The sequence below is a fragment of the Bacillus sp. FSL W7-1582 genome, assembly GCF_038593325.1.
GTDB lineage: Bacteria > Bacillota > Bacilli > Bacillales > Bacillaceae > Bacillus > Bacillus altitudinis.
On record NZ_CP151987.1, the window covers coordinates 1,391,592 to 1,448,592 of the forward strand.

Annotated in this window: 62 protein-coding genes (2 of these 62 only partly in view); 43 read left to right on the top strand and 19 right to left on the bottom strand. The window is 40.0% G+C overall.

The genetic code is table 11. The features are described from left to right. Positions 1 to 86, top strand: partial view of a TlpA disulfide reductase family protein gene (locus tag NSQ11_RS07130; RefSeq protein ID WP_008345174.1) — the 3' end only. Its footprint begins 373 nt before the window's first position; 86 of the gene's 459 nt are visible here — the last part of the coding sequence; its start codon lies off the left edge, out of view; its stop codon occupies positions 84 to 86. Between the two features lie 481 nt (positions 87 to 567). After that, the gene (locus NSQ11_RS07135) at positions 568 to 1,149 is read left to right on the top strand and encodes a hypothetical protein (RefSeq protein ID WP_007498648.1); all 582 of its coding nucleotides are present in this window, start codon (positions 568 to 570) and stop codon (positions 1,147 to 1,149) included. A gap of 62 nt (positions 1,150 to 1,211) precedes the next feature. Here the strand turns inward: NSQ11_RS07135 and NSQ11_RS07140 are convergent, their stop codons facing one another. Then, positions 1,212 to 2,129, bottom strand: a complete 918-nt coding sequence (locus NSQ11_RS07140) for a hypothetical protein (RefSeq protein WP_025207264.1) — start codon at positions 2,127 to 2,129, stop codon at positions 1,212 to 1,214. 83 nt (positions 2,130 to 2,212) lie between these two features. Between NSQ11_RS07140 and NSQ11_RS07145 the strand changes: the two genes are divergently transcribed. From NSQ11_RS07145 to moaD, 6 genes are read left to right on the top strand one after another with little or no spacing between them, the layout of a single operon-like run. Beyond that, entirely contained in the window at positions 2,213 to 2,794 is a 582-nt protein-coding gene (locus NSQ11_RS07145; protein WP_017359414.1) for a molybdenum cofactor guanylyltransferase, read from the top strand. A gap of 29 nt (positions 2,795 to 2,823) precedes the next feature. Then, positions 2,824 to 3,840, top strand: coding sequence for a MoeB/ThiF family adenylyltransferase (locus tag NSQ11_RS07150; RefSeq protein ID WP_050827223.1), 1,017 nt, complete (start codon positions 2,824 to 2,826; stop codon positions 3,838 to 3,840). A gap of 9 nt (positions 3,841 to 3,849) precedes the next feature. Further along, positions 3,850 to 5,124: a gephyrin-like molybdotransferase Glp gene (gene glp, locus NSQ11_RS07155; RefSeq protein WP_048001602.1), complete on the top strand. Its 1,275-nt coding sequence runs from the start codon at positions 3,850 to 3,852 to the stop codon at positions 5,122 to 5,124. After that, the gene (gene mobB / locus NSQ11_RS07160) at positions 5,106 to 5,633 is read left to right on the top strand and encodes a molybdopterin-guanine dinucleotide biosynthesis protein B (RefSeq protein WP_046527034.1); all 528 of its coding nucleotides are present in this window, start codon (positions 5,106 to 5,108) and stop codon (positions 5,631 to 5,633) included. The genes glp and mobB overlap by 19 nt, the downstream gene beginning before the upstream one ends. After that, on the top strand, positions 5,626 to 6,117 hold the full coding sequence (locus NSQ11_RS07165) for a molybdenum cofactor biosynthesis protein MoaE (RefSeq protein WP_008345161.1): 492 nt from the start codon (positions 5,626 to 5,628) through the stop codon (positions 6,115 to 6,117). The genes mobB and NSQ11_RS07165 overlap by 8 nt, the downstream gene beginning before the upstream one ends. Then, positions 6,110 to 6,343, top strand: a complete 234-nt coding sequence (gene moaD / locus NSQ11_RS07170; RefSeq protein WP_008345159.1) for a molybdopterin converting factor subunit 1 — start codon at positions 6,110 to 6,112, stop codon at positions 6,341 to 6,343. Before NSQ11_RS07165 ends, moaD begins: the two co-directional genes overlap by 8 nt. 47 nt (positions 6,344 to 6,390) lie before the next feature. Here moaD and NSQ11_RS07175 read toward each other — a convergent pair whose 3' ends face one another. Then, positions 6,391 to 6,768 (bottom strand): hypothetical protein, encoded by a 378-nt coding sequence (locus tag NSQ11_RS07175; protein ID WP_017359410.1) that lies wholly within the window; start codon positions 6,766 to 6,768, stop codon positions 6,391 to 6,393. A gap of 518 nt (positions 6,769 to 7,286) precedes the next feature. On the opposite strand from NSQ11_RS07175, the gene NSQ11_RS07180 reads away from it, so the two are divergent. From NSQ11_RS07180 to lepB, 8 genes are all read left to right on the top strand, one after another. Then, positions 7,287 to 7,907 (top strand): YIP1 family protein, encoded by a 621-nt coding sequence (locus NSQ11_RS07180; protein ID WP_008345152.1) that lies wholly within the window; start codon positions 7,287 to 7,289, stop codon positions 7,905 to 7,907. Between the two features lie 20 nt (positions 7,908 to 7,927). After that, entirely contained in the window at positions 7,928 to 9,034 is a 1,107-nt protein-coding gene (locus NSQ11_RS07185; RefSeq protein ID WP_008345150.1) for an efflux RND transporter periplasmic adaptor subunit, read from the top strand. Beyond that, complete coding sequence (locus tag NSQ11_RS07190; protein ID WP_007498627.1) at positions 9,031 to 9,732, top strand: ABC transporter ATP-binding protein; 702 nt, start codon at positions 9,031 to 9,033, stop codon at positions 9,730 to 9,732. The genes NSQ11_RS07185 and NSQ11_RS07190 overlap by 4 nt, the downstream gene beginning before the upstream one ends. After that, positions 9,719 to 10,912 carry an ABC transporter permease gene (locus tag NSQ11_RS07195; protein ID WP_008345147.1) on the top strand — a complete coding sequence of 398 codons (1,194 nt, stop codon included), beginning with the start codon at positions 9,719 to 9,721 and terminating at the stop codon, positions 10,910 to 10,912. Before NSQ11_RS07190 ends, NSQ11_RS07195 begins: the two co-directional genes overlap by 14 nt. A gap of 335 nt (positions 10,913 to 11,247) precedes the next feature. Beyond that, positions 11,248 to 12,003, top strand: coding sequence for a DeoR/GlpR family DNA-binding transcription regulator (locus tag NSQ11_RS07200; protein WP_008345143.1), 756 nt, complete (start codon positions 11,248 to 11,250; stop codon positions 12,001 to 12,003). Beyond that, positions 12,000 to 12,911 carry a 1-phosphofructokinase gene (gene pfkB / locus NSQ11_RS07205; RefSeq protein ID WP_008345141.1) on the top strand — a complete coding sequence of 304 codons (912 nt, stop codon included), beginning with the start codon at positions 12,000 to 12,002 and terminating at the stop codon, positions 12,909 to 12,911. The genes NSQ11_RS07200 and pfkB overlap by 4 nt, the downstream gene beginning before the upstream one ends. A 13-nt stretch (positions 12,912 to 12,924) precedes the next feature. Next, positions 12,925 to 14,817 (top strand): PTS fructose transporter subunit IIABC, encoded by a 1,893-nt coding sequence (locus NSQ11_RS07210; RefSeq protein WP_048001600.1) that lies wholly within the window; start codon positions 12,925 to 12,927, stop codon positions 14,815 to 14,817. 210 nt (positions 14,818 to 15,027) lie between these two features. Then, a complete protein-coding gene (gene lepB / locus NSQ11_RS07215; RefSeq protein WP_026050084.1) occupies positions 15,028 to 15,600 on the top strand; it encodes a signal peptidase I in 573 nt (190 codons plus the stop codon). Positions 15,601 to 15,663: 63 nt separating this feature from the next. On the opposite strand, the gene NSQ11_RS07220 is transcribed toward lepB, so the two are convergent. Further along, positions 15,664 to 15,939 (bottom strand): hypothetical protein, encoded by a 276-nt coding sequence (locus NSQ11_RS07220; RefSeq protein WP_008345136.1) that lies wholly within the window; start codon positions 15,937 to 15,939, stop codon positions 15,664 to 15,666. A gap of 144 nt (positions 15,940 to 16,083) precedes the next feature. On the opposite strand from NSQ11_RS07220, the gene NSQ11_RS07225 reads away from it, so the two are divergent. Continuing rightward, entirely contained in the window at positions 16,084 to 17,703 is a 1,620-nt protein-coding gene (locus NSQ11_RS07225; RefSeq protein ID WP_342501323.1) for an ATP-binding cassette domain-containing protein, read from the top strand. Between the two features lie 35 nt (positions 17,704 to 17,738). Here the strand turns inward: NSQ11_RS07225 and NSQ11_RS07230 are convergent, their stop codons facing one another. The 4 genes from NSQ11_RS07230 to mreBH form a co-directional block, all read right to left on the bottom strand. Continuing rightward, entirely contained in the window at positions 17,739 to 18,734 is a 996-nt protein-coding gene (locus NSQ11_RS07230) for a hypothetical protein (protein WP_048001599.1), read from the bottom strand. A gap of 572 nt (positions 18,735 to 19,306) precedes the next feature. Beyond that, on the bottom strand, positions 19,307 to 20,539 hold the full coding sequence (locus NSQ11_RS07235) for an aminopeptidase (protein ID WP_342501324.1): 1,233 nt from the start codon (positions 20,537 to 20,539) through the stop codon (positions 19,307 to 19,309). 107 nt (positions 20,540 to 20,646) lie between these two features. Further along, the gene (locus tag NSQ11_RS07240; protein ID WP_003210922.1) at positions 20,647 to 20,778 is read right to left on the bottom strand and encodes a protein YkpC; all 132 of its coding nucleotides are present in this window, start codon (positions 20,776 to 20,778) and stop codon (positions 20,647 to 20,649) included. A 74-nt stretch (positions 20,779 to 20,852) separates the two neighbouring features. Continuing rightward, complete coding sequence (mreBH, locus tag NSQ11_RS07245; protein ID WP_017359401.1) at positions 20,853 to 21,860, bottom strand: rod-share determining protein MreBH; 1,008 nt, start codon at positions 21,858 to 21,860, stop codon at positions 20,853 to 20,855. A 276-nt stretch (positions 21,861 to 22,136) separates the two neighbouring features. Here mreBH and NSQ11_RS07250 point away from each other — a divergent pair, with 276 nt between their 5' ends. The 5 genes from NSQ11_RS07250 (at position 22,137) to ade (ending at position 27,418) form a co-directional block, all read left to right on the top strand. Continuing rightward, positions 22,137 to 22,415 carry an AbrB/MazE/SpoVT family DNA-binding domain-containing protein gene (locus tag NSQ11_RS07250; RefSeq protein ID WP_017359400.1) on the top strand — a complete coding sequence of 93 codons (279 nt, stop codon included), beginning with the start codon at positions 22,137 to 22,139 and terminating at the stop codon, positions 22,413 to 22,415. A 144-nt stretch (positions 22,416 to 22,559) separates the two neighbouring features. Next, entirely contained in the window at positions 22,560 to 23,849 is a 1,290-nt protein-coding gene (locus NSQ11_RS07255; RefSeq protein ID WP_007498613.1) for an ATP-binding protein, read from the top strand. Between the two features lie 27 nt (positions 23,850 to 23,876). After that, a complete protein-coding gene (locus NSQ11_RS07260) occupies positions 23,877 to 24,719 on the top strand; it encodes a gamma-glutamylcyclotransferase family protein (protein ID WP_046343442.1) in 843 nt (280 codons plus the stop codon). Between the two features lie 37 nt (positions 24,720 to 24,756). After that, the gene (locus NSQ11_RS07265; RefSeq protein ID WP_008345123.1) at positions 24,757 to 25,425 is read left to right on the top strand and encodes a TrkA family potassium uptake protein; all 669 of its coding nucleotides are present in this window, start codon (positions 24,757 to 24,759) and stop codon (positions 25,423 to 25,425) included. A gap of 262 nt (positions 25,426 to 25,687) precedes the next feature. Continuing rightward, entirely contained in the window at positions 25,688 to 27,418 is a 1,731-nt protein-coding gene (gene ade, locus NSQ11_RS07270) for an adenine deaminase (protein ID WP_048001598.1), read from the top strand. A gap of 99 nt (positions 27,419 to 27,517) precedes the next feature. Here ade and rnjA read toward each other — a convergent pair whose 3' ends face one another. Together rnjA and NSQ11_RS07280 are read right to left on the bottom strand one after the other, a co-directional pair. Next, entirely contained in the window at positions 27,518 to 29,185 is a 1,668-nt protein-coding gene (gene rnjA / locus NSQ11_RS07275; protein WP_008345116.1) for a ribonuclease J1, read from the bottom strand. Between the two features lie 5 nt (positions 29,186 to 29,190). Beyond that, complete coding sequence (locus NSQ11_RS07280; protein WP_008345114.1) at positions 29,191 to 29,400, bottom strand: DNA-directed RNA polymerase subunit epsilon; 210 nt, start codon at positions 29,398 to 29,400, stop codon at positions 29,191 to 29,193. A gap of 394 nt (positions 29,401 to 29,794) precedes the next feature. Between NSQ11_RS07280 and NSQ11_RS07285 the strand changes: the two genes are divergently transcribed. After that, complete coding sequence (locus NSQ11_RS07285) at positions 29,795 to 30,574, top strand: Cof-type HAD-IIB family hydrolase (RefSeq protein ID WP_335357939.1); 780 nt, start codon at positions 29,795 to 29,797, stop codon at positions 30,572 to 30,574. Positions 30,575 to 30,612: 38 nt separating this feature from the next. On the opposite strand, the gene def is transcribed toward NSQ11_RS07285, so the two are convergent. Next, the gene (gene def, locus NSQ11_RS07290) at positions 30,613 to 31,170 is read right to left on the bottom strand and encodes a peptide deformylase (protein ID WP_008345111.1); all 558 of its coding nucleotides are present in this window, start codon (positions 31,168 to 31,170) and stop codon (positions 30,613 to 30,615) included. Positions 31,171 to 31,282: 112 nt separating this feature from the next. Beyond that, a complete protein-coding gene (locus NSQ11_RS07295) occupies positions 31,283 to 31,462 on the bottom strand; it encodes a YjcZ family sporulation protein (protein ID WP_026050085.1) in 180 nt (59 codons plus the stop codon). 235 nt (positions 31,463 to 31,697) lie between these two features. Between NSQ11_RS07295 and NSQ11_RS07300 the strand changes: the two genes are divergently transcribed. From NSQ11_RS07300 to lpdA, 5 genes are all read left to right on the top strand, one after another. Continuing rightward, positions 31,698 to 32,366 carry a YkyA family protein gene (locus NSQ11_RS07300; protein WP_008345105.1) on the top strand — a complete coding sequence of 223 codons (669 nt, stop codon included), beginning with the start codon at positions 31,698 to 31,700 and terminating at the stop codon, positions 32,364 to 32,366. 567 nt (positions 32,367 to 32,933) lie between these two features. Next, positions 32,934 to 34,049 carry a pyruvate dehydrogenase (acetyl-transferring) E1 component subunit alpha gene (pdhA, locus tag NSQ11_RS07305; protein WP_007498599.1) on the top strand — a complete coding sequence of 372 codons (1,116 nt, stop codon included), beginning with the start codon at positions 32,934 to 32,936 and terminating at the stop codon, positions 34,047 to 34,049. Between the two features lie 3 nt (positions 34,050 to 34,052). Beyond that, positions 34,053 to 35,030, top strand: a complete 978-nt coding sequence (gene pdhB / locus NSQ11_RS07310) for a pyruvate dehydrogenase complex E1 component subunit beta (RefSeq protein WP_007498597.1) — start codon at positions 34,053 to 34,055, stop codon at positions 35,028 to 35,030. Positions 35,031 to 35,138: 108 nt separating this feature from the next. Then, positions 35,139 to 36,482, top strand: a complete 1,344-nt coding sequence (locus NSQ11_RS07315) for a dihydrolipoamide acetyltransferase family protein (RefSeq protein ID WP_008345100.1) — start codon at positions 35,139 to 35,141, stop codon at positions 36,480 to 36,482. A 4-nt stretch (positions 36,483 to 36,486) separates the two neighbouring features. Beyond that, positions 36,487 to 37,899 (top strand): dihydrolipoyl dehydrogenase, encoded by a 1,413-nt coding sequence (gene lpdA / locus NSQ11_RS07320; RefSeq protein ID WP_003211097.1) that lies wholly within the window; start codon positions 36,487 to 36,489, stop codon positions 37,897 to 37,899. A gap of 125 nt (positions 37,900 to 38,024) precedes the next feature. On the opposite strand, the gene NSQ11_RS07325 is transcribed toward lpdA, so the two are convergent. Beyond that, on the bottom strand, positions 38,025 to 38,405 hold the full coding sequence (locus NSQ11_RS07325) for a hypothetical protein (RefSeq protein ID WP_223255627.1): 381 nt from the start codon (positions 38,403 to 38,405) through the stop codon (positions 38,025 to 38,027). 317 nt (positions 38,406 to 38,722) lie between these two features. On the opposite strand from NSQ11_RS07325, the gene NSQ11_RS07330 reads away from it, so the two are divergent. Further along, entirely contained in the window at positions 38,723 to 38,842 is a 120-nt protein-coding gene (locus tag NSQ11_RS07330) for a GapA-binding peptide SR1P (protein ID WP_003212464.1), read from the top strand. Positions 38,843 to 38,884: 42 nt separating this feature from the next. Here the strand turns inward: NSQ11_RS07330 and NSQ11_RS07335 are convergent, their stop codons facing one another. Next, positions 38,885 to 40,357: an aminotransferase class I/II-fold pyridoxal phosphate-dependent enzyme gene (locus NSQ11_RS07335; protein WP_017367175.1), complete on the bottom strand. Its 1,473-nt coding sequence runs from the start codon at positions 40,355 to 40,357 to the stop codon at positions 38,885 to 38,887. A gap of 190 nt (positions 40,358 to 40,547) precedes the next feature. On the opposite strand from NSQ11_RS07335, the gene NSQ11_RS07340 reads away from it, so the two are divergent. Then, the gene (locus NSQ11_RS07340; RefSeq protein ID WP_008345089.1) at positions 40,548 to 40,817 is read left to right on the top strand and encodes a UPF0223 family protein; all 270 of its coding nucleotides are present in this window, start codon (positions 40,548 to 40,550) and stop codon (positions 40,815 to 40,817) included. Positions 40,818 to 40,844: 27 nt separating this feature from the next. Here the strand turns inward: NSQ11_RS07340 and NSQ11_RS07345 are convergent, their stop codons facing one another. Continuing rightward, positions 40,845 to 41,480, bottom strand: coding sequence for a DUF1054 domain-containing protein (locus tag NSQ11_RS07345; protein ID WP_035392176.1), 636 nt, complete (start codon positions 41,478 to 41,480; stop codon positions 40,845 to 40,847). A gap of 287 nt (positions 41,481 to 41,767) precedes the next feature. Between NSQ11_RS07345 and NSQ11_RS07350 the strand changes: the two genes are divergently transcribed. From NSQ11_RS07350 to NSQ11_RS07375, 6 genes are all read left to right on the top strand, one after another. After that, entirely contained in the window at positions 41,768 to 41,956 is a 189-nt protein-coding gene (locus NSQ11_RS07350; RefSeq protein WP_008345085.1) for a hypothetical protein, read from the top strand. Positions 41,957 to 42,089: 133 nt separating this feature from the next. Further along, positions 42,090 to 42,896, top strand: a complete 807-nt coding sequence (locus NSQ11_RS07355; protein WP_046343457.1) for an inositol monophosphatase family protein — start codon at positions 42,090 to 42,092, stop codon at positions 42,894 to 42,896. Between the two features lie 111 nt (positions 42,897 to 43,007). Further along, positions 43,008 to 44,933, top strand: a complete 1,926-nt coding sequence (locus tag NSQ11_RS07360; protein ID WP_342501325.1) for a hypothetical protein — start codon at positions 43,008 to 43,010, stop codon at positions 44,931 to 44,933. Then, positions 44,923 to 45,186: a hypothetical protein gene (locus NSQ11_RS07365; protein WP_212356418.1), complete on the top strand. Its 264-nt coding sequence runs from the start codon at positions 44,923 to 44,925 to the stop codon at positions 45,184 to 45,186. Before NSQ11_RS07360 ends, NSQ11_RS07365 begins: the two co-directional genes overlap by 11 nt. Next, complete coding sequence (locus NSQ11_RS07370; protein ID WP_212356640.1) at positions 45,186 to 45,704, top strand: sigma-70 family RNA polymerase sigma factor; 519 nt, start codon at positions 45,186 to 45,188, stop codon at positions 45,702 to 45,704. The genes NSQ11_RS07365 and NSQ11_RS07370 overlap by 1 nt, the downstream gene beginning before the upstream one ends. Beyond that, positions 45,701 to 45,994 carry a zf-HC2 domain-containing protein gene (locus NSQ11_RS07375; protein ID WP_212356415.1) on the top strand — a complete coding sequence of 98 codons (294 nt, stop codon included), beginning with the start codon at positions 45,701 to 45,703 and terminating at the stop codon, positions 45,992 to 45,994. Before NSQ11_RS07370 ends, NSQ11_RS07375 begins: the two co-directional genes overlap by 4 nt. A gap of 43 nt (positions 45,995 to 46,037) precedes the next feature. Here the strand turns inward: NSQ11_RS07375 and NSQ11_RS07380 are convergent, their stop codons facing one another. Further along, entirely contained in the window at positions 46,038 to 46,673 is a 636-nt protein-coding gene (locus NSQ11_RS07380; RefSeq protein ID WP_203144304.1) for a hypothetical protein, read from the bottom strand. Between the two features lie 273 nt (positions 46,674 to 46,946). Continuing rightward, complete coding sequence (locus NSQ11_RS07385; protein WP_008345070.1) at positions 46,947 to 47,126, bottom strand: DUF5325 family protein; 180 nt, start codon at positions 47,124 to 47,126, stop codon at positions 46,947 to 46,949. Positions 47,127 to 47,240: 114 nt separating this feature from the next. On the opposite strand from NSQ11_RS07385, the gene typA reads away from it, so the two are divergent. Both typA and NSQ11_RS07395 read left to right on the top strand, forming a co-directional pair. Then, positions 47,241 to 49,079 (top strand): translational GTPase TypA, encoded by a 1,839-nt coding sequence (gene typA / locus NSQ11_RS07390; RefSeq protein ID WP_008345068.1) that lies wholly within the window; start codon positions 47,241 to 47,243, stop codon positions 49,077 to 49,079. A 54-nt stretch (positions 49,080 to 49,133) separates the two neighbouring features. Beyond that, entirely contained in the window at positions 49,134 to 49,457 is a 324-nt protein-coding gene (locus NSQ11_RS07395) for a YlaH-like family protein (RefSeq protein ID WP_007499841.1), read from the top strand. A 29-nt stretch (positions 49,458 to 49,486) separates the two neighbouring features. Here the strand turns inward: NSQ11_RS07395 and NSQ11_RS07400 are convergent, their stop codons facing one another. Both NSQ11_RS07400 and NSQ11_RS07405 read right to left on the bottom strand, forming a co-directional pair. After that, on the bottom strand, positions 49,487 to 49,717 hold the full coding sequence (locus tag NSQ11_RS07400; protein WP_008345063.1) for a YlaI family protein: 231 nt from the start codon (positions 49,715 to 49,717) through the stop codon (positions 49,487 to 49,489). A 308-nt stretch (positions 49,718 to 50,025) separates the two neighbouring features. Continuing rightward, positions 50,026 to 50,643 carry a YhcN/YlaJ family sporulation lipoprotein gene (locus NSQ11_RS07405; RefSeq protein ID WP_008345059.1) on the bottom strand — a complete coding sequence of 206 codons (618 nt, stop codon included), beginning with the start codon at positions 50,641 to 50,643 and terminating at the stop codon, positions 50,026 to 50,028. 140 nt (positions 50,644 to 50,783) lie between these two features. On the opposite strand from NSQ11_RS07405, the gene NSQ11_RS07410 reads away from it, so the two are divergent. Continuing rightward, a complete protein-coding gene (locus NSQ11_RS07410) occupies positions 50,784 to 52,106 on the top strand; it encodes a PhoH family protein (RefSeq protein ID WP_342501360.1) in 1,323 nt (440 codons plus the stop codon). Between the two features lie 15 nt (positions 52,107 to 52,121). Here the strand turns inward: NSQ11_RS07410 and NSQ11_RS07415 are convergent, their stop codons facing one another. Next, positions 52,122 to 52,604, bottom strand: coding sequence for a hypothetical protein (locus NSQ11_RS07415; RefSeq protein WP_008345056.1), 483 nt, complete (start codon positions 52,602 to 52,604; stop codon positions 52,122 to 52,124). Between the two features lie 120 nt (positions 52,605 to 52,724). Between NSQ11_RS07415 and glsA the strand changes: the two genes are divergently transcribed. The 4 genes from glsA to pyc all read left to right on the top strand — a co-directional run. Further along, positions 52,725 to 53,654 (top strand): glutaminase A, encoded by a 930-nt coding sequence (glsA, locus tag NSQ11_RS07420; protein ID WP_035392166.1) that lies wholly within the window; start codon positions 52,725 to 52,727, stop codon positions 53,652 to 53,654. A 122-nt stretch (positions 53,655 to 53,776) separates the two neighbouring features. After that, positions 53,777 to 54,058: a YlaN family protein gene (locus NSQ11_RS07425; RefSeq protein WP_003212509.1), complete on the top strand. Its 282-nt coding sequence runs from the start codon at positions 53,777 to 53,779 to the stop codon at positions 54,056 to 54,058. Positions 54,059 to 54,268: 210 nt separating this feature from the next. Next, positions 54,269 to 55,480 (top strand): putative lipid II flippase FtsW, encoded by a 1,212-nt coding sequence (gene ftsW, locus NSQ11_RS07430; RefSeq protein ID WP_008345051.1) that lies wholly within the window; start codon positions 54,269 to 54,271, stop codon positions 55,478 to 55,480. Between the two features lie 79 nt (positions 55,481 to 55,559). Then, positions 55,560 to 57,001, top strand: the 5' portion of a protein-coding gene (pyc, locus tag NSQ11_RS07435) for a pyruvate carboxylase (protein WP_048001592.1). 2,005 nt of this gene lie beyond the right edge of the window; 1,442 of the gene's 3,447 nt are visible here — the first part of the coding sequence; its start codon is at positions 55,560 to 55,562; its stop codon lies off the right edge, out of view.

Below are 57,001 nucleotides of genomic sequence, written 5' to 3' on the forward strand. Positions count from 1 at the left end.
ACTTCCAAGCTGGCGGAAGCGGTATGAAAATGCTTGAAAAACGTGTCAATCGAGTTCTTTCTGAGTCTGAAAAGGCTGCAGAATAGGCTTTCCCCCCATGAATGGGGGTTTTTTCATGGGGAAAAATAGGAGACATATTGCACTGGATGAATATGATTGTAGGTGGAATGCCTAAGAAAAGAGAAAATGAGGGATTTCATTAAAAAAATTTCCTAAAATAAAAAGGTATTATGACCTATTTACATTTTTATTTTGAAATGAAAATGTAAAGATTTTAACTTTTTACTATTCAGAACGTTTTTGCACAAAAGAAATTTCAGTTTGGTAAATAACTATATAAATCAAGTAGTATAAGCGTTTATTCAAAATTTTTACAATATTTTAAAGGTGGTCAAAAGCCTATAGTGGCAATGAAATGGGTGCCGATTTTTCTTCTTTGGCAAAATTTTAGTTGGAAATACCTATCTGATAGCAAACTGTAAAATGATAAAAAAATAGTTGATAAAATTAGTTTTCTAATCTAATATTTACTATAGAATATTTTTTATATGATGAGGGGGAAATCCATTGTTTAATGAGAGGGAAGCGTTACGTTTACGATTGGAACAATTAAATGAAGCAGAAGTAAAGGTCATCCGTGAATATCAAATTGAACGAGATGCGATTTACGCAAAACTAAGAGAATTAGACCGTCAAGGTACAGGTCTCGTCACAGATACAAAAAAAGAAGTACGTACAGAGAGAAAAACAGATTCACTGCCTGTATTAGCTGAGCTGGCTGCACAAGAAATGAGAAGCTACAATCAGCCTGCGCAAACGCAGTCAAACGTTACATCATCTTTAGGAACAGGTCAGCTAAATGGTGCACCTGTAGGTATTCCTGAAGGATCTACAAGACGCAGAAGAGGCACAGCTAGACCTGGATCAAAGGCAGCTAAGCTTCGTGAAGCTGCAATCAAAACATTAAAGCGTCATAATGCGGCGATTAAAAGCTCTGAACTTCAAAAAGAGATTGAAAAAGAGAGTGGTCTTGAAATTCCAAATATGACAACGTTTATGCAAAGCTTAATTAAAATGTACCCAGAAGTGAAGAAACCTTATCGCGGACAGTATATTTTAGAAGGCGACATTCAAACAGAAGACGAATAAATAAAAAAGAAACTGCTGGGCGTAAATGCCAGCAGTTTTTTCTTGCGTACGTGATGAATGAATCACTTTTTTTGATCAACTGTATAGACAATCTTTCGTTCTTTGGGCATGTTGTCGCGCTGTTTTTTAAATCCATCGATCTTCACTGTCATGACCTCTCCACTCCGCTGCACCGCATCAACTTTTGCCTGGAGCGTTTCTACTTGTTCGTTTAGTTTCTTCAAAATCGGTCCTATTTCTTCGGTTGTTTGTAAAATAGGGTCTTGTGAGAACGGCTCGGCATTTGTTTGGGCTGACTGGTCGATATCAGCAAAATGAGAAGCGATCCATTCCTCGCTTTCGGCCAACTGTTTTTGGTAGCTCGTGAGCGTTTCATAAAAAATGGCTTCTTTTGCTTTTTCGATTTGCAGTAATTTTTCTTGTGTTTCATAAAAACGCTCCTGTAGATGCCGGACGCCTTCTTGTAATAAATGAAGCTCTGCGTTTTTATCGCCTAGAGTTTGCTGCAGTTTTTCAATCACAGCGGATAAAGTATTTCCTTTTTTCTCCTCTTTTGCAAGCTGTTTATCTTGGTCTAGTAATCGCTCCTGTAGTTGCTGAGACATTTCCTTATATTTTACAACCTTCAAATGCAATCGGTGCTTTTCCTCTGTTTCTTTTCGTCTATGATAGGTTTCCTTTTGCAGCATTTCATGAAGAAGGACGATTTTATGTAATAATTCCGATTTGCTATAAGAGAGATCTTGTATTTTAGATGATGCTTCGTCTTGGTCAATGGTCATTTCATCCAATTGTTGTTTTAATTGAGTGAAATCCTTTTTCATCTCATGATATTCTTGAGATAGCTTCTTGTTTTTAGCATAGGTATACGTGGACTGTAAATCTGAAATTATCTGTTGATATTTGGCCGTTTCAGCTTTTAAAAATAGATTTTCTTGAGACAGATCATGGAATAGGGGAGAAGCATGGCGCCGGTTCATAGGTAGACCCTCCTTATTCATGTTATCAATAAAGTATGCGAAATGAGTGCGATTAGAACAACCATATCAAAGGGGATGAGATGATGAGAATAGTGAATGTGATACTAGCCGGAGGTGCTTCTAGGCGTTTTGGAGAGCCAAAGGCAAGTCATGTCTATCAGGGGAAACCACTATATGAACATGTGAAAGAGCAACTTTTGAAAGGGGAAACCGTCATCATCAGTCACCCGAAGCTTCTGCCTTTTTTCAAAGCAAGAGGGGAACAAGCTGTTTGGTTAGATGATGAACAGGTGCGTGGGTATGGCCCGCTTGCAGGTATATATACCGCTATGCAAAAGCAAGAAGCAGAGTGGTATTTAGTGACGGCATGTGATATGCCATTCATACGAAAAGAGACAGCCGTCGCTTTATCTTCTTATTGCCATAAGCATGTAGATGCTGTGGTTCCGATGGTGCAGGGAAGATTACAGCCGTTATTTGCGCTTTATCACCGCCGCAGTCTTCCGTTTATTTCTGCGTGTTTAAAAGAGAATCAATTAGCTATCAAAGACTTATTACAAAAACTTCACGTCCAGGTTGTTCCAGCCGACGAACTGAACGTGGCACCAAATGAATTTCATAATATCAATAAAAGAAGCGATTTACCTGAAAACGGTATGATATGATACATAAAAACGAGAAGGAGAGAACAATATTGAACGAGCGATATTCAAGGCAAATCTTGTTCCCTCCGGTAGGCGAAAAAGGGCAGTCTGCGCTTGCCGAAAGTCATGTCCTTATTGTTGGAGCTGGTGCACTTGGAACAGCATCTGCTGAAGGGCTTGTCCGATCTGGAATTGGTACTTTGACGATTGTAGATCGTGATTATGTCGAATTCTCAAATTTACAACGGCAGCAGCTGTACACTGAACACGATGCAAAGATGCATGTGCCAAAAGCGGCAGCGGCGAAAAAACGTCTCCAAGAGATCAACCATGAAGTGACCATACACGCTCTTATTGAAGATGCAGGAGTAGAGCTGTTAAGACCTTTATTCCGAAAAGCAAATATCGTCATTGATGCGACTGATAATTTTGAGACAAGAATGGTGATGAATGACTTATCTTTAGAAACAAATACGCCTTGGATTTACGGTGCCTGTGTGAGCAGTCAGGGAATGTATATGACCATTTTGCCGGGCAAAACACCTTGCTTATCATGTGTATTTACCTCAGTGCCTATTGGGGGTTTGACATGTGATACAGCTGGTATTATTTCTCCTGCTGTCCAAATGGTGTCGGCTTATCAGCAAACAGAGGCATTAAAATATTTAACAGGGCATGAAGAGCAAATGGAGCGAAAGTTTGTCACGTTTGATTTGTGGCAGTCGTCTTCGTTTAAAATGGATGTATCTCGTACGAAGCAGGAGAGCTGTCCATCTTGCGGCATAAATAGAACGTATCCATATTTACAGGAACAGCGAAAAAAAACAGCGATTCTTTGCGGGCGTGACACCATTCAGATCATATCGAAGGATTTAGAAAACCTTTCATTTCAGCATGTAAAAGAGCGTCTGTCCTCTATTTGTGAGGTGGAAGTGAACGATTTTTTAATTCATATACGCTATGAAAGACACCGTATCGTTTGTTTTAAAGGAGGACGTGTATTAATCCATGGGACAAATGATGAAAGAGTAGCCAATTCATTACTAGCAAGACTGCTAGGCATATAGGAGTGAGAAGTGATGGAAAGACGACAGCCAATTCCAGTAGAAGAGGCAGTAAAGAAAGTCCACCAATTTCAAAAACATGGACAAGTCGAATGGGTTCCTTTAAAGAACAGCCTTGGAAGATGGATTGCAGAGGATATTTTAGCAGATCACGATGTTCCTGCCTTTGATCGTTCTCCGTATGATGGTTTTGCACTTCGAGCAGAAGATACAAAGGAAGCATCGAGCGAGCATCCGATTGAATTTGAGGTCATTGATCATATAGGGGCAGGTATTGTTTCTGCAAAAACGATCGGTCCTTTTCAAGCGATTCGCATCATGACAGGAGCGAAGATTCCAAAAGGAGCAAATGTTGTGATCATGCTCGAATTGACGAAAACGTTTGAAAAAGACGGTAAATCAATGATGTCACTTAAAAGACGGCTGAAAAAGGGGGACAATATTTCTCGGCAAGGAGAAGAGACCCTCAAAGGGAACGTCATGATCAAAAAAGGCTCAAAAGTTACCCCAGGCGTGACGGCGATATTGGCAACGTTCGGGTATGCGGTTGTGCCAGTCGTCAAAAAACCGGTGATCGGTATCATCTCAACAGGTACCGAGCTCCTACAAGTAAGTGATGCCATGGTGGACGGTAAAATTAGAAATAGTAACCTAAGCATGGTATACGCTCAGGTTCTTGAAGCTGGAGGAGAACCGCTTGATTTAGGCGGTGTATCCGATGATTTTGATCAAAGCTATGAAGCCGTAAAAGCAGCCTTAAGCAAAGTTGATATGCTCATCACAACAGGTGGTGTATCGGTAGGTGATTTTGACTTTTTACCTGCTATTTATGAAAAACTAGGTGCAGAGGTGTTGTTTAATAAAGTCGCCATGAGACCTGGAAGTGTGACGACCGTTGCTGCGTTGTCAAATGGTCAATTGCTTTATGGGCTGTCAGGAAATCCGGCTGCCTGTTTTGTTGGCTTTGAACTATTTGTCAAACCGATCATTTATAAATGGTGTTTGAAAGAAAATCCATTTCCCGTTTTTGCTGAGGCGAAGCTGACACATGATTTTCCAAAAGCCAATCCATTCACACGATTTGTTAGAGCATCACTTGATTTCGCTGGCAGCCAGCTGAGTGTGACGCCAACCGGTCTTGATAAATCTAGTGCGGTGACATCTATTGCTCATGCTGATTGTTTCATTGTTTTGCCTGGAGGAACAAGAGGGTTTAGTGCAGGTGACCAGGTCAGCGTTCTGCTATTTCACCACGAAGGCGGTGCTCCATGTTGGATGACAAATTAAACATTCTACAAGTCGTGGGCTATCAAAATAGTGGTAAAACGACGCTGATCGAAAAATTATGTCAGCTGGCGGATGAAGAAGAAATGCAGCTAGGCTGCTTCAAACATCACGGACATGGCGGAAAGCCAGACCGTCTGTTCAAACAAAAAGATACGGATCGATATGTTCAAGCGGGTGCATTTGCCGCAGGTGTGGAGGGAGAAGGTGAATGTCACTTTTTCATACGGCACATGACATTCACACAACTAATCAACATGTGTCAGCATCTTCCTTTAGATGCCGTCTTGATCGAAGGATACAAACAGGCGCCTTATCGCAAAATCCTGTGTGTCAAAGACGAACAGGAACTCATTGATCTTTCAACACTTTCTCATATACAAGCAGCCATTTATTTCAATAAAGAAATACAATTCACTGAGAAATACCCGTTTCCTGTGTTTTCAGCATTTGACAAGCGCGGGATCACATTTGCTTTTAATTTATTGAAGGGGGAAGCCTCGTATGAATGAACTTTTTAAGATCACAAAAGAGCCGATTGATGTGAATGAATTGATTCAGCATGTCACAAGACGCAAAGCGGGAGCCATTACGACATTCATAGGCACGGTAAGAGAATGGACAAATGGCAAAAAAACGCTGCGTTTAACATATGAAGCATACATACCAATGGCGGAAAATATGTTGAGTCAAATTGGACAAGAAATTAAAAAACGCTGGCCCGATACAGAAGCTGCTATTGTGCATCGTATTGGCACTCTTGAGATATGTGACATTGCAGTGGCAATAGCTGTTTCATCACCTCATCGGAAAGCTGCATACGAAGCCAATGAATATGCGATTGAACGAATAAAGGAAATAGTTCCTATATGGAAAAAGGAATACTGGGAAGATGGAGAGGCTTGGATAGGTGATCAGCTTGAAACCGTTTCATACCCGGAAGGAAAACCTAGTACTCTCCAACTTAACGAGAAAGAAGGGAAGCGGCATGATTAGCGTATTATTGTTCGCCGGCCTTGCTGAGAAGGCCGGTAAACAACAAATCATCATTCAAAAAGATCAAACAACGGTTGATGAGATTAAAATAGAATTACAGGAGGTATATGGTGTTGATACTGCACAAAACGTGATGGTTGCAGTCAACGAAATATATACGAGGGGAAATGCTGAAGTGCGTAGCGGGGACACTGTTGCACTCATTCCTCCTGTAAGTGGTGGATAATAGATATTAGAGGATTTGGTTATGGCCAGCGGCTGTAACCAATTTTTTTATGTGTGAAAAGTTTGGAGAGGTACTTGGGTATGATCTTCGTAAATAAAACATCCCCGGCGTGCTTTAGAAATGTGAGGATCGAGCTGTTGAATGAGATCATACAATTCGCTGATTCGTCTCACATTGAAATCTGTTTGAGCTTGAAGCTGTTCTTTTAGTTCTTTTGTGCTCACGATGCTTCCCTTTTTTTCTTTAATAATATCTACACACCTTGCTGCGTAGTATATTTTGTCATTAGAAGGTCTGCTCTCTTTCATATCAAGTAATTTGAGCTCATGATAAATCAGTTCTCTTTCCTTTCTAAAGTATTGCCATGCTTCTTGTTCCTTTTCATAAAGTAAAATCAATTGCATTTTCAATTTTTCTCTTAACATTCACTTGACTCCATTTCCACTATCATTTAACCTACCTCTATTTTACATTATATGAAAAAATAACATTTGATCAAGTAAAATCCTTTTATTTTTATTTTTTTAATATGAAAGTATTGATACTAAAGGCTCATCTGTTCTATAAAAGGCGCTAAACATAGTCCTATAAAGCCGGGATTCATTGAAATTACTAGGAATATTTTAACAAAAAATTGTTGTGTCTAACTGAGACCATCTGAATCCAAAGGAAAAGGATATTTATTCCGAAAGACATGTTGTTTACTTCATAAACTGTTTTTCAGTCAGTAAAATCATGATTTTTTCATATGAATATGGTCGGATCAAGGTATCATTTGAAGGATGTCGTTCATGAAAATAGAATAATAGATTCAATCCTATCACTATGAAAATAAGAAAATCAAATGATCTATCACTTATTGGCAATCTTTTGATAAAATAGAAACAACAAGAGTATGAAAAAACGTTTCGATACTTACAGCACATGGAGAGGATGACATTTGATGAAAGAAACAACGCCAAAACCCACAATGATTGGAGTAAGCACAAGACCATCAGAGCATTTAAAAAGAGTGTGGGAGCAGCCATTCGTTTGGTGGCCTTTATCATGTGTGCTTGTATTAACAGTTGTTGTCACTTATTTGTCTCAGCTAGTGAATGAAGGATTGTGGGCAGATTTAATTTTACCAATCCCTTTCGTTTATGTGATCACGCTTATTGGTCTGGTCATTGGGATTGTCATTAATACTGCCGTATACAAGTTCATCGTCTTTTTAGCAAAAGGTGATGCAACATTTCATCAGCTGTTTTCAGGTGTACTGTATATCACACCTATTACGATCATTGGTACGATTATTTCTCATTTGGCGATCATTTTTTTTCATGTGCCAAAAGATATCACGGTTACCTCATTAAACGCATTCATTCGAATGTCTGGTCCATGGCATGCCGTGTTAGCCAATATCGATCTTTTTGTGATCTGGAATCTTGTTTTAACAGGCTTTTTATTGATCAAAGTCGGCCGCATTTCGCCAAGAATATCTTGGATTATTGTGAGTGTCTTTTATGTATTATCTTTAATTTTTCAATATGTAGGAACCACAATCACCATCAACATGCAGTAAGCTGGGGGTAGAATGTTTTTATGAGAAAGAAAATCATTATCGGATCCATTATCATTATTGTGATTGGTCTATTCATTGGATTTAATATTGCAAAAAACCAATCAAAGCCTGCCTCTACGGCATCATTTAAAACAGTCCAACTTGCATCAAAAGAAATAACTTCTACGGTGATGACGCCTGGAACACTTTCATTCTCGGAGGAGCAATTCATTTATACAGAAGAAGAGAAGGGAAGCCTGAATCATATCGCTGTGAAAGAAGGAGAAAAGGTGAAAGTTGGAACACCGCTCCTTACATATGAAAATAAGGAACTGGAGCTTGAAGAACAGCAGCAAGCACTTGCGGCTGAATCAAGTACACTAAAGCTTGAACAATTACAAAATAGACTCAATACATTAGATGAAAATCAGGGGAAAAAGGCGGGCTCTGATTCGAAAAACGAGCGAGATCAGCTTGAACTCGAACTCAAAGCCGCTGAATTAGAGCAAAAACAAGCGGAGCTTAACCAAGAAAAAGTAAAGGCACAAATAGAAGATTTAACGATACATAGCAAAATTGAAGGAACAGTCATCTCCATCGAGCAAGATGCTGGCGCAGGGAAGCTAGAAGAGAGGCAGCCGGTGATCCATATTGGCAATGAGAAAAAAATGATCGTACGAGGCTTAATCACTGAGTATGATGCTATGAAAGTCAAAAAGAAACAAAAAGTAAAGGTAACGTCTGATGTCATTCGCGGAAAGAGCTGGCAAGGAGTGGTGAAAAAAGTGGGCGCTGTGCCTGCCCAGTCAACAGCAGAAACAGCTGCTAGTGATCAAACCGTACAATATCCAGTCGAAATTGAAATGAAAGGGAAAAAGCCGGATGCAAAACCAGGCTTTAAAATGATCATGGAAATTGAAACGGACAAGCGTCAAGTGCTCACAATTCCTGAAACAGCCGTGAAAAAAGAGAAAGATGGTTCATACGTTTATGTTGTTGAAAAGAATGCACTGAAGAAAGTAAAAGTGACATTAGGTGAAACGTCAGGTCAAGATCTTGAAGTGACGAAAGGTTTAACAAAAGAAGATCAAATCATTGCAGAGCCATCAGATGATATGTATGACGGAATGGAAGTGAATGCTGAATGATTCAGCTTTCAAACGTGACAAAAAGCTACGAAGTCGCTGAGGAGACATTTGATGTATTAAGTGATGTGAACCTCGTCATTGGTAAAGGCGAGTATATGTCCATTATGGGCCCGTCCGGTTCTGGAAAATCAACGTTAATGAATATCATTGGCTGTTTGGACCACCCGACCTCCGGACAGTACCATTTTCAAGGTATGGAGCTGTCGGCAGCAAAGGATCAAGAACTGGCAGTAATTCGAAATCGCTCCATTGGTTTTGTTTTTCAACAATTTTATTTACTACCTAGATTAAATGCGAGGCGAAATGTTGAACTTCCGATGATTTACGCTGGTATCAGTCAAAAAGAAAGAAAAGAACGTGCGGAAATGGCACTTGAAAAGGTTGGTTTGGCAGATCGAATGAAGCATATGCCAAACGAGTTGTCAGGGGGGCAAAAGCAAAGAGTAGCCATCGCACGTGCGATTGTCAATGAGCCGAAGCTCATCTTGGCAGATGAGCCAACAGGCGCTCTTGATTCAAAAACGAGTGGCTCGATTATGGAACAGTTTACAAAGCTCAATGAGGAAGGAACAACGGTTGTGCTCGTTACTCATGAAGAAGAAATAGCTGCGTATACAAACCGGATAGTCGTTGTAAGAGATGGACGCCTCGTTCAAGATAGATTGATACAAGGAGACGCAATGAATGAAACTCTTTGAAAATATCAAAATAGCGCTGAATTCTGTCCTAGCTCATAAATTGCGGTCTATTTTAACAATGCTTGGCATTATTATTGGGGTTGGATCAGTGATTGCAGTCGTTGCCATCGGTCAAGGCGGAGAGCAAATGCTGAAAGAATCAATTTCAGGGCCAAACAATACCATTGATATGACCTATACACCCTCTGATGAGGAGTTAAATGCGAATCCGAATGCGTTATTTGAAGCCACATTTACTGAAGAAGACATTCAAAGTGTTCAAGCATTGAATGGGGTTAAACAGGTTGCCTCCTCCACGGCACAAGGCATGCAATTAAGATTCCAAGATACAACAATAGATGCAACGGTCAATGGGATTAATGAAGGCTACACGAATGTACATTCATTACATATATCAGAAGGACAGGACTTACGTGAAATCGATTTTAGGAGCGGAAGAAGGGCAGCTGTTATTTCAGAAGGGATACAAAAAGAATTATTTAATGGAGAGAAGGCAGTAGGCGAGTTGATTTGGATGAATGGACAGCCGGTTGAGGTGATCGGAGTTTTAGCAAAACAGGAAGGTCTGTTCTCATTTGATATGAATGAAATATATGTCCCTTTTGCAATGCTGACAACTGCATTTGGTGTGAAAGAATATGATAAGTTGTCTATTCAAGTTGCACATGCTGATCAAATGAAAGAAGTGGGAAAGAGTGCGGCTGCACGCTTAAATGAAAATCACCATACAGAAGATGCTTACGAAATGATCAATCTGGAAGAGATTGCAGCAGGCATTGGTCAGATTACGTCTGTCATGACAACAATCATTGGCTCAATTGCTGGTATCTCATTACTTGTCGGCGGCATTGGTGTCATGAATATTATGCTCGTATCTGTCACAGAAAGAACAAGAGAAATCGGAATTCGAAAGGCACTTGGGGCAACTAGGGCTCAAATACTCGTTCAGTTTTTAATTGAGTCTGTCGTCCTTACACTGATCGGTGGGTTACTTGGAATTGCGCTTGGCTTCGGAGGTGCTTCACTTGTGTCACTGTTTGCAGGGTGGCCTTCTCTTGTATCGTGGCAAATCGTATGTGGAGGCGTCCTATTTAGTATGCTCATTGGTATTATTTTTGGACTGATTCCTGCCAATAAAGCAGCGAGGCTCGATCCGATTGAATCACTTAGATATGAATAATCCTAAAGTTAACGTACGAGGTGCTGACAAGAAGGTAGAACGAGATATATTGCCTGCTGCTCCCCACCTGAAGCTTTTATGCAAAACGCATAAAGGCTTTTTTTCGTTCAATTGAATGAAATGAAAAATGATAGAAATGCTAATATCATGACTTTCTTCTCAATGTCACATATTTTTCAGTTTACAAATGGTACATATAAAGGTAAGATGACCATTGTGAAAGATTTTGATAGTTATTGAATGTATTTGGTTGTTTTGTATTGATAATGTTGAAAAAAGCGATTACAATAAAGGTGCGCGCAAAATGAATACGTTTTCAAAAGGGGGTGTTTTCAATGCTAACACCAGAAAGACATCAACTCATTATCGACTATTTAGAAGAAAACGATGTCATCAAAATACAGGACTTAACGATTATGACGGATGCGTCTGAATCTACAATTAGAAGAGATTTGTCAGCCCTCGAAGAAAAAGGCTTTCTTAAAAGAGTTCACGGAGGAGCAGCTAAAATATCTAGTATTCGTCTTGAACCGGATGTGTTTGAGAAATCTGCCAAAAACCTTCATGAAAAGTCATTGATTGCAGAGGCAGCTGCATCACTTTTAAAACAAGGCGATTGTATTTACTTAGATGCTGGTACGACAACACAGCAAATGATTGACTTTATCGATCCAGATCAAGATATCGTGGTGGTGACAAATGGTGTCATGCACATTGAAGCACTCATGAGAAAAGGCATTTCTTTTTACCTGATAGGCGGATCAGTGAAACATCGAACAGGAGCCATGGTGGGAGCCGCAGCTTTGACAGCTATGGAAAATTACCGTTTTGACAAGAGCTTTGTTGGGACGAACGGCATTCATCCCGAGGCAGGGTTTACAACACCTGATCCAGAAGAAGCGCTCATTAAAAAAAGAGCCATGAAGCAGGCGAAAAAAACCTACATCTTAACAGATGCCTCAAAGTTTGGCGAAATATCGTTTTCAACCTTTGCTAGTTTACAGGAAGCCACCATTATCACAAACGACGCAAAAGAGGATTCATTCGATAATTACCATGAAAAAACGGTTATAAAGGTAGTGAAAACATGATTTATACAGTTACTTTAAACCCATCAGTTGATTACATCGTACACGTGGAGGATTTTGCGGTCGGCGGTTTAAATCGTTCAACCTATGACAAAAAATATCCAGGTGGTAAAGGAATCAATGTCTCAAGGCTTTTAAAACGGCACGGTGTTGAATCAAAAGCACTTGGATTCATTGGCGGTTTTACAGGCAAATATATTCAAGACTTTTTACAAAACGAACAATTACAAACAGCCTTTCATGAGGTGTCAGAAGATACACGTATCAATGTGAAACTAAAAACAGGCGAAGAAACAGAAATCAACGGGCTCGGTCCAAGTATTACTGAAGCACAGTTCGATTCGTTTTTATCCCAATTCACTTCATTAACAGAAGGCGATGTCGTTGTATTAGCAGGTAGCATTCCTTCTTCACTGCCTCATAACACATATGAGCGCATTGCTGAAGTATGTGCGAAGCAAGGGGTAAGAGTAGTACTTGATATTTCTGGAGAAGCCTTAAAAAAAGCAGCAGATCTGAAACCATTCTTAATGAAACCAAACCATCATGAGTTAGGTGAAATGTTTGAAACCAGTATTTCATCTGCAGAAGAAGCCATTCCTTATGGGAAAAAGCTGTTGGAACAAGGTGCTGAACATGTCATTGTATCTATGGCTGGAGACGGCGCTCTCTTATTCAGTAAGGAAGGGATCTTTCAATCTAATGTTCCAATAGGCAAGCTGATCAACTCAGTTGGTGCAGGGGATTCAGTTGTTGCAGGATTCTTAGCTGGCGTTTCTAAAGGCCTTTCCATAGAAGAATCATTTAAGCTTGGCGTCACATCAGGAAGTGCTACAGCATTTTCTGAGGAACTTGGAACAAAAGAGCTTGTCGATACATTATTGCCACAAGTAAAAGTCACACGCATTTAAAGGAGGAGTCATCATGAAAATTACAGAACTACTCACGAAGCATACGATTAAGCTTCAATTAGACAGCCAGCAAAAAGAAGCCGTTATTGAAGAACTGGTCACTGTATTAGATACAGCTGGTAAATTAAATGATAAAGAAGGCTACAAAGCAGCTGTTGTTAATCGTGAAAAACAAAGCTCTACGGGAATCGGAGAAGGAATTGCGATTCCTCATGCGAAAACAGCAAGTGTGAAAGAACCTGCCATTGCATTTGGTCGTTCAACAGCTGGTGTAGATTATGAATCATTAGACGGACAGCCAAGTCATCTTGTCTTTATGATTGCAGCAACTGAAGGCGCAAACAACACGCATTTAGAAGCACTTTCTCGTTTATCCACACTTCTCATGCGTGAAGAGATCCGAAAGCAGCTTCTTGAAGCGGCTACTGAAGATGAAATCATTGAAATTATCAATACACATGATAAAGACGATGAAGAAGAAGAGGAAGTCAAAGAGGAACCGGCTGCACCGGGAAAACCTGCTAAAATTTTAGCGGTGACAGCTTGTCCAACAGGCATCGCGCATACATTTATGGCCGCAGATGCTTTGAAAGAAAAAGCAAAAGAAATGGGCGTTGACATTAAAGTTGAGACAAACGGCTCTAGTGGAATTAAACATGCCCTGACAGCAAAAGAAATTGAAGAAGCGCCAGCTATTATTGTGGCAGCTGATAAACAAGTTGAAATGGAACGCTTTAAAGGCAAACATGTCATTGAAGTACCTGTGACAGCTGGAATTCGCCGTCCGCAAGAATTGATCGAAAAAGCCATCAATCAAGATGCGCCGATTTATAAAGGTTCAGGCGGCAGTTCTTCAAAAGATGAAAATGAATCGTCAGGTAAGGGAAGAAGTGGATTCTATAAGCACTTAATGAGCGGTGTAAGCAACATGCTTCCGTTTGTTGTTGGGGGCGGTATCCTTGTTGCGATTTCATTCTTCTGGGGAATTAACTCAGCTGACCCTAAAGATCCTTCTTTCAATTCATTTGCAGCTGTATTAAAAGGGATTGGCGGAGATAATGCACTTGCCTTAATCGTTGCTGTATTAGCTGGATTTATCGCAATGAGTATTGCAGACCGTCCAGGTTTCGCACCAGGTATGGTTGGCGGATTCATGGCCTCTGCAGCAGGTGCTGGATTCTTAGGTGGATTGATTGCTGGTTTCCTTGCTGGTTACATTGTGGTGCTGCTCAAAAAAGTATTCACTTTTGTACCACAGTCGCTCGATGGTATTAAACCAGTTCTGCTCTATCCATTGTTCGGTATTTTCTTTACAGGGATTATCATGCATTACATCGTCAACACGCCTGTTAAAATGGTCATGGACGGATTAACACACTGGCTTGAATCACTTGGTACTGGAAACCTTGTATTAATGGGGATTATTTTAGCTGGTATGATGGCCATTGATATGGGTGGTCCGATTAACAAAGCGGCCTACACATTTGGTCTTGCGATGATTGCTGCTGGCAACTATGCACCGCATGCTGCAATTATGGCAGGCGGAATGGTGCCGCCGCTAGGAATTGCCCTAGCGACAACGATCTTTAGAAACAAATTCTCTAAACGTGACCGCGAAGCAGGTATTACATGTTACTTCATGGGAGCTGCGTTCATTACTGAAGGGGCGATCCCGTTTGCAGCGGCAGATCCTCTGCGCGTCATTCCTTCAGCTGTGATTGGTGCAGCAGTTGCAGGTGGATTAACAGAATTCTTTAGAGTGACGCTTCCTGCACCGCACGGCGGACTATTCGTTTTCTGGGTAACAAACCATCCAGTTCTTTACATCATCAGCATCTTAATCGGTGCCTTTGTTACAGCGCTACTTCTCGGAATTCTAAAAAAACCAGTCCGACAAGAAGCTTAATTTGAAAAGAAGCATCGTGAAGAGCGGTGCTTCTTTTTGTTTAATTATCAATAAATTAGGAAAAAATATCTAATTGAATGGTTGTCTTGTGAATTTTTAAATGACATGTGATAAAGTAAAGTTATTCAATTCACGTTTCAAGTCTTTTAGCAGAAAGTCTTAGGAGGAAGCAGTATTTTGAACGAAGAAAACAAACAAAACGAAAATGACATTCAATCTGATGCGAAACAAGCCAAAAAAGAGAAGAAAAGTTCTCTGTTTGAATGGATCAAAGCCATTTTAATTGCACTTGCTCTCGTCCTCATCATCCGTACGTTTATTTTTGAGCCGTATGTGGTGGAAGGAGAGTCAATGGAACCAACCCTTCATGATGGAGAAAAGCTGTTTGTTAACAAAACCATCAACTATCTCGGTGGAGTCAAACGTGGTGACATCGTGATTATTAATGGAAAAGACGGTCAGAAAATTCATTATGTCAAACGATTGATCGGTCTTCCAGGCGACACGATTGAAATGAAGGATGATACGCTTTACATTAATGGTAAAAAAGTAGATGAGCCTTATTTAAAAGAGAACAAGGCACATGCTAAAGAGTATGAGGTGCATTTAACAGGAGATTTTGGTCCAGTGAAAGTACCGAAAAACGATTATTTTGTTATGGGTGACAACAGACTGAATTCCATGGACAGTCGAAATGGACTCGGACTCATTGAAAAGGATCGTATTGTCGGCACATCAGAATTTGTTTTCTTCCCATTTGGCGATATTCGACAAACACAATAAATACACCTTTCTCAATGCGTAAGAAAGGTGCTTGAATGGACGACCCTTCATGTAGGGTCGTTTTTAATTTGGTGTGAGCATCGTGACAATGATGACAATGGCCAAAACAGAAGCGAAAACGGACCCGGTAATCGCCAAAACAGAACGGAATAATCCAATTTTCACATTGTCTTTTCCGCGCTTTTGTAAAAAGCGTTTTGAAAAGATATGGACCAGTGTGTAAATGAGGACAAGCCCAATATAAAGGCCAAAGTCTCTTGCATTAAAGCCAGTCGCCGATAAATAAATGCCCATAAAGAAAATCAACAAACAGTATTCCATGAGTGTGAGTAATCTCAAATCGCCCGAACTCCTTCAATAAAAACATTCCCACTTATTATACCATATTGGACAAAAAGCCTTTGTTCTTAGCGAGAGACGTTTCTATCAATCGTTATTCATGTTATACTTCATATTGATGAATGAGTGATGGAGGATTAATAAATGATTGCAGTGAATAATGTTAGTTTGCGATTTGCTGATCGTAAATTATTTGAAGAAGTAAATATTAAGTTCACTCCTGGCAACTGCTACGGACTAATTGGTGCCAATGGAGCTGGTAAATCAACGTTCTTAAAGATTCTTTCTGGAGAAATTGAGGCTCAAACGGGCGATGTTCATATGAGTCCAGGTGAACGTTTAGCGATTTTAAAACAGAACCACTTTGAATACGAAGAGTTTGAAGTGTTAAAAGTCGTCATCATGGGTCACAAACGTCTATATGATGTGATGCAGGAAAAAGATGCGATTTATATGAAACCTGATTTCTCAGATGAAGACGGGATTCGTGCAGCAGAGCTTGAAGGTGAGTTTGCTGAGTTAAACGGATGGGAAGCGGAAAGTGAAGCTGCGATCCTATTAAAAGGTCTTGGCATTCCAGAGAGCCTGCAATCGAAGAAAATGTCTGAGCTTGGCGGATCTGAAAAGGTAAAAGTGCTTTTAGCACAAGCTTTATTCGGTAAACCTGACGTTCTACTTCTCGATGAGCCAACGAACCACTTGGACTTACAAGCCATTCAGTGGTTAGAAGAGTTCCTCATTAACTTTGAAAATACCGTCATCGTCGTATCGCATGATCGTCATTTCTTAAACAAAGTATGTACGCATATTGCAGACCTTGACTTTGGAAAAATTCAAGTGTATGTCGGAAACTATGATTTCTGGTATGAATCAAGCCAGCTGGCATTAAAACTCAGCCAGGATGCCAACAAGAAAAAAGAAGAACAAATTAAGCAGCTTCAAGAATTCGTTGCTCGGTTCAGTGCGAACGCATCTAAATCGAAGCAAGCGACATCAAGAAAGAAATTGCTTGATAAGATTTCGCTAGATGACATTAAACCATCTTCTCGTAAATATCCTTATGTTCATTTTGCGCCAGAGCGTGAAATCGGAAATGATGTCCTTCAAGTAGAAGGTCTATCAAAAACGATTGACGGTGTAAAAGTACTGGATAACGTCAGCTTTATTATGAATCGTGAGGATAAAATTGCGTTCTTAAGCCGTAATGAACTTGCTGTCTCTACTTTATTTAAAATCCTTGTTGGTGAAATGGAGCCAGACAGCGGGACATTTAAATGGGGCGTGACAACATCTCAAGCATTCTTCCCTAAAGACAACAGTGAATATTTTGAAGGAAGCGATTTAGATCTTGTTGATTGGCTTCGTCAATATTCTCCTAATGATCAAAGTGAAAGCTTCCTGCGTGGTTTCTTAGGCCGTATGCTTTTCTCTGGGGAAGAAGTGAAGAAAAAAGCAAGCGTCTTATCAGGTGGAGAAAAGGTTCGTTGTATGTTATCAAAAATGATGCTGTCTGGAGCGAATATTTTGCTGTTAGACGAGCCGACGAACCATTTAGACCTAGAGTCCATCACAGCGCTGAATAACGGTCTAATGAGCTTTAAAGGGGCTATGCTCTTCTCATCTCATGACCATCAGTTTGTTGAAACAGTTGCAAACCGGATTATCGAAGTGACGCCAAACGGCATCGTTGATAAACAAACAACTTATGATGAGTTCTTATCAGATCAAGAGATTCAAAAAAGACTACAAGAGCTGTATGCATAAACATAAAGAAAAGCCACCGATAAGGGTGGCTTTTTTCATTCTTCAAATAAATTTTCATAAACATCATTAAATAAATGAACTTGAGCTGTCCGATTAATCCAAATCGTAATATTATGAAATTTTGCAGTGTTATCTGATGAAGGATTCACCTTTACATAAGGATTATGACCATAAGCAACTATTTGTTTATTATGTTTTTTATAATTATCTTTCATGTATTCTATTAACTTTCCATATCCTTCATAGACATTGACACTGACACATGGAATATGCCGAAATCCTCCTGCATCAATATCCTTAACAGTAGTTTTTTCTAAAATAAAAGAATAATAAGTTTTGCCGTTTTTATCTTTCTTTTCTATATATTTCTTTATTATTCCTTCTATACAAATAGGATGCTCCGGCTCTGTGTTATTTCTAAAATACTTAGATAAATCTAGAAGGCTCATATTATCAGGACCAAAATAAAATTTATCCCAATTAACCGTCCTGCCCTTATATTCTAGCCTTAAGTATTTCCTAATATCATCATTTTTTTCCATTTTAGAACGCAAGATCATGATATCTTTCATCCTGCTAAGATAAGGTGCCATTGTTCCACTATTTTTATAATTCTTACTCGCAGTAACACCTTTTCCTTTTGAATCAGCTGTTCTCACATCTTCCTCTTCTTCGGGAGGCTCTTCCATTGCTTGCTTAACAACTTGCATCCTTATAGCATATTGATCAGGTTTCTTTTTTTTCATAAAATCTTTCAAATTCATTGCTTTGCGTGCTAGAATTTCAATCTTTCCAAATGTATTGTATTCGCAATTCCTACCATGTTCGTTTCCTTGTTTCAAATAAAAATAAGGCAATATTGGAATTACCCGATTTTCTAACTGTCTCTTTCCTGATCTTCTGAATGTTAGTTCTGTATTACAATAAGGACAGATGAACTTTTCCCCATTCAATTCATGTTTATCAGCTTCGATATTCGTCATCATTTTTTTTGTTTTAATGTAAAGAGCTTTTTCTATTTTTACCCCCATATACTACTCCTTTTCTTTTTAAGTCTTATTATAACTTAAAAATCGTCAATATACATAAAAATTACCAGTAGACATGCTGATAGCTTCCATTGATTGAATTAGTGGTAGTAGTGAAAAACTTAAGGGATGTAGGAATATTGAAAGGCGGTTATCAAGTAGATTTCCTATAAGTTTTAATTGTGGTGCTTTAAAATTTGTTTAGGTTTAGGTGAAGTAGACCTAGGGGGAATAATAATGACTATTAGGTAATTTAAGAGGGCTGTACAGTGTAAAATCTAGTATCAAGAAATACAAGAAACAGGAAGGGATTTTTTATATACTCGAAATGGGTGTAGACCTATTAACAGAGAAGAACGTAAAAAAGAAAAAGAGAATTTTAATCCTAAGAAGGAAGCTGATCCCGGAGTGGATTGGACACTCCCTTAATCCAAATTACATTAGATAAATATAGCCACGTGCTTCCAAGTATGCAGAAACACGTGGCTGATGAACTTGATAATTTGTTCAAAGCTAAAGAAATGTGACAACTCAGGGTTTAAAGGCTTCAAAACGTCTCTATATCAAGTTACTGCTTAAAAAGCCCAATTTCCATTACGGAAAATCGGTTCGCGTTTACCATCTTTTGTGATTCCATCAATATTCATTTCCTTTGAACCAATCATGAAATCGACGTGTGTAATACTGCTGTTCACACCAGCTGCGTTTAGTTCCTCACGTTTCATCTCTTTACCGCCTTCGATATTAAATGCATAACCGCTGCCGATGGCAAGGTGATTGGATGCATTTTCATCGTAAAGTGTATTGTAATAGAGGATATTTGAGTTAGAAATTGGTGAATCATCTGGTACAAGGGCAACCTCACCTAGATAATGTGAGCCTTCATCTGTTTCAACGAGAGAGGTTAAAATGTCTTCGCCCTCTTTTGCTTTCACATCTACAATACGCCCATTTTCAAAGGTTAACGTAAATTCATCGATAATGTTTCCTGCATAACTAAGTGGCTTAGTGCTAGAGACAGTCCCGTTTACACCATCTTTTTTAGGTACGGTAAAGACCTCTTCTGTTGGCATATTGGCCATGAATGATACGCCGCGTTCACTTACGCTGCCAGCACCTACCCAAATATGCTGCTCTGGAAGTTCAATCGTTAAATCTGTACCTGGTGCTTCATAGTGCAGCTTGTGGTAGTGACGTTCATTTAATACTTTTACTTTTTCATTTAGTGATTCATCATGCTTTTTCCACGCTTCAACAGGATCTGGCTGGTCAGCACGGGCGACTTTAAAGATTTGGTCCCATAATAATGCAACAGCTTCTTCATCTGCATGCTCAGGGAAAATCTTTTTCGCCCAATCTTTTGATGCAGCACCGACGACTGTCCATGCAACTTTGTCAGATTGAACGTATTGACGATATGTATGAAGTGCTGAACCTGCAGCTTTTTGCTGTGAAGCAATTTTTTTCGAGTCAATGCCACTTAGAAGATCAGGGCTTTCTGACAAGATCGTAATAAAAGCACCGCCACGTTTTGCGATGGTTTCCATCATCTGTGCTTCCCATTCTGGAAATTGCTCAAACACATCTTGTGGGGCATGTTCATATTTTAAACGGGTCAGAACACCATCACTCCAGCGGATATGTACGTTTTTCGCTCCGCGCTCATATGCGTGTTTTGCCACAAGGCGGACAAGGTCTACAGATTCAGTGAACGCAGATACGACCACTTCTTGACCACTTTGAACATTTACACCTACTTCAACGATGGTTTTTGCATATTGATCTAGTTGTTTTTCGAATGAACTCATAAAAAAAACCTCCTTTAGTCATGTTCATCATATCAGATTTAAGACCGAAAAGGAAAATAGGGAGCCGTCCCGAAGCAAAATAAAAAAGCCGCTTTCGTGCGGCTTTTTTAGCGGTTCAGTTGTTTCACAGGCTGTGCATTAGAAGGGGGCATATGTGAAAACGACAGGCTCATTCCTCCTAAAATAATACCGGTTAAAATGACTGTGACAACGACCCGTTTACCTAAATCAAGCAACATGTTCTTCCTCCTTCACGTTTATCCATTCATCACGATATGATCGAAATGATGAAAAAAGAAGTAGAACATGAAGATTATTTTAATGTTTTTTGCAATTTGTCGATGACTTCTAATGAACGACCCGTTCCAATTGCGACAGATTCAAGAGGATTTGCTGCGATATGAACTGGGACGACAATTTCTTGAGAGAGCCATTCTTGAATGCCGTTTAATAGTGCACCACCGCCAGTTAGAATAACGCCGCGATCTACGATATCACCACTCAGTTCTGGAGGGCTGTCTTCTAATGTAGCCCGAATCGCCTCTAAAATATGAAGAAGTGATTCACGCATAGCACCTTGAATTTCTGTTGATTCAAGTGTAATTGTTTTTGGAAGACCTGTGACAAGGTCGCGTCCACGTACTTCTAATGACTCAGGTTCGTGTTCAATGAGACCATAACCAATTTCCATTTTTACCTGTTCAGCTGTCCGTTCACCGATCAGTAAATTGTATTTCTTTCTCACAAAAGTAATGATATCTTCATCCAGTTGATCTCCGCCAATTCGGATCGAGTGGCAAGAGACAACCCCGCCAAATGAAATGATCGCTACCTCTGTCGTTCCTCCGCCAATATCTACAACGACGTTGGCAACAGGCTCGTCCACCGGGAGATCAGCACCGATTGCAGCTGCGACGGGTTCTTCAATTAAATGCACATGCTTTGCCCCGCAATTTTTCACAGCATCGCTGATCGCGCGGCGTTCGACAGCTGTTGAACCTGAAGGTGTACAAACAACCACAGTCGGCTTTCTAAAGGTAAACCCAATATTTTTTCCTGCTTTTTTCATAATTTGTTTGAGTAAATCGGTTGTCATATCGTAATCAGCGATGACACCATCTTTCATCGGACGGATCGCTACAATTTTTCCAGGTGTTTTCCCAATCATCTCTTTTGCTTCTGACCCCACTGCAAGGACAGTTTTTGTTTCCGTATCTACTGCCACAACGGATGGTTCATTGAGAATAATTCCTTTATTTTTACTGTAAACCAATATGTTAGCTGTTCCTAAATCAATTCCAATTTCGGCATTTTGAAACATGTTTTCACCCAATCTCTATTTTTGCTGTTTTAAACAATTTTACATTTAAAAGTTCAGAGGGTTGAGGTCATTTGTGGGGGTGTGTGATCACCTTGAAATGAATCTGTAAAATTCAAGTCTCATTTTGACATTCACAATAAATTTTCCCTTTGGTTTTTCGATTTTGAAAAAAATTTTTATGCAGGAGAAACCTTTTAAGAATCTCTTACGTCTACGATATATCAATTGGTGAAAAACAGATTGATCTTGAGCTAATGAAAGAAAGAGGGAACGAAATTGAAATCTATCGGAGTTGTAAGAAAAGTAGATGAACTAGGGCGTATTGTGATGCCAATCGAATTGAGAAGAGCACTTGATATCGCTATTAAAGACAGTATGGAATTTTTTATAGATGGAGATAAAATCGTCTTGAAAAAATATCAGCCAGAGGGAGTCTGCCTGATGACTGGTGAGATTACTTCTGAGAACCACGAGTATGGAAATGGTCAAATTACATTAAGCGCTGAAGGCGCAGAACTACTGCTAAAAGAGCTTCAAGAAGCCCTTCAGCAGTAAATAAAAATAGCCTGTTCTCTCCCATTGTGCTGAGAGCAGGCTTTTTTTTCTAAAAAAGTTCCTTAAAAATGCCACATCTTCCTCAAAAAATAAGTGGAAAATGATACAATTGACAAAGAATCTCAGGGCGGCAGGTGGAATTATTTGAACAAAACATATCAAGTACGGATCCTGTTATCCGTTCTTGCATTTATATTAATTTTGAGCTGGGATTTCTTTTATTATCTTAGCGGCTATCACATTAATTGGCCGCTCGATCTAGCCTTTACAGTCGTTGTTTTGGCCGGTATTTGGACCATCTCAGGCTACGTGGACCGGTTGAATTTGCTTGTATCAGATTTAAATAAACGAGAAAAAGAAGCACACGAACTGACAGAGCGGCTGAATCGAATCACAGATAACTTGCAAGAAATCGTTTTTGAAACCAATGAAAAAGGTGAAATCATTTTTTTAAATCAAGCATGGAAACAAATGACGGGTTACGACATAGAGGAGTGTCTAGGTACGATGTACAATCAGTACTTTGATCAAGAAGAGCATGTCGTTCAGCATTTGTTGTCTGTGATCAAAGAGCATAAGGATGAGGGGCGGGTGGAGCTGCAGCTTCTCCATAAAGAAGGAAAAAAGGTATGGGGAGATGTGCATTATAAGCTTTATTTCGATGAACAGCACCAGTTTACTGGAGGTATTGGAACGGTTGCAGATATCACGAAACAAAAGCAGGCAAAGCTTGAACTTGAAAGATCAAATCAGCAACTGCAAATGCAGGCACAAAAGCTGGCTGTTGCAGGACAAATAGCCGCTGGCATTGCCCATGAAGTCAGAAATCCGCTCACCTCAGTCAATGGATTTTTGCAGCTGATGAAAACGCAATATCCTGAAAGAACCGATTATTTTGATATCATCTTTTCTGAAATTAAACGCATTGATTTTGTTTTAAGTGAACTGCTTGTCTTAGCAAAACCTCAATCGGTTCAATTTCAAGAAGTACAGCTCCATGATTTGCTAGAGCAGGTGATTACCTTATTAAAGACAAATGCCGTTCTTTCAAATATTGATCTCAAACAGCCATTTAAAAAGCAGGATGCTGGCACGATATTAGCAGACGCCAATCAAATGAAGCAGCTGTTCATTAACTTAATCAAAAATGCGATCGAGGCGATGCCTGAAGGCGGCAATATATACATATCAACAGAAAAAGTGATGAATGAATGGAAAATCACGATTCAAGATGAAGGAAAAGGAATGTCCGAAGAGGATATTCTGAAAATATATGATCCTTTCTTTTCGACTAAAAAAGAAGGTACAGGACTTGGTTTAACGATCTGTGCGACGATCTTAAAAGATCACCATGGAAGAATGGATGTAAAGAGCGAGCTCAGCAAAGGGACGGCTTTTGATATTTACTTACCTGTGTATCAAAAAAGCAGATAGTAGCAAGGTGAGAGGATGTGATGTGTGATGACGAAGGAGACAAAAACTTTATTTGTGTATGGGACACTTTTAAAGCACGAAAAGTATCACGAGACATTGATGAAAGAAAGCAGTCCATTAGCAGCATCTGCTTGGATAAAAGGGAGACTGTACGATACAGGTGAGGGTTACCCTGTGTGTGTTGTCTTGGAACAAAACACAGTATATGGAGAATTGTATGAGGTCAGTGATGAAACGCTGCATAAGATAGATGAGCTAGAGGAAGGGTATGACCAGCAGGAAATAGAGGTTATGACAGACCAGGGGCCAAGGTCAGCCGTTGCTTATACAATAGGTAAGCAGAAGGCATCGAGCCTGAAGGAGATTGAAAGCGGCTGCTGGAAGTCATATCAACTATGGGAGCGCAAACCGTCTTCCTTCTATTATTTTGCCTATGGGTCCTGTATGGATGATGCAAGGTTTAAGCTTGCGAAAGTGGAACATTATTTCAAACAAATCATCGGCGGCGGCACACTTGATCGTTTTACCACAAGGTTTACATTGGTGCGCCCTGATGGATCAAGAGCAGATATGGTAGAAGACGGCGGAGAAACAGAGGGTGTTCTATATGAAGTGCCTTTTGATGCCATTCGTTATTTGTACAAACGAGAAGGTGTAAATGAAGGGACTTATCGCCCAGCATTTGTCGATGTCACAGTAGGTGATCAAGTGTATGAGGACTGCTTAACGTTTCTCGTTTTAAAAAAGAGCGAAGAAATTGCGCCTCCTGGTCATTATCGCAGTGAAATCGAAAAAGGAGCAGACCTTTACTTAAGTGAAGCATTCCGTAAAAAAATACGGTCACATATGGATTCATTAATCAAACCGTAGTAAAATGCATGGTAAGTGATATAAAAGGAGTCTGAACATGAAAAAGGAATATGCAGTCATTGGTCTTGGACGCTTCGGCGGAAGTATCTGCAAGGCGCTAAGCGAAGAAGGACTTGAAGTCATGGCCATGGATATGAATGAAGATCGTGTGAACGAATATGCTAAAATTGCATCACATGCCGTGATTGGTGATTCGACGGACGAATCTGTCCTAAAAAACCTAGGCATCCGCAATTTTGATCATGTGATCGTGGCGATAGGTGAAAACATTCAGGCGAGTATTTTAACAACGATTATGCTGAAAGAGCTGGGTGTCAAAATGGTCACAGTGAAAGCTCAAAATGACTACCATGAAAAGGTTTTGAATAAAATTGGTGCGGACCGTATTGTCCATCCTGAACGAGACATGGGCAGACGGATTGCACATAAAATTATTTCTAACAACGTGCTTGATTATTTAGAGCTGTCAGATGAGTACAGCCTTATTGAAATCGTCGCCAACAGCAGACTCGCTGGGCACTCTTTGTTAGATCTCGACATCCGTGCAAGGTACGGGATCAATATCGTGGCAATTAAGCGCGGGAAAGAAGTGATCGTTTCACCGCTCGCAGATGAAATGATTCAAAAAGAAGATATCCTCATTGTCATTGGGGCAGTGGCAGATATCGGGCGCTTTGAAAAACGGGAAATGCAGAACGACTATTAAACACTCCGAGAAGGGGTGTTTTTTGCTTTAGAAGTGTACATATGCGGCGGACATTGTGGGAGAGAACAAAGTGGAAATGAGCCGTTTACTTTCCAAAAGAACAGCAAAATAGACCATGGTTATTTTTCAGCAAATTATCACTATTCAGAAATAAAAATCAATCTTTTGATATGGTTGATTTTCTCTAAATGTCATTGACTGGACAAACAGATTCGTTTACGATAAGAAACATTATATTGTTTACTCGGAGGAGGCAGTGTCGTTGGATAAGGAGCTTTTCAGACATCAAATTGAGGTAGCTGCAAAGAGAAAAAAAGCAGCCCTAGTGATTAAACATGCGAAGGTTATGGACGTGTTTAACCAGGAATGGATAGACGCTGATGTCGCTGTTGAAAATGGAAAAATAGTAGGAATTGGGGAGTATGAGGGAGAACAGGAGCTGGATGCAACAGGTCAAATGCTTGTTCCTGGTTTCGTTGACGGCCACGTTCATATCGAATCCTCGATGGTGACTCCTGCTGAATTTTCCAAAGCTGTCGTTCCTCACGGCGTGACAACTGTTGTAACAGACCCGCATGAAATTGCCAATGTATCCGGTGTTGCAGGTATCCGTTTTATGCTCGAAGAAGCGAGAAAAGCTGCTTTAAATATATATTTCATGCTGCCATCCTGTGTACCGGCAGTCAGCTTTGAACGATCAGGTGCTACACTAAAAGCAAAAGATTTAAAGCCTCTTTATCAGGAGAAAGAAGTGCTTGGTCTTGCCGAAGTGATGGATTATGTTGCGGTGGAGCAAGCGGAAGAAGATATGCTTCAAAAACTGCTTGATGCTCACCATGAACATAAACTCATTGATGGCCATCTAGCAGGATTAACGGACCGATTAATTAATGTGTACCGAACAGCTAATGTCCAAACGGATCATGAGGTGACAACAGCTCAAGAGGCCCTTGAACGTGTCAAAAGAGGCATGTATGTCATGCTCAGAGAAGGCTCTGTTGCTAAAAACGTGAAAAACGTATTACCTGCTGTCAATGAGAAGAATGCGAGACGCTTTTTCTTTTGTACGGATGATAAGCATTTAGATGATTTAATGGCTCAAGGAAGTATTGATGAACAAGTACGGATGTCGATACAAGAAGGATTGGACCCCTTTTTAGCATATCAAATGGGAAGTTTAAATGCAGCGGAGTGTTTCGGTCTCAAAACAAAGGGAGCGATTGCGCCAGGCTTTGACGCAGACTTTATGCTCATTTCTGACTTACATGAGGTAGGAATTACAAGCGTCTTTATCGCAGGAGAATTGGTCTCTGAACATGGAGAATATTTGCCAAGTGTCGACAAGATCACGCCAAATTCTTCGCTCATGCAATCGGTACATGCAGTGGACGTTCAAGAGAAAGATCTAACGCTGCCTATAACAGATCACCAAAAGATGAATGTCATTCGCATTATACCGAATCAACTTGAAACGAAATTAGAACAAATATCTCCATCTGGAAGCGATGGACAATTTACGAGTGATATTGATCGAGATGTATTAAAAATAGTGCTTGTCGAACGCCACAAAGGTCTATCTGAAATTGGGATAGGGGTTGTCAGCGGATTCGGCCTAAAAGAGGGGGCAATTGCAACAACAGTTGCCCATGACTCGCATAACTTAATTGCCGTTGGAACAAATGATGCTGATATGATCAAAGCCATTGAGACGTTAAAAGAAGCAGGGGGCGGTTTGACCGTTGTAAAAGATGGAGAAGTTCTTCATACGCTTCCATTACCGATTTCCGGTTTATTATCAGATCAACCTGCACATACGGTCAATGAAAGCCTTCATGCACTTCATGATGCTTTAAAGGAAACAGGCTTTGTCTTAGACTTTAATCCGTTTTTGACATTATCCTTCTTGGCACTGCCAGTCATTCCTGATGTGAAAATGACAACACAAGGATTGTTTGATGTGAGAAGTTTTCAGCATCTCCCGATTCAATCGTAAAACAATGACTGAACCCGCACGTATCGTACAGATATGCGGGTTTTTTTATTGCCCATAAAAAAGAGACACAGCCAATTGGCTGTGTCTCCTTGTACGTCATTACACTTCCATAATAATCGGCAAGATCATTGGGCGGCGTCTTGTTTTTTCATAAAGGAAAGGAGCAAGAGTGTCAGTAATCTCGTTCTTAATTTCTGACCATTGAGTCGTCTTACGTTCCATTACTTTTTCAAGATGCTTTGAAATGAGATCTTGCGCGTCATTAATGAGGTCTCCAGATTCTCTCATGTAGACAAAACCTCTTGAGATTAAATCAGGACCTGCAGAAATTTTGAATTCTTTCATATCCATGCTGACAACAACAATGACAAGACCTTCTTCTGAAAGAATGCGGCGGTCTCTTAACACGATGTTGCCGATATCACCAATACCGCTACCGTCGATATACACGTTGCCTGATGGAATTTTGCCAGCGACACTTGCTTCGTCACCTTTCAGTGCAAGAACTTCACCGTTATCCATGATAAAGCAGTTTTCCTCAGGGATTCCGCAATCATTCGCAAGTTTAATATGCGTTTTTTGCATGCGGTACTCACCGTGAATCGGCATGAAGAATTTTGGTTTAATTAAACGGAGCATCAGCTTTTGTTCTTCCTGCCCGCCGTGTCCAGAGGTATGAATATTATTGAGTGAGCCATGAATGACTTCAGCACCAGCACGATAAAGCTGGTTAATGGTACGGCTTACGCTAATATTGTTACCTGGGATCGGTGAAGACGAGAAGACAACAGTGTCTCCAGGGTTAATTGAAATCTGGCGGTGTGTACCGTTGGCAATACGAGAAAGAGCGGCCATCGGTTCGCCCTGACTACCAGTACAAAGAATGGTTACTTTGTTTGCTGGAAGGCGGTTGATTTCATTGTGCTCAATGAATGTGTTTTTTGGACATTTGATATATCCGAGCTCTTGTCCAATATCAATGGCAGACTCCATGCTACGCCCAAACACAGCGACTTTTCGGCCATTGGCAACAGCTGACTCGATGACTTGCTGAAGTCTGTGAATGTTAGATGCAAATGTAGCAAAGATAATACGTCCATCTACTTTTCTGAAGATGTCATCAATGCTTTCACCTACACGTCTTTCGGACATCGTAAATTCTGGAATTTCACTATTTGTACTGTCAGATAGAAGACAAAGAACGCCTTCTTTCCCGATCTCAGCCATTTTCGTTAAATTGGCAGGCTCGCCAACAGGAGTAAAGTCAAACTTGAAATCGCCTGTATGTACGATGTTACCAGGAGGTGTCTTCACGACAATTCCATAAGAATCTGGGATGCTGTGCGTCGTTCTAAAGAAAGACACAGCTGTTTTTCTAAATTTGATCGTATCTTCTTCTTCAAAGATGTGAAGTTTGGTCTGTCTTAATAGACCATGCTCTTCCAATTTGTTACGAAGTAGGCCGATTGCGAGTTTGCCTCCGTAAACTGGAATATTCACTTGCTTGAGAAGGTAAGGGATACCGCCGATGTGGTCTTCATGTCCGTGAGTAATAAAAAGACCTTTGATTTTATCTTCGTTTTTAACTAAATACGTATAGTCAGGGATGACGTAATCAATTCCAAGAAGTTCATCTTCAGGGAACTTAATACCAGCATCAATCAAAATGATTTCATCTTGAAATTGAACGCCATACGTGTTTTTACCGATCTCGCCTAATCCGCCGAGCGCAAAAACTGCCGCCTGATCGTTTTTTACAAATTTCATTCCTCTCATAGCTCCAATACTTTAAAATTTTCACTTTCTCGTTCATAGTCTAAAAAAGCACCGTCTACAGGCTGAATGAATTCAATATTGTAGTTATGTTTTTTCAACTTATCGCGTACGTCTCTTTCAGAAACCGCTTCAACGTATAGTGAATCTGTGTGTTCTCTCACAGGTACCTCAGTCGTACTTGCCTGAAAAAATACCTTATATATCATCCAAATCTCTCCTTAAATACCGTATGTTACACTCGCTTATTCTATTATATTAAAAAAACGCGCATAAGAAAAGTCTCAGAGAAAAAAGGACCTTCAGCAAATGTGCGGAAGATCCTTTTAAGCAATCGATTTTTTACGAAGCATGTCCTTCCATTGTCTTCGAATTTTCTTGCGCAGACGACGAAGCATCGCGGATCGCCTCCTTTCGGTATGAGTCTCATTCAGCCATTTGTTCCGTTCTCTCTATATACTTGTATTATATGATGTTTCCACTTAATGTTACATGGTTATATGTGGGAAATGGGCGTTTTAAGAGGAAGTGGTTTCGTCAGTGAAGATCTTTCTGTATGATGAAGGGGAGAGGGTATACATAACAAGAGACAGGAGACGAGATATGAATAAAAAAGTCATCTTCTTTGATATCGACGGTACTTTATATGACCATGATAAAAAAATACCTGAATCAACGAAGCGAGCTGTTCGTTTATTAAAAGAAAAAGAGCATCATCTCTTCATTGCATCTGGCCGTTCGCCTTTTCTCATCCAGCCTATTTTAGAAGAAATAGGGCTTGACTCATTTATTGCTTATAACGGTCAGTATGTCATGTACGAAGGAGAAGTCATTTATGGCAATCCGCTTAAGCAAGAGCTGATGGATAAAATTTATGAAACAGCGGATCAACATGATCATCCGCTTGTTTTCATGGGAGAGAAGACGATGAAGGCGTCTGTGCCGAACCATCCATTTATCCATGAAGGGATTGGCACTTTAAAAACAGAGCACCCCGAGCACGATTTGTCATTCTTTAAAGAAAACGTCATTTATCAAATGCTGCTATTTTGTAAAGCAGAAGAGGAACATCTATATGAAGCGTTCCGTGAAGAAATTGATCTCGTCAGGTGGCATGAGCTGTCTACGGATGTCCTGCCAAAAGGTGGATCAAAGGCTGAAGGAATTAAACGAGTCATTGAAAGACTTCCGTACGATCAAAAGGACACAATTGCCTTCGGTGACGGGCTGAACGATCGAGAAATGATTTCGTTTGTTGGAACAGGCGTTGCGATGGGGAATGCAGTCAATGAATTAAAAACATTAGCTGACTTTGTCACCAAACCTGTAGATGAGGATGGCATATTCCACGCTGTGACTGAATTAGGCCTTATTGATGAATAAAAAACAAGACCCGCTGATGGACGGGTCTTGTTTTTATGTTATGATCTGCCGATCGCAACCGCGTTGTCTGGCTCGGCGAATGGATGATCTTTTTGAATATGATCATAAAACATAATGCCATTTAAGTGGTCAATTTCATGCTGAAAAACGATGGCCGGAAACCCTTTTAGGCGAATATCAATGTCTTCACCTTCAAGCGTTGTACCTTTCACCCTGATTTTTTCATAGCGCGGGACGAATCCAGGGATGGCTTCATCAACAGATAAACAGCCTTCTCCAGTAGCTAAATAAGCTCTTTTGACTGAGTGGCTAACAATGCGAGGATTGAATAATGCATAGCTGTAAAGTTCTCCGCCCTCGTCTTCACAGTGAACAGCGATCATTCGTTTACTGATATTGATTTGCGGAGCTGCTAGGCCAACACCGGGTCTAAGTTCATATTTTTCAGCAATGTCTGCATCCTGACTGTTTTTGACAAATTCAATCATGTCAGCTAATTGCTGTTTTTCTTCTTCTGTTGGCGGGAGTTCGACCGCTTCAGCTGTTTGTCTTAAGACGGGATGCCCGTCTCGTACGATATCATCCATGGTAATCACAAAACTTCACTCCTATTTCCTTTGTATGTAAAGTATATAAAATGATACACAACATATGCAATGAAATAAAGAAGACCGGTCGTATGAGACCGGTCAGAGGCTTATTCAGCCATTAGCAGCAGCCACCGCCGCCTAAGAATGCTGCGCCAACAATGATCAATAGAATGAATAGGACGACGATTAAAGCGAATGTACGTCCACCACCGTAACCGCAACCGTATCCACCACCATAACTTGGATAGCAACAACCGCCGCCGTATCCATAACCGTAACCGCCGTATCCACCATACATACTTCCATGACTATAATTAGACATACTTTTGACCTCCTTTGGAAATACACTCGGCCTCTCATAAGTGAAGGCGAAGCGTGTAATATAAACTATGTATGAATGCACTATTTGTATAGTCATGAGCCTAGAGCATGAAAAAAATCTTCTTTCCCCTCAAAAAACCATCCTCTTTCCTTGTCACAACCGCCCTGAAAAATTATAGTGGTATGTGGAGATGTAAAGGGGGACCTTGTAATTGAAACAGATGAAAAGAAGAATAAAAGCAGGTGCAGCTTTAGCGGGGATATGTACCCTCTTGCTTGCGGGCTGCGGAGGTCAAAATCCGCTTTATGAGATGCAAGATGCCATGACGAAAATGAGCGAAAAAGAAGCATCCTTTGAAAAAGAACAAGGCGCACTGCAAAGCTATGAGAAAAAAGAGCAGCAGTTGTATAAAAAAATGATTCAAACAACAAAAGACCACACAAAAACAGTCTCAAGCTTGTCTGATCAAGCATTAGCATCGGCAGAAAAGCGTGAAGAACATTTAAAAACAGAAAAAGACAGCATGGATCAATCGAAAAAAGAATTTCAATCTGTAAAAGAATTCGCTGGACAGATAAAAGATGCGGAAGTAAAAGACAAAGCAGAACAAACAGTCAAATCAATTGAAAAAAGATATGCATCGTATGATCAGCTTTACCGTGAGTATCAAAAGGCGCTGAAACAAGACAAGCACTTGTATGAATCTTTAAAAAGAAAAGACTTAGGATACGCTGAACTGAAATCCAAACTGAAAACAGTCAATCGTTCCTATAGTAAAGTGAGAAAAGAAAGCAAGAAGTTCAATCAATATACAGATCAATTGAACGAATATAAACAAGCTTTATACAAAACAGCTCAGAAAGAATCACAAAATAGCTAAAAACAGTACTTGCATATTTGCTAGCTCTGTTTATCGCTGCTACTCACAAAGTGCCTGAGTGCCGTTACTCGTTTTTCCAAGATATCAAACTGAAAAGAAGAGAAAGGGTTAAAATGAAGTTCATTTTAGCCCTTTGTCCATCACGATCAAAAGAGCTAAAAATAGCTCTTTTTTTATTTTTCGACAAAAACAAACATGTGCTATTGTAGTACAGTGATCCACTCTATACTAGTACAGTTTGTGCTGTTGATTAAACAGATTGATACAGGTCACCATAAAAAGTAAAGCGAATACATTTATTTAAATAAAGCCGTTAAATCAATTGACGGACTATTTTTCTTGTTGTAAACTATTCCTTGTTAACAGAAGTTGTATTAGTTTTTTGTGAACTATCGTTAATACAGTTAGAAAAACTCAAAAGCAAGCGATCATCCAATGTTTCGACAATGATCTTTGTGGCTATTATATACAGGAGTCATATGAGCATTTTGGGTTATCCTATATCTGTATGTATAAATGGATTCACGACAAATTGACTGTTAAAAGAAAGGAAGAGGTGACTTTAGAATGGCTGCAAAAACAAAAAAAGCAATTGTTGATAGCAAAAAGCAATTCGATGCCATCAAAAAGCAGTTTGAAACGTTCCAAATTTTAAACGAAAAAGGCGAAGTCGTAAACGAAGCGGCAATGCCAGATCTTTCAGATGACCAATTAAAAGAATTAATGCGCCGTATGGTGTTTACACGTGTATTAGATCAACGTTCAATTTCATTGAACCGTCAAGGACGTCTTGGCTTCTATGCGCCAACAGCTGGACAAGAAGCTTCTCAGCTTGCAACTCACTTTGCACTTGAGAAAGAAGATTTCATTCTTCCAGGATATCGTGATGTACCACAATTAATCTGGCATGGTCTTCCACTAACAAAAGCATTCTTGTTCTCTCGTGGACACTTTGTTGGGAACCAAATGCCTGAAGATGTGAATGCACTTTCTCCGCAAATCATTATCGGTGCACAAATCATTCAAGCTGCTGGTGTAGCTCTTGGTTTGAAAAAGCGCGGTAAAAATGCTGTTGCAATCACTTACACTGGTGATGGTGGAGCTTCACAAGGTGATTTCTACGAAGGTATTAACTTTGCAGGGGCTTACAAAGCGCCAGCGATTTTTGTTGTCCAAAACAACAGATATGCGATCTCTACACCTGTTGAAAAGCAATCTGCTGCACAAACGATTGCACAAAAAGCAGCTGCAGCTGGTATCGTAGGCGTACAAGTTGACGGTATGGATGCATTAGCTGTATACGCAGCGACTGCTGAAGCTCGTGAGCGTGCTGTAAATGGTGAAGGTCCAACATTAATTGAAACTCTTACATTCCGTTACGGCCCACATACAATGGCTGGTGACGATCCAACAAGATATCGTACAAAAGAAGATGAAAATGAGTGGGAGCAAAAAGATCCATTGGTACGCTACCGCAAATTCTTGGAAAACAAAGGCCTTTGGTCTGAAGAAGAAGAGAATAAAGTCATCGAAGATGCAAAAGAACAAATCAAACAAGCAATCAAAGAAGCTGACGAACAGCCTAAGCAGAAAGTCACTGATTTGATTGAAAACATGTACGATGTGAAACCATTTAACTTGGTTGAACAGCTTGAAATCTACAAACAGAAGGAGTCGAAGTAAGCCATGGCGCAAATGACATTGATTCAAGCGATCACTGATGCGTTACGCACAGAACTGAAAAATGACGAAAACGTTCTTGTTTTCGGAGAAGACGTTGGTAAAAACGGCGGCGTATTCCGTGCGACTGAAGGATTGCAAAAAGAGTTTGGTGAGGATCGTGTATTCGATACTCCACTTGCTGAATCTGGTATTGGCGGTCTTGCAATTGGCCTTGGACTACAAGAATTCCGCCCAGTAATGGAAATTCAATTCTTCGGATTCGTTTACGAAGTATTAGATTCTGTTTCTGGACAAATGGCTCGTATGCGTTACCGTTCTGGTGGACGCTGGCATTCTCCAGTGACAATCCGTTCTCCATTTGGCGGAGGAGTTCACACACCTGAGCTTCACGCTGATAGCTTAGAAGGTCTTATTGCACAACAGCCTGGTATCAAGGTTGTTATTCCTTCAACACCTTACGATGCAAAAGGACTATTAATTTCTGCAATCCGTGACAACGATCCGGTTGTATTCCTTGAGCATATGAAACTTTATCGTTCTTTCCGTCAGGAAGTTCCTGAAGAAGAGTACACAATTGAAATCGGTAAAGCTGACGTGAAACGTGAAGGTTCTGACCTTTCAATCATCACTTACGGTGCAATGGTTCACGAATCACTTAAAGCTGCTGAAGAACTTGAAAAAGAAGGCGTTTCTGCTGAGGTCGTTGACCTTCGTACAGTGAGCCCGCTTGATATTGAAACAATCATCGCTTCTGTTGAAAAAACAGGTCGTGCGATCGTTGTTCAAGAAGCACAAAAACAAGCTGGTATTGCAGCAAACGTAGTAGCTGAAATCAATGATAGAGCAATTCTTAGCCTTGAAGCACCAGTACTTCGTGTAGCTGCACCTGATACTGTATTTGCTTTCTCTCAAGCTGAGAGCGTATGGCTTCCAAACCATAAAGACGTGCTTGAAACAGCTAAGAAAGTTCTTGAATTTTAATTAAATGACAGAGGGGAAAAGAATTTATTTCTCTTCCCCTTTATCAATTACATGACCGTGTAATGTTGACAGAACAAGGGTTTAACATAATCTAGGAGGCGAAAAACAGTGGCATTTGAATTTAAACTTCCGGACATCGGAGAAGGTATCCACGAAGGTGAGATCGTTAAGTGGTTTGTAAAACCAAACGACGAAATCAATGAAGATGACGTTTTAGCAGAGGTACAAAATGATAAAGCAGTTGTAGAAATTCCTTCACCTGTTAAAGGAAAAGTATTAGAATTAAAAGTTGAAGAGGGAACAGTTGCAACTGTAGGACAAACAATCATTACGTTTGATGCACCTGGTTACGAAAATCTTCAATTTAAAGGCAGCGAAGAAGAAGGCGAAGCGAAAACTGAAGCTCAAGTACAAGGTACTGCTGAAGCTGGTAACGAGCCTGAAAAGAAAGAAGTTGCTCAAGAAGAAGCGGCAGCAGCAACTGGTGCTGGCGCACAAGAGCAAGTAGATGCTGATCCTAACAAACGCGTTATTGCTATGCCATCTGTACGTAAATATGCGCGTGAAAAAGGCGTTGAAATTTACAAAGTTGCAGGTACTGGTAAAAATGGCCGCGTGCTAAAAGAAGATATCGACAGCTTCCTTAATGGCGGTTCTGCAGCAACTCAAGAAGCAGCACCTCAAGCAGCTGAAAGTGCGAAAGAAGAAGCAGCTCCAAAAGCGGCAGCAGCTCCAGTTCTAGAAGGAGAATTCCCAGAAACTCGCGAGAAAATGAGCGGAATCCGCAAAGCGATCGCGAAAGCAATGGTGAACTCTAAGCACACAGCTCCTCACGTAACATTAATGGATGAAGTTGATGTAACAAACCTTGTTGCACATCGTAAACAATTCAAACAAGTTGCAGCTGATCAAGGAATCAAGTTAACTTACTTGCCTTACGTTGTAAAAGCTCTAACTTCTGCTTTGAAAAAGTACCCAGTACTTAACACTTCTATCGATGATAAAACAGATGAAGTTGTTCAAAAGCATTACTACAACATCGGAATTGCAGCTGATACTGAAAAAGGCTTGCTTGTTCCAGTTGTGAAAAATGCAGATCGCAAAGCGATTTTCGAAGTATCTAACGAAATCAACGAGCTTGCAACAAAAGCACGTGATGGTAAATTGGCTCCAGCTGAAATGAAGGGTGCATCTTGCACAATCACAAACATCGGTTCTGCTGGTGGACAATGGTTTACTCCAGTCATCAACCACCCAGAAGTAGCGATCCTTGGTATTGGCCGTATCGCTGAAAAAGCGGTTGTTCGTGATGGCGAAATCGTTGCAGCTCCAGTCTTAGCTCTTTCCCTAAGCTTTGACCACCGTATGATTGATGGAGCTACTGCGCAAAATGCCCTTAACCACATCAAGCGTTTATTGAATGATCCACAATTAATTTTAATGGAGGCGTAAATTCATGGTAGTAGGAGATTTCCCAATCGAAACAGATACTCTTGTCATCGGTGCAGGTCCTGGTGGATATGTAGCTGCTATTCGTGCTGCACAGCTAGGACAAAAAGTAACAATCGTTGAAAAAGGAACACTTGGCGGCGTATGTCTAAACGTCGGCTGTATCCCTTCAAAAGCATTGATCAATGCTGGACATCGTTTCGAGAATGCAAAGCATTCTGAAGACATGGGTATCAAAGCTGAAAACGTAACAGTTGATTTCACAAAAGTTCAAGAGTGGAAAGCTTCTGTTGTCAACAAATTAACAGGTGGAGTTCAAGGTCTTCTAAAAGGAAATAAAGTAGACATCGTCAAAGGTGAAGCTTATTTCGTAGACAGCAACTCTGTACGTGTCATGGATGAAAATTCAGCGCAGACTTATACATTTAAAAATGCAATTCTTGCAACTGGATCTCGTCCAATCGAATTGCCTACATTTAAATACACAGACCGCGTGATTAACTCAACTGGTGCTTTAGCGCTTAAAGAAGTACCTAAAAAGTTAGTTGTCATCGGTGGTGGATACATCGGTACTGAGCTTGGTACTGCTTATGCGAACTTTGGAACAGAAGTTGTCATCCTTGAAGGTGGAGACGAAATCCTTCCAGGTTTTGAAAAGCAAATGAGCTCTTTAGTGAAACGTAACCTGAAGAAAAAAGGAAACGTTGAAATTCATACAAACGCTCTTGCAAAAGGCGTTGAAGAAAAATCTGACGGTGTCACTGTTACTTTCGAAGTAAAAGGTGAAGAAAAAACTGTCGATGCTGACTACGTACTTGTGACTGTTGGTCGTCGTCCAAACACAGATGAGCTTGGTCTTGAGCAAGTTGGTGTTGAATTGACAGACCGCGGAGTTGTCAAAACTGACAAACAATGCCGTACAAGCGTTTCAAACATCTATGCAATTGGTGACATCGTTGATGGACCACCACTTGCACACAAAGCTTCTTACGAAGGTAAAATTGCTGCTGAAGCAATCGCTGGAGAGCCAGCTGAAATTGATTACCTTGGTATTCCTGCTGTTGTATTCTCTGAGCCAGAACTTGCAACTGTTGGATACACTGAAGCAGAAGCAAAAGAAGAAGGAATCGATATCGTTGCAGCGAAATTCCCATTCGCAGCAAACGGACGTGCACTTTCTCTTGATGCAACTGATGGCTTCATGAAAATGATCACTCGTAAAGAGGATGGTCTAGTGATCGGTGCACAAATCGCAGGTGTTGGTGCTTCTGATATGATTTCAGAGCTTAGCCTTGCAATTGAAGCTGGTGTGACAGCTGAAGATATCGCAATGACAATTCACGCTCACCCAACTTTAGGTGAAATCACAATGGAAACGGCTGAAGTAGCAATCGGAAGCCCAATCCATATTGTAAAATAATGAACGTTTAACCCCTCTCCGTATGGAGAGGGTTTTTTTATGTATGTGAAACCTCGCTGAAAACGAAAAGCCCTCATGAGCTGAGGGCTTTTTTCATATGGATATATAAGTGCAAAGTCGAACCGTTAATTTGTATTCACTCGATCTAATGCTTGGCATATGGGTGATAAGATATCCTCTTTACTTCGGACATTACCTTCCACCTTCACAATGACTTTTTCATTATTGACAAGTAAAATAGCCGGCAGTTCGTCTACTTCATTTTTCCAGCCTTTACGATCTTCTTTGACAATCATCTTGGACATTTCCTTCGGATATTCATTTTTTAAATCGAGCACTGCGTCATAATAAGGACTTTCTTTATCAAGATTTTCTGCATCAGTAAAAAAGAGAATTCTTGGCTTTTGAATATGACTGACCTGGTCTGTCTGATTCGGTATGATATACGCAAATGAGCATGAACTAAGTACAAAGAGCATAGGGAATATAATGAGAAGGGTCCTCATAAAATTCAATCTATTCACCTCAAAATCCTTTGGGGTTGTACCAACATTTTTAGGAGCCAGTTCCCTGTTAGTCACTCTAGTGTATCACGTCCTTTTTGACAATTTTCGATTGTTACTCAATTGTTACAGAATTGATATGAAGCAAAATACATTTGAAACGTTTCCTCAATATGAAGAGAAAAAAGCATATATTTATAAAAAATGATTAAATGTGTCATACAATTAATCGTTGACAACTTAAATGTGACATCATATTATAGAAATATGAAATAGATTAAACGCTTTCAAACTTTGAGTAAAGAAAAGGGGAATGTACTGTGGGTACAATTATTTGTCAAGATTGCAATGAAACCATTGATCAATTTGAAAATGAAAAAGTGACAACACTTTATGGAACATGTGGTCACTGTCATTGCTGTGATGAAGCCTCTGAATAAATAAAAAAGCATGCAGCTCCAATGGGGCTGCATGTTTCTTTTTTATAAAATGGCTTTTTGTTCTTTAATGACACGAATCATATCTAGTGTGGAATCTTCTGGTCCTTGAACAGGAAGACCAATTTCGATATTTTTAAAGATATAGGAGATATTTTCTTCTGTGATGATTTCTCCTGGTATAAAAATAGGAATACCAGGCGGATAAACCATGACAAATTCTGCAATGATCCGGCCAGCCGCTTCTTTAAATGGAATGACTTCCGTTGTTGCGTAAAAAGCGTCACGCGGCGTCATCGCAAGCGAAGGGATTTCAGGCAGTAACACTTCTGTCACGGCTTGTTTGCCGCCTTGACGTGCAGAGGTGGCCGCAATTTCCTTCATAGCCGTTACAAGCGTATCAATCGTCTCATCACAATCGCCAGGCGTCACGATACATAAAATATTGTATAGGTCAGAGAGCTCTACTTCAATTCGGTAGCTTTCTCTTAGCCATTTCTCCACATCATGGCCATTGAGACCAAGGTCTTTAATGGAGATGATTAATTTTGTTGGGTCATAATCGTAAGTAGAAGGTGAACCGAGAATTTCTTGACCAATACAAGTAATACCTTCAATTTCGTTTAAACGAGTTCTTGCTGATTCAGCTAATCGAATGGCTTCATCTGCAAGTGCCTTTCCTTCAGTCGCTAATCGCTTTCTAGCGACATCCAGGGAGGCTAAAAGCAAATAAGAAGTAGACGTAGTTGTCAGCATGCTTAAAATAGATTGTACTCGATCCTTTGAAACAAGCCCTTCTTTTATATTTAAAATCGAGCTTTGGGTGAGAGAGCCACCAAGTTTATGCACACTTGTTGCTGCCATATCAGCTCCCGCCTGCATCGCAGACAATGGAAGCTCATCGTGAAAATGAATATGCACACCATGTGCCTCATCTACAAGAACAGGTACGTCATATGAATGAGCAATGTCTACAATGGTTTTTAAATCAGCTGAAATGCCAAAATACGTTGGGTTAATCACAAGCAGCCCTTTCGCATCTGGGTGTTTAGTCAGCGCTTTTTTAGCTGACTCTGGCGTGATGCCATGAGAGATGCCAAGCTCTTTGTCAATTTCCGGGTGAATAAAAACAGGTACTGCACCAGAAAATACAATAGCAGACATAATCGACTTATGGACATTACGTGGAACAATAATTTTGTCTCCAGGACCACAGACGGTCATCACCATTGTCATGATCGCGCCGCTTGTTCCTTGTATAGAGAAAAACGTATGGTCGGCACCAAATGCTTCTGCTGCAAGCTCCTGTGCTTCTTTGATCATTCCTCGAGGCGAATGTAAATCATCAAGAGGTTCTATATTAATAAGGTCAATGCTTAATGCATTGTCTCCAATGAATGCTCTAAATTCAGGGTCCATTCCGGCTCCTTTTTTATGGCCTGGAATGTGAAATTGGACTGGATTGGTTGAAGCGTGTTTTTTTAGTCCAGTGTATAAGGGTGTATCATGTTGTGACAATTGCTTTCCCACCTTCATCGAAATACCTGCTATTATTATCCCAATAACAGCAGATTTCATTGCATAAAACAAAAGAATTATATTATGAACTGATCGGAATGTAAAGCATAAAATCAATCGGATTCTGATCAAACAGATGCTATAATAAAAGTTCAAATAAGAAATGTGGATTAAAGTGAGGGACAAGTAAATGGAATATCAATATCCAATGGACGTCGACTGGACAACTGAAGAAAAGATGGCGGTCATTTCATTTTTTCAAGCCGTTGAAAAAGCCTATGAAACAGGAATTGCGAAACAAGCATTACTAGAGGCTTATAAACGATTTAAAGAAGTTGTACCATCAAAAGCAGAAGAAAAGACGCATTGTGCGGCGTTTGAAAAGGGAAGTGGGTATTCCCCTTATCGCACAGTAAAAAGCGCAAGAGAGGCTGAAGAAACAGCTATGATACGGATGTAAAAAACGAGCCAACATAGGCTCGTTTTTTTATACAGATTCTTTTTGTGTAAAGCGGTATAGATAAGTTACTGTGCGGAAGGCATCTTCAATTTTTGATAAGAATTCTTCATTATTCATTTGAACAACTTCTTCTCTAGGAAGCTGGATGCCACAAAGGAGTTCAGCCTTTTTGACTGTTTGAACACGTTCAAATAGTGTTCTCAGCTGTTCAGCATCAAGTTCGCTGTGGCGGAGAACGTCCGGTTTCATATGATCCTTAGACCAAACAAAGTCTTGCGGTATTTTCTTTTGGATCGTGTCCAGCTCTTTTTCGAATAGTTGCCCATACTCACCTTTCACTGGAGATTCATAAATGAGCGCAAACCATACAAATACATGAGTTTTCCAAAGCCCAATTTGGAAATGAGGGAGCTTTTTATACCCACGCTTACTGTTAGCGAAAGCCACCCAAGTGTCATTTGGCGGGTTGACTGATCTTCTTGCATGTTTTGCCACGTGGACAAACATTTCGTCTCCTGTAATAGAAGAAAGAAGCGGTGCAAAATGTTCACCAAGTGCTTCAAGCTTTGGACGGACTCTCTCTTTTAATACGGCCATCCGTTCATCTAAACCGTCTACTGTGAATGTTTCAAAATCTTCATCTCTAAAACGCATTTCACTCATGTTATGCCTCCTGTATCTTTTCGCTGATCATATTTTATCATAGCTTGGGTCAAGCTCAAAAAAAGATGCACTTTAAAGAGAAAGATAGCAGGGATCTTGGTTCGGCGTTTAAAAACATCGATTTTGTGGTACATAACAAATAGGTAAAAACACAATTTTCAGAATGTCGTTGCGGTTATGCGATCGCTTCATACGATATAAGCAAGAACCATTTCTCTTATCGATTGTATTTTTTATCAATGAAAACTGACAACGAATGAATCATTCTCTGGAAGGGGCGTTGACCAATGAAGCAAATCGTGAAGCATGGGTATAGACAAGAGAAGAAGAATCGCATCGCTGTGTGGAGATTAGAGGTTGATTATGAGCTTTCTACGCTTCATGAAGCCATCGAGCAAAAAGATGATATCCAAGTAGAACGCAGCAAACGAAAGCTTGAGCGCCTAAGAAAAGAATGGGAGCAGCTTCAAGGGTAAAACAAGGTGAGGTAAAAACGAACCAATTCATCGGTTCGTTTTTGTATGAAGCTGCTTTTTTCTTGCTTTTACGTACATAATATCAGTATGCTAATACAAATAGGTACTACATAGAAAAGAGGTTTACAGTCCGATGACAAACTGGGTGGAAATTGACCGACTTGCAAAGCTTTGGGTAAAAGAAGCGGGTAGCCGCATTAAAGAATCCATGCAGGAAGGTCTATCAATTGAAACAAAATCAAATCCAAATGATCTTGTCACAAACATCGATAAAGAAACAGAACGTTTCTTCATTGAAAAGATACAGTCGACATTTTCAGATCATCATATTTTAGGAGAAGAGGGCCAAGGGGAAGAAGTGACCTCTCTTGACGGGATAGTATGGATCATTGATCCAATTGATGGCACCATGAACTTTGTCCATCAAAAACGAAATTTTGCCATTTCAATTGGGATATTTGAACATGGTGTGGGGAAAATCGGTCTTATTTATGACGTCATCCATGACGAGCTCTATCATGCAGTCAAAGGAGAAGGGGCGTATATGAACGATACCTTACTCCCGCCTTTAAAAGATGTCGCCATTGAAAAAGCCATTGTCGGCATTAACCCAACATGGGCGATTGAAAGCCCCCATTTTGACGCTAAGCCGTTTGCCCGTCTCGTACGCGATGTGAGAGGAACAAGAACGATTGGATCAGCTGCACTTGAACTGGCTTATATTGCAAGTGGAAGAAGCGACGCATATGTCACGTTAAGGCTAGCGCCATGGGATTATGCGGCTGGATGTGTGTTGCTTGATGAGGTAGGCGCTGTTTACTCGAATATTCACGGAGAACGCTTAACGTTTCTAGAGAAAAATAGCATTGTTGCTGGAAATCGATCCGTCTGTGAAAAAATCTTGCATGATTACATAAAGGGAAGCGGAAATAAAAAATAAACAAAATCACTTCATGAGAATGAAGTGATTTTTTGTATTTGATGAAACTTTTTGACAAGTCAAATGTCTATACGAACGAGGCCTTAATTTGAAGTAAAGGATTGTGTAGCGATGATTGATTTGTTTAGTGATTTATCCCTCCATTTTGAAAGGTTTTTTATTTTAAATGAGTACAGTATCCACATGATTCAATGGTGTGTGCTTGGACTATTTGTCCTTTTCATTACACTTCCCATATGGAAAGAAAAGAAGAGTCGTTATGTATTTTATGCTGGAATCGTATTAAGAGTAGTTCTGCTAGGGAGTATGACACTTGAGATGATTCACCAAGTTCTAGCTAGACAGTATACGATCGAAACATTTGAAGTGCTGACAGATTTCATGCAATTTCTCATCTATGGATATGTCTTGCTTGCATCACTTTTCTATGTGATTTCTCTTCCTTATTTAAAAAATAAAGGCATGTTTTTTGCATTTGATTTATCTGTGTTACTTCTGCCTTTATGTCAAACGATATTTATTGTGTTAGTTGAAAGCAAAAAGTTCTTTCTTAGCGGTGATACGGAGCTGATATGGAGAGATTTGATCATCATTTTGCTTATGATTGGCTTTGCCGCTTTGGTACTTCACCTATTCTTTCGTTTGTTTTGGCATCAGAAGTGGAAAGAATTGCTGTTTTTCTATGGCCTGATTTTCGCTGCGCTGCTGTATATTTTTTATCCTTCTATCTCGAAGTATGAGCTACAATCTTCGTTTAAATCCATTGTGATTTTAGTAGCGGCCGCAGGAAGCTTTATGACATTACATTTGTTATGTGTGTTACTACAAAACAAGGTGAAGTTGAGACAGTGGGGTACTTGGGGAATTGTCGTCTTTTTTATGCTGATGCTGAACCCGATCTTAAATCTTCCACATATCATGTTTCAATTTACTAAAACGGAACTGACAGATACTTTCTCAGAAGAATATCGCCCTTTATCTGAAGCAAGTGCAAAAGCATTCGCTTCAAAGTTTGTACCATCGGACACTACATTATATTCAACGACTAGTAAACAGCCGATCTCTGATAACTACGTGTTTGCAGCCGATCAATATGAAGTGAATGTTTCTGCGTTTACAGGTGAATTAAACAGCTATTTTTATCATGGCCGCTCAAAGGGTCAGCATTTGACCGATAAAGAATATAGGGAAAAAACCATTGAATTTTTTGAAAGAAGCGGCCGATCCGTTGATCTAGACCGCATTCATATCGTCGTCGAAAAAGAAGACGGGGAGACAAGCGTTCTTCTTTTGCCAAAAATGTCTCAGAATAAAGATGAGAGCTTAGCGTTTGCCACCTGGAAAAAAGAGACGCTTCGACAAGCGCAATATGGGAACGCCATCTTTCAATTAAAGGATATAGACGGGATCAATTTAACAAACAAAGAAATGAAAACGAAAATTAATCGTATTTATAAAAAGTTAAGTTTACAGCCACCAGCTTACCAGATCACAGACGTTGATGCTTTTTATTTTGAATGGCAGCATGAAGTGACGGTAAAGACAGCCGATCAATCTGAATTTCTGTTTAATGGTTCAACGAAAGAATTGCTGAAAATACAGCTATCAAAAGCGATTCTTCAACAGAAAAAAGGAAATATCAGTGACGAAGATTTGTTTGAAATGATAGGGGAACAGTCAAAAGACGTGAAGACAGAAACAGGAACTCGTGAACACAAACAATATACTTTTCACGGGTCATCAAATTTACTTCATGTGACGAGAGATGCCGATGGAATTGAGTTGAATTGGCAATCAGACTCTTCTTTACCGCATACGGTATCGAATCAAGAACGTGATGAAGTCTATCAGCAAGTTCTCAAAAAGTATGAACCTTATACCATCTATAAAAAACAAATCAAGCCGGTGAGAATGATCGACAAAGAGGGAAAAATAGGCATTTCGTGGTTTGTGATCATTCAAACCTTCGGATCGAATGAGCGGAAAATATATGAAGTAAATGAACGAACAAAAGAGGTGCAACGTTTTGACAGATAAAGAAAAAAAAGCCATCTTTCAAGACTTATATGAATTGTATCAGGAAGGGGAGCTTGGAGAAGAGGCTTCTAACTGGATGAAGACGCATGAAAAGCAGTTTCAGCATTCTGTTAAGGGAAATGAGTTTGCTCCTGCCCACACTGAGGATCAGAACGATTATCTCGAATTAAAACGCATGAAGTGGTTTATTTCTTCGTTATACTTCTTTTTTATCGTTTTATCAATTTGGATGACTGTGTGGTTTTATTTTTGATGTCTAGACCGACCAATCAAATTGAAAAAATATATGAAGAATATTTTCAGGAAATCACCAAATATTTATATCGCAGAACGGGAAATGTCGAAACAGCCAAGGACCTTGCGCAGGATGTATTTATCAAGGCACTGCATGGATTATCCTCTTTTAAAGGACATTCAAGCATTAAAACATGGCTTTACACCATTGCTTATCATACATTTGTCAACGACTATCGCCGAAAAATAAAACGAACTTTTACGGATGTAGAAAATGCTGATTTTTTAGAGCAACAGATATTCATGACACCTGAAGACCATTTAGAAACTCAAGCTGATATTCAAAGGCTGTGGAGCCAGATCAATCAATTGAAGGATTCTTACCGAGAAGTCCTCATTTTAAGAGATATTCAGGAATTATCGTATGAAGAAGTAGCGGAAATTTTGAATTGGACCTTATCTAAAGTAAAGACAACCCTTCATCGAGCTAGATTAGAGCTGAAACGAAAGCTACATTGTGAGGAGTTCAACAAATGAGCTGTTATTTGATTGAAGAACTATTACCACTTTATATAGAAGGGGACACGAGAGAAGAAACAAATCAATTAGTGGATGAGCATTTACGTTCATGCAAAAAATGCCGTTATCTATATGAAGAAATGAAAGAACCAGTCTCTATTGCAAAGTCAACAGATTTCATACCGTTTATAGATGAAAAAGAAGAAAAAAGAAAGTTTGAAAAGCGCTACTATGGAAAACTGTTATTACGGGCAAGTATCGTTTTTAGTATCGTCTATCTCATCATGCTCTTGATCTATTGGATATAAGAAAGAACCCCCATTTGGATGAACCGGATGGGGGTTTTTGAGCTTAGTTCAATTTTTCTTTAGCAATTTGAACTGCATCATAGAACGTTTTTAATTGCTCTTGAGGAATTTTCTTAAGCAATTGGTTGAAAACAAGTAATTCAGTAGAGCTGAATCCAAGACCTTTAGCGATTTTAGAATCAATTACAACGTTTCCTTTTTTGTCTAGAACAAGTGCATCACCAGCAAGATCAGCAATTCTGATCACTGATTTGAAAAGCTTTTCGAATTTAGTTGCTTCTTCTTTAGTAAGACCAAGTTCAACAGCTTTTTCTGCATCAAAAACTAATTTTCCTTTTTCGTTTTTAGTGATGCTTTCACTGAAAACGATTGTAAGAACAGCTGCGCGATCTAAGAATTTCTCAGCAGTCGCCGCTTCTTCTTCAGTAAGACCGAGCTCAACAGCTTTTTTCACATCAAATGTGTAGTTGTTGTCTTCCTCAACAAATGAATTGATGAGAATGTTGATGACACGCTCGTTTTTCTCCAATAATTCTTTAATAATTTGTTGCTGCTCAAAAGGAATCCCTTTGAAAGTTGCAGCACTTGCTTGCCCAGGAGCTACTGTTGTGAAAGTAAAAATGATAGCTAAAGCGAAAAATACAACAGAGCTGAGCGATTTGCTCAAAAACTTCTTCATGCTTCTTTTCTCTCCCTTTTCTGTTAAATTTTGTTGCAAGAACAGCATACCATGAGAAACTTTGTGGAAGAATAGGAAAAATGTAACTTTGTGTTTGTTTTTGGAGAACTATAAAAGTTCTTGTCGAAAAATGGAAGAGTTCAGATTGCTTATATTTGCCAACTCTATATGAAGTTTTTAGTTGAATCACTAGGGTTACATAGGTGGTTAGTCTTGTTTTTACCCAAAATAAAAGCCTTCTACATGTAAAATGTAAAAGGCTTTTCATAAATTTTATGATTGTACGTTTAATTTTCGTTTTAATGTAAATCCTGTACCCATGAAAATCATGGCGAACACAATACTTAAGCATGTTCCCAGTATGCTTTTTTCTGCAACAGACACTCCAATAAACGCCATACTGACGACGGCAAGTAATGCACATAATAATAGAAGCCATTTGATTTGTTTCATTTGTCTCCATCCCTTTTTTTTAGAGTTAATATAAGTTTACAGAAAAACGATCGGCATTTAAAGGGGATTGTGATATAATATGAAAGTTATCTAATTATTTTAGGAGATGAAAATGTGAAACTTCGAAAAGACCTTCGCAACATCGCAATTATTGCCCACGTTGACCATGGTAAAACGACGCTTGTTGACCAATTGCTCCATCAAGCTGGTACTTTCCGTGCGAATGAAAATATCGCTGAGAGAGCCATGGATTCCAATGATTTAGAGCGAGAGCGCGGTATTACGATCTTAGCTAAAAATACTGCGATCCATTATAAAGATACACGCATTAATATTTTAGATACACCAGGACACGCCGATTTCGGTGGTGAAGTTGAGCGTATCATGAAAATGGTAGATGGTGTACTTCTCGTTGTGGATGCATATGAAGGTTGTATGCCTCAAACACGATTCGTGCTAAAAAAAGCACTTGAGCAAAACTTAACACCAATTGTTGTTGTCAATAAAATTGACCGTGACTTTGCTCGTCCAGCTGAAGTAGTCGATGAAGTCATTGACTTGTTCATTGAATTGGATGCAACAGAAGAACAGCTTGAATTCCCAGTTGTATATGCATCAGCAATCAATGGTACAGCAAGTAACGATGCTAGTAAGCAAGATGAAAATATGGAATCGTTGTTTGAAGCGATTGTCAACCATATCCCATGCCCAGTCGACAACCATGAAGAGCCGCTTCAATTCCAAGTGGCGCTACTTGATTACAATGATTATGTTGGAAGAATTGGAATTGGCCGTGTATTTAGAGGAACGATGCAAGTAGGACAGCAAGTTGCTCTAATGAAAGTGGATGGCAGTGTAAAACAATTCCGCGTGACAAAGATTTTTGGTTTCCAAGGGTTAAAACGAGTGGAAATCAATGAAGCGAAAGCTGGAGATCTTGTCGCAGTATCTGGTATGGAAGACATCAACGTAGGAGAAACAGTCTGCCCGGTAGAACACCAAGAGGCTTTGCCGATCCTTCGTATTGATGAGCCGACACTTCAAATGACATTTGTTGTGAATAATAGCCCATTTGCAGGCCGTGAAGGAAAGTACGTGACATCACGTAAAATTGAAGAGCGTTTAGAACAGCAGCTTCAAACAGACGTAAGTCTTCGTGTAGATCCAACGGATTCACCGGATGCTTGGGTCGTATCAGGACGCGGTGAGCTTCACTTATCAATTCTGATTGAGAATATGAGACGTGAAGGATTTGAACTGCAAGTATCGAAGCCAGAAGTTATTGTAAAAGAAGTAGATGGTGTTCGATGTGAGCCTGTAGAGCGTGTTCAAATTGATGTACCTGAAGAGCATACTGGCTCTGTTATGGAATCAATGGGTGCAAGAAAAGGTGAAATGATTGACATGATCAATAATGGTAACGGTCAAGTTCGCCTGATCTTTACAGTTCCATCACGTGGTTTAATCGGATATACAACTGAATTTCTTTCATTAACTCGTGGTTTTGGTATTTTGAACCATACGTTTGACAGCTACCAGCCGATGCAGTCTGGTCAAGTTGGCGGACGCCGTCAAGGTGTACTTGTTTCAATGGAAACAGGTAAAGCAACTGCTTACGGAATCCAAGGCGTTGAAGAGCGCGGTGTGATTTTCGTTGAGCCGGGTGTTGAAGTATACCAAGGAATGATTGTTGGTGAGCATAACCGTGAAAACGATCTTGTTGTCAACGTGAGCCGTATGAAACAACAAACAAACGTACGTTCAGCGACAAAAGATCAAACGGTTAGTATGAAAAAACCACGTATTATGTCACTTGAGGAATCTCTTGAGTACTTAAATGAAGACGAATACTGTGAGGTTACACCGGAATCGATCCGTTTAAGAAAGAAAATTTTAGATAAAAATGAACGTGAGAAAGCAGCGAAGAAGAAAAAGCTAGCAGGATTATCTTAATTCCATGAAGAATTAAAAAGATAGAACCCTGAAAGATAAGGGGAGGGAATCTTTTTGAATGATCAGGAAGTAAGTGAGAATCTATCCTTTTTCGCGATGCTGTTTCGTGTCGATGAAAATCCGCAAACAGGGATGTGGCTCCTATATGGCACCATCCTTGTTTTAGCGATTATTGTTTTTAAACTCGGATTTGCTAGACGTTTACCGATTTTAAAAGCACTTGTCATTTATTTGTTTTTGATTTTTGGTTGCACGTTTCTCACATTTCTAGGTATCTTCTTGCCAGTCGCAGAAGGCCTGGTTGTGGCAGCTGTCATTTTGATTATTTATAAAATACGACTGCATCGTGCGAAAAAAGAAGGAACAGTGAGTACGTAAAAAAGACCTGAACTTGTGTCAGGTCTTTTTTATGTCTTCTGTTCTTTTTTTCCTTTTTTCTTCTTTTTCTCTTTCGTCGCAGGATCTTGATAAAGAGAGAATCTGCCTGTTTTGATGCGTGCCTCTGTCTTTACTTTAATTCTTTCTTGGCAGTCATCGCACATATATGTATGAATCGGTCGATTTCTTAACCGTTTAGCAACAAGTGTATCATCATTAATGGTTTCAAGCTTTTCACATAATGAGCACTTCACTCTCATCATTTTCACCTCACTTTGGTCATGCCTTCATTATAGCATGTTTTTTGAGCCACTTAAAATCAGTATAAAAAAGGCTTATATCACAAGAGATATAAGCCGCAGCGTGTAGGCAAACCCTCGCATTCGGTGTCAGTCCTGCGCTTCGGTGCTCACGAATGTCAAATTCGCTCCGCGCCGATGCTCGTCCTTCCTGGACTGCAAAGGTTTTCTATCACGCTGAAAAGAAGACAAAGAGCCAAAATAAAGTTCATTTTAGCCCTTTGTCAACAATCTAAAGCTTATATCACAAGAGATATAAGCCGTTCTCATTATTTCTTCTGATTCATATGATGGTTTGATTGATCGTTTTGGTTTTTTTCTAATTGCTTTTGATCTTGTTGTTTGAGCTGATGATTCGGATCATTCGTTGGATCTGTTTCGTTACGGTCGATTTCATTTCGAGGCATTTCTGGCATAACACGTCCCACAATGGCTGCTAGTTCATCCATAATTCCGCTTACTGGCCTGCCTGCTTGTATTTCTTTACCCATTTCCTTTAAACGGCTCACTGTATCTGGATCAGCGACGACAACAGCATTCGCACCTTCTGGGTCATTTTTCAGAGCTTTGGCGACTGAATATTTAATGGTTTCAACTTTGCTTCTATCTAAATCATCTTTTACATCAATGCCAACGACAGCGTACTTGCCGATGACGATCGCTGTTGCGTCATTTACATCTGCTACATGCTCAGTCACATTCACTAGGTGTTTTGCCACATCTGTTGATGGGCGGGCTTTGTCAGTGTTTTTCTTGGATGAGTCTGATACTCTTACTAAATGCTTGTTTCCGTCTTGATGTTCTTGTGCCAAAGGCTTCTCTTGATGTTGGCAAGCGCCTAATAAAAGAATGGTTTGAACCATGAATAACGTCAAAAATAGTCGCATGTGTATTCCCTCCTTCACAAACTGCATGATTTATTTTATTGTTGAATTAACCTTCTAACTTTATTCATGAAAACATATATTTTAACAATCGTTTTTGGAAAGACAAGGATGAATGAAACCCCGATCAGGAGGCGAAGGACCTGAGTAAAATTTATGTATTAGACACAAATGTGTTATTACAGGATCCGAATTCAATCTTTTCATTTGAAGACAACGAGGTTGTGATTCCGGCCGTAGTGTTAGAAGAAGTAGACTCGAAAAAAAGATATATGGACGAGGTTGGGCAAAACGCACGACGTGTCTCACGTTTAATCGACGGGTTGAGATCGAAAGGGAAACTGCATGAAAAAATTACGCTGGAGTCAAAAGGAACGCTGCGTATTGAGCTGAATCATCGCTCTTTCCATGAACTTCAAGAAATTTTCATCGAAAAAACAAACGATAACCGGATTTTGGCTGTTGCGAAGAATTTGAGCTTAGAGGAAGAAACAAAACCGGATGGCCGGCCTGTCATTTTGGTCAGCAAAGATGTCCTAGTGCGAGTAAAGGCGGATGCCATTGGTCTGCAAGCAGAGGATTTCTTAAGCGATCGTGTGCTGCAAAATGAAGACATTGATAACGGCTATCACGAGCTCTATATTCCGACTGAGCAGCTGAATACATTTTATAAGCAAAATCAGTTACCAATAAAAGACGTCACCCAAACGTCATTAAACCCTCATCAATTTGTTATTATGAAGGGAAATGAGGGTGGTTCTGCTTTGGGGATGCTTGATCAAAAAGCAGAGCATGTAAAACGGCTTATTTATGACCAAGAACATATTTGGGGAATTCGCCCAAAAAATGTCCAGCAAACGATGGCGCTTGAGTTACTTTTACGCCGCGATATTCCGCTTGTGACACTTATCGGAAAAGCGGGAACAGGAAAGACACTGCTTGCACTTGCTGCTGGATTAATGCAGACAGAGGACCTCGGCATGTTTAAAAAGCTCATCGTGGCCCGCTCCATTGTTCCTGTCGGTAAGGACTTAGGGTATTTGCCAGGCGAAAAAGAAGAGAAGCTCAGACCGTGGATGCAGCCGATCTATGACAACCTAGAATTTTTATTTAACACAAAAAAACCTGGTGAACTCGATGCGATACTAGCGGGCATCGGTTCAATTCAAGTGGAAGCTTTAACGTATATTCGCGGGAGAAGTATCCCTGATCAATTTATCATTATCGATGAGGCGCAAAACTTAACAAAACACGAAGTAAAAACATTATTAACGCGGGTTGGTGAGGGAAGTAAAATTGTGCTGATGGGAGACCCAGAGCAGATTGATCACCCTTATTTAGACAGCTTAAATAATGGGCTCACATATGTCATTGAGCGTTTCAAAGGGCAGCAAATATCTGGACATGTCAAGCTTGTCAAAGGAGAAAGGTCTGGACTTGCACAGCTTGCAGCTGATTTATTATAGTCCAGACCCGCTATCTTATGTAATGATTAACTCTTTGACGCCTTTAATCGGCTGAGTGATGTTGGACTGATCCTCGAAATAAACGTGGATTGGTCCTTCTTCTGTTATAGGTTTTCCATTTTGGCTGAAATGGGCAATGCTATCCATCGCCTTAGAGAGCGGAACAGCAATTGTTTCTGTTTCTGTGACAAATTCACACGTCTCCGCTTGTTCGAGCGGTTCTGCATTTTTTATCATGTCGCCAAGTTTCATCCCGAAGCTGCCTGTGACAAGTCTTTCTTTTTCGTATTTTTTCTCTGTTTTTAATGTGGGTGGAAGTGTTTGACCTTCTCTTATGACCCGCTCTTGATCAAGCTCCTGATCTAGCTGCTGCTCTTCGTTTGCTGCACTTTTCTCAAAAAATGAATCCATTAAAAATTTACGGTCATCAAAAATCCATACACTCGGATCAATGGTGATCTTGTATTGTACGTTCCCCTTAATTTGAATAATGCTCATGTTCAAGACAACCCCTTTCCAACATAAATTATAGAAGTTTTCGCCCGCTTTGTCACTTTCATAAACATGCACCTCCTTGTACAAACTACGATTAGACGAAAAATAGGGAGGATTTTGGGCATGGCATGTCGTGACAATGAAGAGCTTCAGCGATTTGTAGAAGAGGCAAAAAAGGTGGCCAAAAATGGAAAGGTAGCATCCTATATTCCGGCACTCGGTAAAGCGGATCAATCGGATTTATCTGTCGCTGTTTATCATGTGAGTAATACGTGCCACTCAGCAGGAAATGTTGATAAACGATTCACCCTTCAAAGTATTTCAAAAGTATTAGCACTGGCGCTCGTGCTCTCAGAAGAAGGACCGAAAAAAGTGTTTCAATATGTTGGACAAGAACCGACTGGCGACCCGTTTAATTCGATGATTAAACTAGAGACAGCAAGCCCAAATAAGCCGCTTAACCCAATGATTAATGCAGGAGCGCTTGCCGTTACAAGTTTAATAAGAGGGGCAACGCCGCAAGATCAGCTGAACCGGCTGCTTGGTTTTATTAGAGAGCTTGCCAATGACACAACCATTACATATTGCAAAGAAACCGCTGCATCCGAATTTGAAACATCAATGATTAACCGCGCAATGTGCTATTATATGAAGCAATATCATATCATTAAAGGGAATGTAGAAGAGGTGATGGACGTCTATACGAAGCAATGCGCCGTCATGATGAACAGCCTGGATTTGGCGAAGATCGCATGTGTTTTTTCATTAGATGGCAGGCATCCAGAGACAGGAAAGCAAATCCTTTCGAAAGATGTCGCTAGAATTTGTAAAACGTTTATGGTTACATGCGGTATGTACAATGCGAGCGGGGAATTTGCGATCAATATCGGAATCCCTGCTAAAAGTGGTGTTTCAGGCGGAATTATGGGGGCGGCGCCATACGACTTTGGGATAGGTATATTCGGACCTGCTTTGGATGAAAAAGGGAATAGTATTGCGGGTATTAAGCTGCTTGAGCTCATGAGTGAAAAATATGAGATGAGTATCTTTTAATAACGAATGGCTTCTTTTTATTTTTACAGAGCGAACTGTACAAATCTGCTTGCAATTTTGGGCGTTTCGCTTTATGATAAATAGAAGAATTAGGTACTCGCCTGGGGAACGGAGGGATACTTTTGGCGTCAGAAATTTTAGTCGATCATCGGCAAAAAGCACTGGCTTTATTAAAATTGGATGCAGATAAAATTTTAAAATTGATCCAAGTGCAAATGGACAACTTAACGATGCCGCAATGTCCTCTTTATGAAGAGGTTTTAGATACTCAAATGTTCGGATTATCGAGAGAAATTGATTTCGCTGTCCGGCTTGGATTAGTTGATCAACATGAAGGCAAAAAACTACTCGATAAACTTGAGAGAGAACTATCCGCACTTCATGATGCGTTCACAAAAAAATAATGATTGAAAACTCAAACTTCCACAACATAAGTTTGAGTTTTTTTGTCCGCCTTTTTATTTTGATTGATGCCAAACGGACTTGATTGTCTCATGAAAGACGAACAATATAAAGAGGTAAAACGGGATCAAACGGAGAAAATGTAGTAGAATAAGAACAGCTAAGAGAAGAGAATATCAAGCAGTAGAAATAGACGTTAGGAAGAGGATTATATGTTAAAGAGAATGCTAAAATCGTATGACTACTCATTATTGTTCGCCATTATATTAATTAGCGCATTCGGCTTGGTGATGGTGTATAGCTCAAGTATGATTACATCTGTGATCAGATATGATGCTGCGCCAGATAATTTTTTCAAGAAACAGCTTTTATTTATGATTGTCGGGGCGGTCATCTTGATTTTTACAGCCCTCATTCCGTATCAGCTGCTCTTAAATAAAAGATTCCAAATTGTGATGCTTTTGCTATCTGTGTTTTCTCTCATTTATGTGTACTTTGGCGGTCACATTGCAGGGAATGCTAGAAGTTGGATCAAATTTGGGCCTTTTAGTCTTCAGCCAGCGGAATTCGTGAAGATCGTTGTCATCATTTATCTTGCTGCTGTCTATGCAAAGAAGCAGCATTATATTGACCATATTTTAAGAGGGGTTACACCTCCAATTGTGGTTGTCTCCATCCTATGCGGATTTATTATTTTGCAGCCAGACTATGGGACAGCTTTTATCATTGGTATGATTGCCCTTGCGATGATTTTATGCTCAGGGTTTAGCGGTAAAACGCTGGCCAAGCTGCTCGCTTTATTTAGTGCGGTGATGGTTGTTGTGACACCGTTTATTATTCTTTTTTGGGATAAAATTTTCACGCAGAATCGTCTTGGACGTTTTGAGAGTTTCCAAGATCCATTTAAAGACGCAGGCGCTTCTGGGCATCAATTGATTAATTCATATTATGCGATTGGATCAGGCGGCTTTTTTGGTCTTGGTCTTGGAGAGAGTGTACAAAAGTATGGATACCTTCCAGAACCGCATACAGATTTTATCATGGCAATTATCTCGGAAGAGCTTGGTTTTTTCGGTGTATTTTTTGTCCTTGCTCTCCTTGGCTTTATTGTCGTGAAAGGTTTTTACATTGCGAGAAAGTGTGAAGATCCGTTTGGAAGTTTGCTTGCAATAGGAATTTCTTCAATGATTGCCATCCAAACGTGTATTAATTTGGGCGGTGTTTCAGGGCTCATTCCGATCACTGGGGTTACACTTCCGTTTATCAGCTACGGGGGATCCTCTATCATTTTACTGAGTGGATGTATGGGAATATTGCTGAATATCAGCATGTTCACTGAATATAAAGAGCGTTATAAAAAGAAAAAATCAATCAGCAAACCATCGATTCAAAAAAATGGATTGCAGAAAACTTTGAATCTTTAGAAAACAAAAGTGTACAGTTTTCATTTCTTCCTTTATTATAGAGTACATATAAAATTTTAAGGGATATGGAGGAGTGAGAATGTCACAGAGAACAATTCAAAAGGTTCTAGTTGCAAACAGAGGGGAAATCGCTATCAGAGTCTTTAGGGCCTGTACGGAGCTCAACTTACGTACAGTGGCCATTTACTCCAAAGAAGACTCGGGCTCTTATCATCGCTATAAAGCCGATGAAGCATATCTAGTTGGAGAAGGTAAAAAGCCGATTGATGCCTACCTTGATATCGAGGGGATCATCGAAATTGCAAAACGAAATGACGTGGATGCGATTCATCCAGGATACGGATTTTTATCTGAAAACATTCATTTTGCAAGACGATGCGAAGAGGAAGGCATCCAATTCATCGGCCCAACTTCTCAACATTTAGATATGTTTGGAGATAAAGTAAAAGCGAGAGATGAAGCGAAAAAAGCTGGAATTCCAGTCATTCCAGGAAGTGACGGGCCAGTTGATTCGGTCAAAGAAGTCGAAAAATTCGGTGAAGAATATGGTTACCCGTTTATTATTAAAGCTTCACTTGGAGGCGGCGGCCGAGGTATGCGGATTGTCAGATCAAAAGAGGAGCTGAACGAAGCCTATGACCGTGCAAAGTCAGAGGCGAAAGCGGCTTTTGGAAATGACGAAGTATACGTTGAAAAGCTGATTGAAAATCCGAAACATATTGAAGTGCAGGTGATTGGAGACAATCACGGCAATATCATTCATTTATATGAGCGTGACTGCTCTGTTCAAAGGCGTCATCAAAAAGTCATTGAGGTTGCACCAAGTGTGTCTCTTTCTAATCAATTGCGTGAAGACATCTGTGAAGCGGCTGTTCAGCTGGCGCAGAATGTATCGTATATCAATGCAGGGACTGTAGAATTCCTAGTGGCAAATGGGGAGTTTTATTTTATTGAAGTCAATCCTAGGGTCCAAGTGGAACACACGATCACAGAAATGATCACAGGTGTCGATATCGTCCAAACCCAAATTCTTGTCGCAAAAGGACATGACCTTCACAGCAAAGAAGTCGGGATACCAAAACAAGAAGATATCTTTACACATGGATTTGCCATTCAATCAAGGGTCACAACAGAAGATCCTTTGAATGACTTCATGCCAGATACAGGAAAAATCATGGCTTACCGTTCAGGCGGTGGTTTTGGTGTACGTCTTGATACAGGGAACAGCTTCCAAGGTGCGGTGATTACACCTTATTACGATTCACTGTTGGTCAAGCTGTCTACTTGGGCACTTACATTTGATCAAGCTGCGGCTAAAATGGTCCGAAATTTACAAGAATTCAGGATTCGCGGCATTAAAACAAATATCCCGTTTCTTGAAAACGTCGCAAAGCACGAGAAGTTTCTAAGAGGGGAATATGATACATCGTTTATTGATTCAACACCTGAGCTATTTAACTTCCCTAAGCAAAAAGACCGTGGAACGAAAATGCTTACTTATATTGGTAACGTTACCATTAA

Excerpts from the sequence above, each read along its gene's own strand:
- NSQ11_RS07140 (WP_025207264.1), bottom strand. The coding sequence starts at position 2,129 with ATGAACCGGCGCCATGCTTCTCCCCTATTCCATGATCTGTCTCAAGAA.
- NSQ11_RS07145 (WP_017359414.1), top strand. The coding sequence starts at position 2,213 with ATGAGAATAGTGAATGTGATACTAGCCGGAGGTGCTTCTAGGCGTTTT.
- mobB (WP_046527034.1), top strand. The coding sequence starts at position 5,106 with ATGTTGGATGACAAATTAAACATTCTACAAGTCGTGGGCTATCAAAAT.
- NSQ11_RS07165 (WP_008345161.1), top strand. The coding sequence starts at position 5,626 with ATGAATGAACTTTTTAAGATCACAAAAGAGCCGATTGATGTGAATGAA.
- moaD (WP_008345159.1), top strand. The coding sequence starts at position 6,110 with ATGATTAGCGTATTATTGTTCGCCGGCCTTGCTGAGAAGGCCGGTAAA.
- NSQ11_RS07175 (WP_017359410.1), bottom strand. The coding sequence starts at position 6,768 with ATGTTAAGAGAAAAATTGAAAATGCAATTGATTTTACTTTATGAAAAG.
- NSQ11_RS07180 (WP_008345152.1), top strand. The coding sequence starts at position 7,287 with ATGAAAGAAACAACGCCAAAACCCACAATGATTGGAGTAAGCACAAGA.
- NSQ11_RS07185 (WP_008345150.1), top strand. The coding sequence starts at position 7,928 with ATGAGAAAGAAAATCATTATCGGATCCATTATCATTATTGTGATTGGT.
- NSQ11_RS07190 (WP_007498627.1), top strand. The coding sequence starts at position 9,031 with ATGATTCAGCTTTCAAACGTGACAAAAAGCTACGAAGTCGCTGAGGAG.
- NSQ11_RS07195 (WP_008345147.1), top strand. The coding sequence starts at position 9,719 with ATGAAACTCTTTGAAAATATCAAAATAGCGCTGAATTCTGTCCTAGCT.
- NSQ11_RS07200 (WP_008345143.1), top strand. The coding sequence starts at position 11,248 with ATGCTAACACCAGAAAGACATCAACTCATTATCGACTATTTAGAAGAA.
- pfkB (WP_008345141.1), top strand. The coding sequence starts at position 12,000 with ATGATTTATACAGTTACTTTAAACCCATCAGTTGATTACATCGTACAC.
- NSQ11_RS07210 (WP_048001600.1), top strand. The coding sequence starts at position 12,925 with ATGAAAATTACAGAACTACTCACGAAGCATACGATTAAGCTTCAATTA.
- NSQ11_RS07225 (WP_342501323.1), top strand. The coding sequence starts at position 16,084 with ATGATTGCAGTGAATAATGTTAGTTTGCGATTTGCTGATCGTAAATTA.
- NSQ11_RS07230 (WP_048001599.1), bottom strand. The coding sequence starts at position 18,734 with ATGGGGGTAAAAATAGAAAAAGCTCTTTACATTAAAACAAAAAAAATG.
- NSQ11_RS07235 (WP_342501324.1), bottom strand. The coding sequence starts at position 20,539 with ATGAGTTCATTCGAAAAACAACTAGATCAATATGCAAAAACCATCGTT.
- NSQ11_RS07240 (WP_003210922.1), bottom strand. The coding sequence starts at position 20,778 with ATGTTGCTTGATTTAGGTAAACGGGTCGTTGTCACAGTCATTTTAACC.
- mreBH (WP_017359401.1), bottom strand. The coding sequence starts at position 21,860 with ATGTTTCAAAATGCCGAAATTGGAATTGATTTAGGAACAGCTAACATA.
- NSQ11_RS07260 (WP_046343442.1), top strand. The coding sequence starts at position 23,877 with ATGACGAAGGAGACAAAAACTTTATTTGTGTATGGGACACTTTTAAAG.
- NSQ11_RS07265 (WP_008345123.1), top strand. The coding sequence starts at position 24,757 with ATGAAAAAGGAATATGCAGTCATTGGTCTTGGACGCTTCGGCGGAAGT.
- rnjA (WP_008345116.1), bottom strand. The coding sequence starts at position 29,185 with ATGAAATTTGTAAAAAACGATCAGGCGGCAGTTTTTGCGCTCGGCGGA.
- NSQ11_RS07280 (WP_008345114.1), bottom strand. The coding sequence starts at position 29,400 with ATGATATATAAGGTATTTTTTCAGGCAAGTACGACTGAGGTACCTGTG.
- NSQ11_RS07285 (WP_335357939.1), top strand. The coding sequence starts at position 29,795 with ATGAATAAAAAAGTCATCTTCTTTGATATCGACGGTACTTTATATGAC.
- NSQ11_RS07295 (WP_026050085.1), bottom strand. The coding sequence starts at position 31,462 with ATGTATGGTGGATACGGCGGTTACGGTTATGGATACGGCGGCGGTTGT.
- pdhA (WP_007498599.1), top strand. The coding sequence starts at position 32,934 with ATGGCTGCAAAAACAAAAAAAGCAATTGTTGATAGCAAAAAGCAATTC.
- pdhB (WP_007498597.1), top strand. The coding sequence starts at position 34,053 with ATGGCGCAAATGACATTGATTCAAGCGATCACTGATGCGTTACGCACA.
- lpdA (WP_003211097.1), top strand. The coding sequence starts at position 36,487 with ATGGTAGTAGGAGATTTCCCAATCGAAACAGATACTCTTGTCATCGGT.
- NSQ11_RS07325 (WP_223255627.1), bottom strand. The coding sequence starts at position 38,405 with ATGAGGACCCTTCTCATTATATTCCCTATGCTCTTTGTACTTAGTTCA.
- NSQ11_RS07340 (WP_008345089.1), top strand. The coding sequence starts at position 40,548 with ATGGAATATCAATATCCAATGGACGTCGACTGGACAACTGAAGAAAAG.
- NSQ11_RS07345 (WP_035392176.1), bottom strand. The coding sequence starts at position 41,480 with ATGAGTGAAATGCGTTTTAGAGATGAAGATTTTGAAACATTCACAGTA.
- NSQ11_RS07350 (WP_008345085.1), top strand. The coding sequence starts at position 41,768 with ATGAAGCAAATCGTGAAGCATGGGTATAGACAAGAGAAGAAGAATCGC.
- NSQ11_RS07355 (WP_046343457.1), top strand. The coding sequence starts at position 42,090 with ATGACAAACTGGGTGGAAATTGACCGACTTGCAAAGCTTTGGGTAAAA.
- NSQ11_RS07360 (WP_342501325.1), top strand. The coding sequence starts at position 43,008 with ATGATTGATTTGTTTAGTGATTTATCCCTCCATTTTGAAAGGTTTTTT.
- NSQ11_RS07370 (WP_212356640.1), top strand. The coding sequence starts at position 45,186 with ATGTCTAGACCGACCAATCAAATTGAAAAAATATATGAAGAATATTTT.
- NSQ11_RS07375 (WP_212356415.1), top strand. The coding sequence starts at position 45,701 with ATGAGCTGTTATTTGATTGAAGAACTATTACCACTTTATATAGAAGGG.
- NSQ11_RS07380 (WP_203144304.1), bottom strand. The coding sequence starts at position 46,673 with ATGAAGAAGTTTTTGAGCAAATCGCTCAGCTCTGTTGTATTTTTCGCT.
- NSQ11_RS07385 (WP_008345070.1), bottom strand. The coding sequence starts at position 47,126 with ATGAAACAAATCAAATGGCTTCTATTATTATGTGCATTACTTGCCGTC.
- NSQ11_RS07400 (WP_008345063.1), bottom strand. The coding sequence starts at position 49,717 with ATGAGAGTGAAGTGCTCATTATGTGAAAAGCTTGAAACCATTAATGAT.
- NSQ11_RS07405 (WP_008345059.1), bottom strand. The coding sequence starts at position 50,643 with ATGCGACTATTTTTGACGTTATTCATGGTTCAAACCATTCTTTTATTA.
- NSQ11_RS07415 (WP_008345056.1), bottom strand. The coding sequence starts at position 52,604 with ATGAGCATTATTCAAATTAAGGGGAACGTACAATACAAGATCACCATT.
- glsA (WP_035392166.1), top strand. The coding sequence starts at position 52,725 with ATGGCATGTCGTGACAATGAAGAGCTTCAGCGATTTGTAGAAGAGGCA.
- ftsW (WP_008345051.1), top strand. The coding sequence starts at position 54,269 with ATGTTAAAGAGAATGCTAAAATCGTATGACTACTCATTATTGTTCGCC.